The 53,227-nt window shown below is 63.5% G+C and carries 60 protein-coding genes and 1 pseudogene (1 of these 61 only partly in view); 33 read left to right on the forward strand and 28 right to left on the reverse strand.

What is annotated here, in order from left to right; translation table 11 throughout:
* On the reverse strand, positions 1-340 hold the 5' portion of the coding sequence (locus AC1RQ5_RS14860) for a peroxiredoxin (protein ID WP_493199957.1). It extends 212 nt beyond the left edge of the window; the window shows 340 of its 552 coding nt (coding positions 1-340); its start codon is at positions 338-340; its stop codon lies beyond the left edge, outside the window.
* 159 nt (positions 341-499) lie between these two features.
* Here AC1RQ5_RS14860 and AC1RQ5_RS14865 point away from each other — a divergent pair, with 159 nt between their 5' ends.
* On the forward strand, positions 500-1,399 hold the full coding sequence (locus AC1RQ5_RS14865) for a LysR substrate-binding domain-containing protein (protein WP_493199959.1): 900 nt from the start codon (positions 500-502) through the stop codon (positions 1,397-1,399).
* On the opposite strand, the gene AC1RQ5_RS14870 is transcribed toward AC1RQ5_RS14865, so the two are convergent.
* The 4 genes from AC1RQ5_RS14870 to AC1RQ5_RS14885 form a co-directional block, all read right to left on the reverse strand.
* Positions 1,400-1,891: a peptide deformylase gene (locus AC1RQ5_RS14870; RefSeq protein ID WP_493199960.1), complete on the reverse strand. Its 492-nt coding sequence runs from the start codon at positions 1,889-1,891 to the stop codon at positions 1,400-1,402.
* The gene (locus tag AC1RQ5_RS14875; RefSeq protein WP_493199962.1) at positions 1,888-2,433 is read right to left on the reverse strand and encodes a disulfide bond formation protein B; all 546 of its coding nucleotides are present in this window, start codon (positions 2,431-2,433) and stop codon (positions 1,888-1,890) included. The genes AC1RQ5_RS14870 and AC1RQ5_RS14875 overlap by 4 nt, the downstream gene beginning before the upstream one ends.
* 7 nt (positions 2,434-2,440) lie before the next feature.
* Positions 2,441-2,599: a DUF5993 family protein gene (locus AC1RQ5_RS14880; RefSeq protein WP_493199964.1), complete on the reverse strand. Its 159-nt coding sequence runs from the start codon at positions 2,597-2,599 to the stop codon at positions 2,441-2,443.
* A gap of 78 nt (positions 2,600-2,677) precedes the next feature.
* Positions 2,678-3,139: a MarR family winged helix-turn-helix transcriptional regulator gene (locus tag AC1RQ5_RS14885; RefSeq protein WP_493199966.1), complete on the reverse strand. Its 462-nt coding sequence runs from the start codon at positions 3,137-3,139 to the stop codon at positions 2,678-2,680.
* 170 nt (positions 3,140-3,309) lie between these two features.
* Here AC1RQ5_RS14885 and AC1RQ5_RS14890 point away from each other — a divergent pair, with 170 nt between their 5' ends.
* Both AC1RQ5_RS14890 and AC1RQ5_RS14895 read left to right on the forward strand, forming a co-directional pair.
* Positions 3,310-3,882: a DUF308 domain-containing protein gene (locus AC1RQ5_RS14890; protein ID WP_493199968.1), complete on the forward strand. Its 573-nt coding sequence runs from the start codon at positions 3,310-3,312 to the stop codon at positions 3,880-3,882.
* A gap of 128 nt (positions 3,883-4,010) precedes the next feature.
* Entirely contained in the window at positions 4,011-4,358 is a 348-nt protein-coding gene (locus AC1RQ5_RS14895) for an ArsC family reductase (RefSeq protein ID WP_493199970.1), read from the forward strand.
* Here the strand turns inward: AC1RQ5_RS14895 and AC1RQ5_RS14900 are convergent.
* On the reverse strand, positions 4,355-5,233 hold the full coding sequence (locus AC1RQ5_RS14900; RefSeq protein WP_493199972.1) for a helix-turn-helix domain-containing protein: 879 nt from the start codon (positions 5,231-5,233) through the stop codon (positions 4,355-4,357). The two genes, AC1RQ5_RS14895 and AC1RQ5_RS14900, sit on opposite strands and share 4 nt — an antisense overlap.
* Here AC1RQ5_RS14900 and AC1RQ5_RS14905 point away from each other — a divergent pair.
* Positions 5,232-6,530, forward strand: coding sequence for an aldo/keto reductase (locus AC1RQ5_RS14905; protein ID WP_493199974.1), 1,299 nt, complete (start codon positions 5,232-5,234; stop codon positions 6,528-6,530). The two genes, AC1RQ5_RS14900 and AC1RQ5_RS14905, sit on opposite strands and share 2 nt — an antisense overlap.
* An 18-nt stretch (positions 6,531-6,548) precedes the next feature.
* The gene (locus AC1RQ5_RS14910) at positions 6,549-7,250 is read left to right on the forward strand and encodes a formylglycine-generating enzyme family protein (protein WP_493199976.1); all 702 of its coding nucleotides are present in this window, start codon (positions 6,549-6,551) and stop codon (positions 7,248-7,250) included.
* A gap of 3 nt (positions 7,251-7,253) precedes the next feature.
* Here AC1RQ5_RS14910 and AC1RQ5_RS14915 read toward each other — a convergent pair whose 3' ends face one another.
* The gene (locus AC1RQ5_RS14915; protein ID WP_493199977.1) at positions 7,254-7,859 is read right to left on the reverse strand and encodes a PAS domain-containing protein; all 606 of its coding nucleotides are present in this window, start codon (positions 7,857-7,859) and stop codon (positions 7,254-7,256) included.
* A 425-nt stretch (positions 7,860-8,284) separates the two neighbouring features.
* Between AC1RQ5_RS14915 and AC1RQ5_RS14920 the strand changes: the two genes are divergently transcribed.
* The 7 genes from AC1RQ5_RS14920 (at position 8,285) to AC1RQ5_RS14950 (ending at position 15,072) form a co-directional block, all read left to right on the forward strand.
* Positions 8,285-9,040 (forward strand): ABC transporter ATP-binding protein, encoded by a 756-nt coding sequence (locus AC1RQ5_RS14920; protein WP_398480525.1) that lies wholly within the window; start codon positions 8,285-8,287, stop codon positions 9,038-9,040.
* Entirely contained in the window at positions 9,033-9,779 is a 747-nt protein-coding gene (locus AC1RQ5_RS14925) for an ABC transporter ATP-binding protein (RefSeq protein ID WP_398480523.1), read from the forward strand. Before AC1RQ5_RS14920 ends, AC1RQ5_RS14925 begins: the two co-directional genes overlap by 8 nt.
* Positions 9,780-9,847: 68 nt before the next feature.
* A complete protein-coding gene (locus AC1RQ5_RS14930; RefSeq protein WP_493199980.1) occupies positions 9,848-11,071 on the forward strand; it encodes an ABC transporter substrate-binding protein in 1,224 nt (407 codons plus the stop codon).
* 40 nt (positions 11,072-11,111) lie between these two features.
* Entirely contained in the window at positions 11,112-12,329 is a 1,218-nt protein-coding gene (locus AC1RQ5_RS14935; RefSeq protein WP_398480516.1) for an ABC transporter substrate-binding protein, read from the forward strand.
* Between the two features lie 127 nt (positions 12,330-12,456).
* Positions 12,457-13,332, forward strand: a complete 876-nt coding sequence (locus tag AC1RQ5_RS14940) for a branched-chain amino acid ABC transporter permease (protein WP_398480514.1) — start codon at positions 12,457-12,459, stop codon at positions 13,330-13,332.
* Between the two features lies 1 nt (position 13,333).
* Positions 13,334-14,356: a branched-chain amino acid ABC transporter permease gene (locus AC1RQ5_RS14945; protein ID WP_398480512.1), complete on the forward strand. Its 1,023-nt coding sequence runs from the start codon at positions 13,334-13,336 to the stop codon at positions 14,354-14,356.
* A 341-nt stretch (positions 14,357-14,697) separates the two neighbouring features.
* Positions 14,698-15,072, forward strand: coding sequence for a YbaN family protein (locus AC1RQ5_RS14950; protein WP_493199983.1), 375 nt, complete (start codon positions 14,698-14,700; stop codon positions 15,070-15,072).
* Here AC1RQ5_RS14950 and AC1RQ5_RS14955 read toward each other — a convergent pair whose 3' ends face one another.
* Positions 15,073-15,948 (reverse strand): LysR family transcriptional regulator, encoded by an 876-nt coding sequence (locus tag AC1RQ5_RS14955; RefSeq protein ID WP_398480508.1) that lies wholly within the window; start codon positions 15,946-15,948, stop codon positions 15,073-15,075.
* An 86-nt stretch (positions 15,949-16,034) separates the two neighbouring features.
* Between AC1RQ5_RS14955 and AC1RQ5_RS14960 the strand changes: the two genes are divergently transcribed.
* Positions 16,035-17,279, forward strand: a complete 1,245-nt coding sequence (locus AC1RQ5_RS14960; RefSeq protein WP_493199985.1) for a YbfB/YjiJ family MFS transporter — start codon at positions 16,035-16,037, stop codon at positions 17,277-17,279.
* A 45-nt stretch (positions 17,280-17,324) separates the two neighbouring features.
* Here the strand turns inward: AC1RQ5_RS14960 and AC1RQ5_RS14965 are convergent, their stop codons facing one another.
* Positions 17,325-18,092, reverse strand: coding sequence for a cation efflux transmembrane domain-containing protein (locus AC1RQ5_RS14965; protein WP_398480504.1), 768 nt, complete (start codon positions 18,090-18,092; stop codon positions 17,325-17,327).
* A gap of 62 nt (positions 18,093-18,154) precedes the next feature.
* Here AC1RQ5_RS14965 and AC1RQ5_RS14970 point away from each other — a divergent pair, with 62 nt between their 5' ends.
* Positions 18,155-18,547, forward strand: a complete 393-nt coding sequence (locus tag AC1RQ5_RS14970) for a MerR family transcriptional regulator (RefSeq protein WP_398480502.1) — start codon at positions 18,155-18,157, stop codon at positions 18,545-18,547.
* 6 nt (positions 18,548-18,553) lie between these two features.
* On the opposite strand, the gene AC1RQ5_RS14975 is transcribed toward AC1RQ5_RS14970, so the two are convergent.
* Entirely contained in the window at positions 18,554-18,850 is a 297-nt protein-coding gene (locus AC1RQ5_RS14975; protein WP_398480499.1) for a HigA family addiction module antitoxin, read from the reverse strand.
* 41 nt (positions 18,851-18,891) lie between these two features.
* On the reverse strand, positions 18,892-19,176 hold the full coding sequence (locus AC1RQ5_RS14980; RefSeq protein ID WP_493199987.1) for a type II toxin-antitoxin system RelE/ParE family toxin: 285 nt from the start codon (positions 19,174-19,176) through the stop codon (positions 18,892-18,894).
* Between the two features lie 200 nt (positions 19,177-19,376).
* On the opposite strand from AC1RQ5_RS14980, the gene AC1RQ5_RS14985 reads away from it, so the two are divergent.
* Both AC1RQ5_RS14985 and AC1RQ5_RS14990 read left to right on the forward strand, forming a co-directional pair.
* Entirely contained in the window at positions 19,377-20,021 is a 645-nt protein-coding gene (locus tag AC1RQ5_RS14985) for a DUF47 domain-containing protein (protein WP_398480495.1), read from the forward strand.
* Between the two features lie 11 nt (positions 20,022-20,032).
* Positions 20,033-21,049, forward strand: a complete 1,017-nt coding sequence (locus AC1RQ5_RS14990) for an inorganic phosphate transporter (RefSeq protein WP_398480493.1) — start codon at positions 20,033-20,035, stop codon at positions 21,047-21,049.
* A 124-nt stretch (positions 21,050-21,173) separates the two neighbouring features.
* On the opposite strand, the gene sugE is transcribed toward AC1RQ5_RS14990, so the two are convergent.
* Entirely contained in the window at positions 21,174-21,488 is a 315-nt protein-coding gene (sugE, locus tag AC1RQ5_RS14995) for a quaternary ammonium compound efflux SMR transporter SugE (RefSeq protein WP_398480491.1), read from the reverse strand.
* Positions 21,489-21,672: 184 nt separating this feature from the next.
* Here sugE and AC1RQ5_RS15000 point away from each other — a divergent pair, with 184 nt between their 5' ends.
* The gene (locus AC1RQ5_RS15000; RefSeq protein ID WP_493199990.1) at positions 21,673-23,292 is read left to right on the forward strand and encodes a peptide chain release factor 3; all 1,620 of its coding nucleotides are present in this window, start codon (positions 21,673-21,675) and stop codon (positions 23,290-23,292) included.
* A 109-nt stretch (positions 23,293-23,401) separates the two neighbouring features.
* Here AC1RQ5_RS15000 and AC1RQ5_RS15005 read toward each other — a convergent pair whose 3' ends face one another.
* On the reverse strand, positions 23,402-23,875 hold the full coding sequence (locus AC1RQ5_RS15005; RefSeq protein WP_493199991.1) for an SRPBCC family protein: 474 nt from the start codon (positions 23,873-23,875) through the stop codon (positions 23,402-23,404).
* Here AC1RQ5_RS15005 and AC1RQ5_RS15010 point away from each other — a divergent pair.
* On the forward strand, positions 23,819-24,460 hold the full coding sequence (locus AC1RQ5_RS15010) for a hypothetical protein (RefSeq protein ID WP_493199993.1): 642 nt from the start codon (positions 23,819-23,821) through the stop codon (positions 24,458-24,460). The two genes, AC1RQ5_RS15005 and AC1RQ5_RS15010, sit on opposite strands and share 57 nt — an antisense overlap.
* Before the next feature lie 244 nt (positions 24,461-24,704).
* Here AC1RQ5_RS15010 and AC1RQ5_RS15015 read toward each other — a convergent pair whose 3' ends face one another.
* On the reverse strand, positions 24,705-25,697 hold the full coding sequence (locus tag AC1RQ5_RS15015) for a Bug family tripartite tricarboxylate transporter substrate binding protein (RefSeq protein ID WP_493199995.1): 993 nt from the start codon (positions 25,695-25,697) through the stop codon (positions 24,705-24,707).
* A 129-nt stretch (positions 25,698-25,826) separates the two neighbouring features.
* Between AC1RQ5_RS15015 and AC1RQ5_RS15020 the strand changes: the two genes are divergently transcribed.
* From AC1RQ5_RS15020 to AC1RQ5_RS15055, 8 genes are all read left to right on the forward strand, one after another.
* Entirely contained in the window at positions 25,827-26,411 is a 585-nt protein-coding gene (locus AC1RQ5_RS15020; RefSeq protein ID WP_398480463.1) for an NnrU family protein, read from the forward strand.
* Positions 26,412-26,414: 3 nt separating this feature from the next.
* The gene (panB, locus tag AC1RQ5_RS15025) at positions 26,415-27,263 is read left to right on the forward strand and encodes a 3-methyl-2-oxobutanoate hydroxymethyltransferase (RefSeq protein WP_398480461.1); all 849 of its coding nucleotides are present in this window, start codon (positions 26,415-26,417) and stop codon (positions 27,261-27,263) included.
* 102 nt (positions 27,264-27,365) lie between these two features.
* Entirely contained in the window at positions 27,366-27,620 is a 255-nt protein-coding gene (locus AC1RQ5_RS15030; protein ID WP_493199997.1) for a hypothetical protein, read from the forward strand.
* A 167-nt stretch (positions 27,621-27,787) separates the two neighbouring features.
* Entirely contained in the window at positions 27,788-28,441 is a 654-nt protein-coding gene (locus AC1RQ5_RS15035; protein WP_493199999.1) for a tetratricopeptide repeat protein, read from the forward strand.
* 21 nt (positions 28,442-28,462) lie between these two features.
* Positions 28,463-29,017, forward strand: a complete 555-nt coding sequence (locus tag AC1RQ5_RS15040; RefSeq protein ID WP_493200000.1) for a hypothetical protein — start codon at positions 28,463-28,465, stop codon at positions 29,015-29,017.
* 56 nt (positions 29,018-29,073) lie between these two features.
* Positions 29,074-30,462, forward strand: coding sequence for a ribosome biogenesis GTPase Der (gene der / locus AC1RQ5_RS15045; RefSeq protein ID WP_493200002.1), 1,389 nt, complete (start codon positions 29,074-29,076; stop codon positions 30,460-30,462).
* A gap of 206 nt (positions 30,463-30,668) precedes the next feature.
* A complete protein-coding gene (locus tag AC1RQ5_RS15050) occupies positions 30,669-31,499 on the forward strand; it encodes an outer membrane protein (RefSeq protein ID WP_493200003.1) in 831 nt (276 codons plus the stop codon).
* 223 nt (positions 31,500-31,722) lie between these two features.
* The gene (locus AC1RQ5_RS15055; protein WP_493200005.1) at positions 31,723-32,124 is read left to right on the forward strand and encodes a hypothetical protein; all 402 of its coding nucleotides are present in this window, start codon (positions 31,723-31,725) and stop codon (positions 32,122-32,124) included.
* Positions 32,125-32,225: 101 nt separating this feature from the next.
* On the opposite strand, the gene AC1RQ5_RS15060 is transcribed toward AC1RQ5_RS15055, so the two are convergent.
* From AC1RQ5_RS15060 to AC1RQ5_RS15075, 4 genes are all read right to left on the reverse strand, one after another.
* Positions 32,226-33,329 (reverse strand): NHL repeat-containing protein, encoded by a 1,104-nt coding sequence (locus AC1RQ5_RS15060; RefSeq protein ID WP_398482833.1) that lies wholly within the window; start codon positions 33,327-33,329, stop codon positions 32,226-32,228.
* A 205-nt stretch (positions 33,330-33,534) separates the two neighbouring features.
* Entirely contained in the window at positions 33,535-34,278 is a 744-nt protein-coding gene (locus AC1RQ5_RS15065; RefSeq protein ID WP_493200006.1) for an SDR family NAD(P)-dependent oxidoreductase, read from the reverse strand.
* Positions 34,279-34,517: 239 nt separating this feature from the next.
* A complete protein-coding gene (gene purF / locus AC1RQ5_RS15070; protein WP_398482829.1) occupies positions 34,518-36,011 on the reverse strand; it encodes an amidophosphoribosyltransferase in 1,494 nt (497 codons plus the stop codon).
* Between the two features lie 77 nt (positions 36,012-36,088).
* A complete protein-coding gene (locus AC1RQ5_RS15075; RefSeq protein ID WP_398482826.1) occupies positions 36,089-36,718 on the reverse strand; it encodes a CvpA family protein in 630 nt (209 codons plus the stop codon).
* Positions 36,719-36,787: 69 nt separating this feature from the next.
* Between AC1RQ5_RS15075 and AC1RQ5_RS15080 the strand changes: the two genes are divergently transcribed.
* Positions 36,788-36,913 carry a hypothetical protein gene (locus AC1RQ5_RS15080; RefSeq protein ID WP_493200008.1) on the forward strand — a complete coding sequence of 42 codons (126 nt, stop codon included), beginning with the start codon at positions 36,788-36,790 and terminating at the stop codon, positions 36,911-36,913.
* Between the two features lie 29 nt (positions 36,914-36,942).
* On the opposite strand, the gene radA is transcribed toward AC1RQ5_RS15080, so the two are convergent.
* Together radA and AC1RQ5_RS15090 are read right to left on the reverse strand one after the other, a co-directional pair.
* Positions 36,943-38,397 (reverse strand): DNA repair protein RadA, encoded by a 1,455-nt coding sequence (gene radA, locus AC1RQ5_RS15085; protein WP_398482824.1) that lies wholly within the window; start codon positions 38,395-38,397, stop codon positions 36,943-36,945.
* 155 nt (positions 38,398-38,552) lie between these two features.
* Positions 38,553-39,083: an amino acid synthesis family protein gene (locus AC1RQ5_RS15090; RefSeq protein WP_493200009.1), complete on the reverse strand. Its 531-nt coding sequence runs from the start codon at positions 39,081-39,083 to the stop codon at positions 38,553-38,555.
* Between the two features lie 217 nt (positions 39,084-39,300).
* Here AC1RQ5_RS15090 and AC1RQ5_RS15095 point away from each other — a divergent pair.
* Positions 39,301-39,600, forward strand: a pseudogene (locus AC1RQ5_RS15095) (hypothetical protein); the annotation flags it as partial.
* Between the two features lie 272 nt (positions 39,601-39,872).
* On the opposite strand, the gene AC1RQ5_RS15100 reads toward AC1RQ5_RS15095, so the two are convergent.
* Positions 39,873-40,601: a sulfite exporter TauE/SafE family protein gene (locus tag AC1RQ5_RS15100; RefSeq protein ID WP_493200010.1), complete on the reverse strand. Its 729-nt coding sequence runs from the start codon at positions 40,599-40,601 to the stop codon at positions 39,873-39,875.
* A 131-nt stretch (positions 40,602-40,732) separates the two neighbouring features.
* Between AC1RQ5_RS15100 and AC1RQ5_RS15105 the strand changes: the two genes are divergently transcribed.
* Positions 40,733-42,301: a hypothetical protein gene (locus tag AC1RQ5_RS15105; RefSeq protein WP_493200011.1), complete on the forward strand. Its 1,569-nt coding sequence runs from the start codon at positions 40,733-40,735 to the stop codon at positions 42,299-42,301.
* 5 nt (positions 42,302-42,306) lie between these two features.
* Here AC1RQ5_RS15105 and alr read toward each other — a convergent pair whose 3' ends face one another.
* Both alr and AC1RQ5_RS15115 read right to left on the reverse strand, forming a co-directional pair.
* Positions 42,307-43,431, reverse strand: coding sequence for an alanine racemase (gene alr, locus AC1RQ5_RS15110; RefSeq protein ID WP_493200013.1), 1,125 nt, complete (start codon positions 43,429-43,431; stop codon positions 42,307-42,309).
* A 202-nt stretch (positions 43,432-43,633) separates the two neighbouring features.
* Complete coding sequence (locus AC1RQ5_RS15115) at positions 43,634-45,139, reverse strand: replicative DNA helicase (protein WP_398482814.1); 1,506 nt, start codon at positions 45,137-45,139, stop codon at positions 43,634-43,636.
* 368 nt (positions 45,140-45,507) lie between these two features.
* On the opposite strand from AC1RQ5_RS15115, the gene AC1RQ5_RS15120 reads away from it, so the two are divergent.
* The gene (locus AC1RQ5_RS15120; RefSeq protein WP_493200015.1) at positions 45,508-45,717 is read left to right on the forward strand and encodes a hypothetical protein; all 210 of its coding nucleotides are present in this window, start codon (positions 45,508-45,510) and stop codon (positions 45,715-45,717) included.
* A 3-nt stretch (positions 45,718-45,720) separates the two neighbouring features.
* Here AC1RQ5_RS15120 and AC1RQ5_RS15125 read toward each other — a convergent pair whose 3' ends face one another.
* Complete coding sequence (locus AC1RQ5_RS15125) at positions 45,721-46,971, reverse strand: cyclopropane fatty acid synthase (protein ID WP_493200017.1); 1,251 nt, start codon at positions 46,969-46,971, stop codon at positions 45,721-45,723.
* 292 nt (positions 46,972-47,263) lie between these two features.
* Here AC1RQ5_RS15125 and AC1RQ5_RS15130 point away from each other — a divergent pair, with 292 nt between their 5' ends.
* Positions 47,264-48,124: a hypothetical protein gene (locus tag AC1RQ5_RS15130; protein ID WP_493200018.1), complete on the forward strand. Its 861-nt coding sequence runs from the start codon at positions 47,264-47,266 to the stop codon at positions 48,122-48,124.
* Positions 48,125-48,303: 179 nt separating this feature from the next.
* Here AC1RQ5_RS15130 and rplI read toward each other — a convergent pair whose 3' ends face one another.
* The 4 genes from rplI to rpsF form a co-directional block, all read right to left on the reverse strand.
* Positions 48,304-48,888, reverse strand: coding sequence for a 50S ribosomal protein L9 (gene rplI, locus AC1RQ5_RS15135; protein ID WP_398482807.1), 585 nt, complete (start codon positions 48,886-48,888; stop codon positions 48,304-48,306).
* A 51-nt stretch (positions 48,889-48,939) separates the two neighbouring features.
* A complete protein-coding gene (locus tag AC1RQ5_RS15140; protein WP_493200019.1) occupies positions 48,940-49,893 on the reverse strand; it encodes a YybS family protein in 954 nt (317 codons plus the stop codon).
* Positions 49,894-50,095: 202 nt separating this feature from the next.
* Entirely contained in the window at positions 50,096-50,335 is a 240-nt protein-coding gene (gene rpsR, locus AC1RQ5_RS15145; RefSeq protein WP_011158623.1) for a 30S ribosomal protein S18, read from the reverse strand.
* Between the two features lie 5 nt (positions 50,336-50,340).
* Complete coding sequence (gene rpsF / locus AC1RQ5_RS15150; protein ID WP_398482803.1) at positions 50,341-50,796, reverse strand: 30S ribosomal protein S6; 456 nt, start codon at positions 50,794-50,796, stop codon at positions 50,341-50,343.
* A 371-nt stretch (positions 50,797-51,167) separates the two neighbouring features.
* Here rpsF and fabD point away from each other — a divergent pair, with 371 nt between their 5' ends.
* Together fabD and fabG are read left to right on the forward strand one after the other, a co-directional pair.
* Positions 51,168-52,121 (forward strand): ACP S-malonyltransferase, encoded by a 954-nt coding sequence (gene fabD / locus AC1RQ5_RS15155; RefSeq protein WP_493200022.1) that lies wholly within the window; start codon positions 51,168-51,170, stop codon positions 52,119-52,121.
* A gap of 195 nt (positions 52,122-52,316) precedes the next feature.
* Entirely contained in the window at positions 52,317-53,054 is a 738-nt protein-coding gene (gene fabG / locus AC1RQ5_RS15160; protein ID WP_493200024.1) for a 3-oxoacyl-[acyl-carrier-protein] reductase, read from the forward strand.
* Positions 53,055-53,227 lie beyond the last annotated feature (173 nt).

The raw sequence follows: 53,227 nt of genomic DNA on the forward strand, positions 1-53,227 counted from the left end.
CCAGCGAGCCGGTGGTGTCGGCAAACGACCAGATCGGCAGCTTGTTGAGATCCTTGTGGTCGCGGCGCCAGGCCAGCTTGACGAATTCGTTGTCGGTGGAGCCACCGAGCACCACGGCGTCGCGATCTTCGAAGTCCGAAGCGAGACGCGCGAATTCGGCGATTTCGGTCGGGCACACGAAGGTGAAATCCTTCGGATAGAAGAAGATGATCTTCCACTTGCCGGGGAAGCTCGCTTCCGTGATCGTCTCGAAAGCCGAGACGCCGGCTTCCTCGTGATTGTTGAAGCCGGGCTTCACGCCGGTGACGGAAAACGACGGAATGGTCTGGCCGATGATCATGGGGGCGATCTTTCACGTTAGAGGCGAGGCGATGAGCCGGTGCAACAATTGATGCGCCTTGCTCTGGGCCTGATTTCCATGGTTTAGGTGCAGTGCACCCAAACCGTCAAAACGATTAAACCGAAACTTGAATTCGGTTTTGTCGATAGGAATGCGACGTTGATCAACGTCAATTTGCGCCACCTGCATTATCTGGTCACGCTCACCGAAGCCGGCTCGTTTTCGGCTGCGGCCACTGCGGCGCATATTTCCCAATCGACACTGACCTCGGCGATCCAGGGCCTCGAGGAAGAGCTCGGCGGCCTCCTGATCGACCGCTCGCAGCGCCGCGTCACGCTGCTGCCATTCGGCGAGGCCGTGGTGGCGAAGGCGCGGCATATTCTCGATCAGATCCAGCAACTGCCGGGCCTCGCCGCCATCGATGGCGCGCCGCTGACGACAAAACTGCGCCTCGGCATGATTCCGTCGATCGCGCCCTTTGCTTTGCCAAAGCTGCTGCCGGCGTTGCGTGCACGCTATCCCGATCTCAGCCTGAAAGTGCGCGAAGGCCTGACGCAGGATCTGCTGCGCCTCATCGACAGCGGCGAACTCGACGCCGCCTTCATCGCCCATGTGCCGCCGGAAGATGATTACGCCCATGCCGTCGTGGCGCGCGATCCGTTTTCGCTCGCGGTGCCGGCACAGCATCGCCTTGCCAATGCCAGCGAGGCGAATGTCGGTGATCTCGGCGAGGAGACGCTGCTGCTGCTCGGGCAGGGCCATTGCCTGCGCGAGCACGTGCTCTCCGCGGTCGGCCGCGGCTTGCAGCCCGGTGCAGAAGACGTGCGCGCGCATTCGATCACGACGCTGGTGCAACTGGTCGAGAACGGCATGGGCGTCACGCTGCTGCCGGACATCGCCATCAAGGCCGGTGCGATCGCCGGCACCAGCCTGCAGCTGATCCCGTTCGATGGCCCGCGCGCGTCGCGCACATTGGTGCTGGCCTGGCGCCACCGCAGCGTCCGCGAGGCCGATTTCCGCGCGCTGTCGGCGCTGCTCGGCGAATTGTTCGAGGCCTGATCAGGCGCGCGAGATTTTCTCGAAGCGCTTGATGATCCGCTCGCGCTTCAGGCGCGACAGGCACTGGATCCAGAACAGGCCATTGAGCTGATCGATCTCGTGCTGATGACATACTGCACGCAATCCGTCGGCCTCTTCTTCATGCGCGGTGCCATCGAGATCGCGATAGCTGATCCGCACGCGCGCATGACGCTGGATATCGTCATTGACGCCCGGCATCGAGACGCTGCCTTCCTGATGCATGATCATCTCGGGCGCCGCCCAGATCATCTCCGGATTGACGTATGTCTTCGCACCATCACCGAGATCGAGCACCACCACGCGCAGCGCCACGCCGATATGCGGCGCGGTGATGCCGATCCCCGGCGCCGCATGCATGGTGTCGCGGAGATCGTCGGCAAGGACACGCAGCGCGTCGTCGAAGTCGGTGACATCAGCCGCGGGTAGTGCCAGACGCGGATCGGGATAGCGGATGATGGGGCGGATGGTCATTTCAGCAGTTCATACACGACCGGATCATCCGCACAGGCCTTGAAGCCGCATTCGAGCAGAGCGGAGGCAAAGTTGCCGGCCGTCAGGGCGATGATCAGCCCAACGGCGATGGTCGCGAGGATGCCCGCGGTTACCGGCGCCGCTGGCTGCCCGTCGAATTGGCGGTCGAACAGCAGCATGAGTGCGATCAGCGCGATCGCGGCGACAAAGGCGAGCAGCGCCAGCGTGTAAAAATGATAGCCGAACAGCGCGGTGCCATAGCCGGTGTCACCAGGCATGATGTGCAGCAGCACCTGTCGCGTCGACACCACAGCGCCAACGATGGCGGCCAGCAGCGACAGCGCATAGTGGCTCGGGCGGGGGCCGTAGCGGATGTTGAGGATCGGGCCGATGGCCAGCAGCGCGAACATGATCCGCTGCAGCAGGCACAGCGGGCAGGGCAGTTCACCGAGAACGAACTGCGCGCCGAAGGCGGTGGCGAGCACGGCCGCGAGCGCGTAGAGCGCGAGGACGTTCAGGGTGATGGCGCGAGCAGGTGTCATGAGCGCCTCAGAACGACAGCTTGAGCGCGTCGGTGGCGTGATGCACGAAGGTCGCGAGACAGGCGATCAGCACCACGGCGAACAGCGACAACGCAAGCCCACGCGGCCCGCGCCATGCGACCAGCATGGTGACGGTGATGGCGAGAAACAGGGCCGTGAATTCCATGACAGCATCCGCATTGTTCGTCGGAGCTAGATCAGATTCGACGAAGCCCGCCCAGCAATGGACGGCTGCAGGCTGTCTTCAGCCTTTCGCCGTCTCATCCGTGTTTGTGTAATTGGCCACCGCATCCCGAAAGGCATGCACCTCGCTATTGAGCGCGATCAGCCGTTCCGGCGTCATGCCGGCGGCGGCGAACAGCGTCTCGCCGAGGCAGCGCGCTTTCTCGCGCATGGCCGTGCCCTTCGGCGTCAGCGAGACCACGACCTGACGCTCATCGTCGGGATTGCGCTGACGCATCACCAGTTCGGCCTGTTCGAGCCGCTTTACCAATGGCGTCACCGTGCTGGATTCCAGCGCCAGCCGATCGGCGATCCCGCCGACGCTTTGCGGGCCGCCCTCCCACAATGTGCTCAGCACCAGATATTGCGGATAGGTGATCTCCAGCCGGTCCAGCAGCGGCTTGTAAGCGCGGCCGATCGCCATGCTGGCCGAATACAGCGCAAAGCAAAGCTGATGATCCAGCGGGATGTGGCGCGGCACCATAACGGGTCTCCTCAACTTAATATCACAATAATGTATATCGCGATAAATGACTGGACAAGGCCAGTCGCCTGCAGCGATAAAGATATCGCGATAATATTTATCGCGGTATTTAAAATGGCCGCGGCCGTCTGTCTTTGACGCCCCGTGCCCCAGCTTTCGCGGAGAAAGTCATGACAAACGCAGGAACGACAGGATTTCAGGCCGCCGGCACCGGCGACCTCGCGCGCTATTACCTGGTCCGCGGCATCGTCGCGGCCGGCTGGGTTGCCGCGGCGGTGGCTGTCGGCAGGTCGCATGCCGCCGTCGCTGCCGTGCTGCTGGTGGGTTATCCCGCCTGGGATGCGCTGGCGAACTGGTTCGATGCCAAGGGCAGCGGCGGGTTGCTGGCCAATCCCTCGCAGGCTTTGAATGTGCTGGTCAGCCTCGGCACGGCGGTGGCCGTGGCCGGTGCGCTGCAGTCCGGCATGAATGCTGTGCTCGCGGTCTTCGGCGTATGGGCCGTGCTTGCCGGCCTCGCGCAGCTCGTGACAGGTATCCGCCGCTGGCGCGTCGCCGGTGCGCAATGGGCGATGATCCTCAGCGGCGCGCAATCGGCGCTGGCCGGTGTGTTTTTCGTGGTTCAGTCCGGCGGCGCCAAAGTCCCGACCATTGTTGATGTCGCGCCCTATGCCGCATTCGGCGCGTTTTACTTTCTCGTCTCTGCTGTCTGGCTGATCGTTGCCAACCGTCGGCGCACCGCCTGAACCCGATCGGGACCAGCGGTGATGCACGCTTGCGTCACCGGCGCCCGCTGTGGATGACAGTGGAATTGCGCGCGGTCGCGATGTGCATCTGCTAGTCAGGTCCGCAGCAACCGATCGGCGGATATCTCATGACCACCACCATTTACGGCATCAAGAACTGCGACACGATGAAGAAGGCGCGCACCTGGCTCGACAGCCACGACATCGCTTACGCCTTCCACGACTACAAAGCGTCGGGCATCGACAAGGCGCATCTCGTGCGCTGGTCGAAGGCGGCGGGCTGGGAGCTGCTGCTCAATCGCGCCGGCACCACCTTCCGCAAGCTCGACGATGCGGCGAAGCAGGGGCTCACCGAGGCGAAGGCGATCGCGCTGATGCTGGAGCAGCCGTCGATGATCAAGCGACCGGTGCTCGAGGCGGGCAGCAAGATCCTGGTCGGCTTCAAGCCGGAGATCTATGCGAAGGAATTCGGCTAGAGCCGGAACGTCCGCCGATAATCCGACGGGCTGTGACCCGTCGCGGCGCGAAACACGCGCGCAAAATGCGTCGGGCTCTGGAAGCCGACATCGAGCGCGATCTGCGTGACCGAGGCCTGGCTTCGCACCAGCGCATGTTTGGCGACAGCCACGCGGCGCGCATTGATGAAGTCCAGCGGCGTCTGGCCGGTGGTCGCGCGAAACGCGCGATGGAAATGACCTTCGGACAGATCGGCCAGTTGCGCGAGGTCGGCAATGCGGATGGTGGCATCGAGATTGGCATCGATGAAATCGCTGATGCGGCGGAGCCGCGCGCCGGGCAGGCCGATGCGCTGCGGTGATACGGCCGCGCGGCCGTAGCGGCGGCCCAGATAAAGCAGCAGCGCGTGGCTCATGGTCTCGCAATAGGCCTCGTCCAGGCCGCCATCGAGCGCATCGAGCCGGTCGAATTCGGACAACAGAGTCCAGACGAAGCGATCTTCCTGGCCGGCAATCGGTGCCAGTCCGTCGATCGCATCGGGCGCGATGCGGGCGACGGCCTGCGGATCGAGCGCGATGGAGGCCCAGCGCCATTCCACATTGTGCAGACGGAGCCGGCGCTCGCACCCTGCCGGCAGGAACGAGATGGACGAGGGCAGGTCCGGGCCGTCATAGCGGTGGCCGCCATCGATGGCGAGCTGATGACGCTCTGCGCCGCCGCTCAGCGTGGTCATGATGAGATGATTGTCGGAGGCAACGCAACCTTCGACGATGGTGGTGAGTGGCCGGTGTGCCGTCTCGAACGAGCCGCCGGACCACTGCCGGCGCCGCCAGCCGTCGGGGCGCGAGCTCAATCGTCCGAAACTTGCACTGAAGCCCTCGATGCCGTGCCGCATGGCGTTCCTCGTAACCGGCGATGTGCCGCGCGAGACCAGCGGCAATCTAGCCAGTGCAGTGCACAAACTCAATGACACCACAGGATCCGACGCGCGGCGTCAGGATCGCGCGCGACGACATTTGCGGGATCACGTTCTCTGCATGGATGGCCCGCCGATCCCTGCGGGCGCGATCACGGAGCGATGGATCATGGACGAAACCCCTCACAAGACCACGATGATGACCGATCGGCGCGGCTTTCTCGGCGCGGCAACGGCGATCGGCGCGGTGGCTGCGGCATCGATGCAGGGCAGCGGCCTCGGCGTGACGTCGGCTGCGGCCCAGACGGCCGCGCCGACTTCGGCTGCCGGCCCCGTGCTGACCCGGACAATCGGTCGCACCGGCGAGACCGTCACCGCGCTCGGTCTCGGCACATTCCTTACCTTCGACATGCTGCCCGGCGGCAATCGCGAGCCGCTGCGCGCGGTCACCAAGACCTATCTCGATGCCGGCGTGCGCGTGGTCGATACGTCGCCGCTCTATGGCACCGGGGAGGTCAGCCTCGGCACGTTCATGAGCGGCATGGGCATGACCGACCAGGTCTTCATCAGCAACAAGATCTGGTCCACGGGCGATTACCTCGCCGATGAGAGCCACATGCTGCGCAGCCTGGAGCAGTCGCGGCTGCGACTGTGGCGCGACAAGATCGATCTGCTGTTCTGCCACAGCCTCGTCAATGTCGATGTGGTGATGCCGACATTGCGCGCCTGGAAGAAAGAGGGGCGGGTGCGTTATGTCGGCGCCTCCGTGCACGAGAACACGTATCACGACATTCTCGCCGGTCTGATCGAGCGTGACATGGTGGATGTCGTGCAGGTCAACTATTCGATTTTCAACCGCGGCGTTGAGGACCGCGTGTTGAAGGCTGCACAGGACAAGGGCGTCGGCGTCTTCATCAACATGCCGTTGGAAAAAGGGCGGCTGCACAAGATCACCGAAGGCCGGCCGCTGCCGGATTTCGCCCGCGAGATCGGCGCTGCCAACTGGTCGCAGTTCTTCCTCAAATGGGTGATCGGCAATCCTGTAGTGACCACCGCTTTGCCGGCGACGTCCAATCCCGGCCACGCCGCCGAGAATGTCGGCGCATTGCGCGGCCCGCTTCCGGATCAGGCGATGCGGCAGCGGATGGTGAAGCACATGGAGACCATTCCGGGTTTCACGACGCTGGCATCGATGGCATGGTATCCCGACAAGGGAACCATGTATCAGGGCGTGATCCGTCGGTCGCAGGCATCACTGCGGCAGCGGTTGAGCTGAGTGATGCGCGGAGTCGGGATGTCGGTGAGATCGATCTGCCTTTCATCGTTGCTGAGCGTGGCACTGGTGAGCGCTGCGTCTGCAGCGCCCGACTCCGCGCAAAACCTCGACGGCTTCGCCATCGATCGTAATGAAGTCACCATCGGCGAATTCCGCGGGTTCAGGGACTCGCGCAATCTCGTCACCGCGGCTGAGCGTGCCGGTGGTGGTTTTGAGTTCGGCAGCGGCTGGGAGCGTCGCAGCGGCTGGACATGGGCGTCGCCCTATGGCCAGCCGGGCAGGGACGATGAACCGGCCGTCCATGTCAGTTGGGGCGAGGCGCGTGATTTTTGCGTGGCGCGCGGCGGCCGCCTCCCGCGTTTGGAGGAGTGGCGCCGGGCCGCCTATACGGAGCTGCGTGCCGATCCGTCCGGCAGTTTTGATCGGGGGACGACCTATCCTTATCCCGTCGGCGACAAGCCTGACGGGATGAACACCTCCGGCAGCGATCCCTGGCCGCGACATGCCACGGTCGCGACGACGAAGCGCGGCGTCAACGGGCTGTACGACATGGGCGGGAATGTCTGGGAATGGCTCGCCGATCGTCAGGGCGATCAGGCGCTCACGGCCGGCGGCTCGTGGTGGTATGGCGCCGACAAGACGCAGGCGTCCGCCGTGCAATGGAAGCCCGCGGATTTCTACGCCGTCTATGTCGGCTTTCGCTGCGTCTATGATCGATGATGATCAGTCGATCTCGATCAGGTCGCCCGCCGTGCTGCGGCTCGGCATCCGATGCGCGAGGTTGCGGTCGAGCACGACGCTGAGCACCGGCTTCGGCACGCTGTGATGGCCGCGCATCAGGTTGCGGATCTCGAAGCCGCCGTCTTCGCTGATGGTCTTGAGCGATGCGATGATATGCGTGACGGCGCTGCCGCCGTCGCAGAACGGCAGCAGCAGTCGCTCATACGCCACCACATGGCCGTTGACGTCGTCGATCATCGAGATCGTATAGGTCGGCAATTGTCGTGCGATGCAGGCGTGATAGGCGGGCAGCACGACGGGGCCGAGGATCGGGCCGAGATAGTCGTCGAGATAGCGGCCGCGGCCGGTGGAGCCGTAAGCGCTCGCCATGCGCGTGCCGTTGCTGTCGATGATGAAACGCGCCGGCCCGCAGCTGTGATCGACAATGTAGTAGACGAGATCGGCGCGCTCCTCCTCGAGCCGCTCCGGTTGATAGGCAGCAACGCGCGGCAATGCCTGCGCAGGCGCGTAGAGGCGCAGCCAGCAGTTCAGCAAATCACGTTGCCGGATCGATTTCACAACGGATGCGTCTGAGCTTTCGAAACTCACGGCCATCGTCCCACATGTGCGAATGCGGCAAAGCATGAGCCAATCAGGCAAACAAAACATGAAGAGGAGTGGTTGCTTACTCATACAATTAAGAAGCGATTGCGATTTCGTTCCATGCGCTTTTCGCGATTGTGCGCGCTGAAAAGTTCTGTTTGCCGGAATGTCCCCGCATCCTTTTTGTGCAGTGCACGGCAAGCGCAACCCTCTAATACTAATGGCGAAGTTGGTGCGACAGGTGGTCCCCGGCAAAACGGCCGTACTGCACTTGCGTTAATTGATCGCTTGACGGCATAGTCCGTGCCGCGACATGGAGCAGGGCTGGGGCAACCCGATTTCATATCGTCCAAGTTCTAGTCGAAGACTGCTGCGCAAAAAATCGGCCAGCCGCGCGACACCGCGGCCAAGGTTGATTGGGGGAAATTTGCTTGACCGATGAGTTCATCCTCGAAACCCACGGACTGACCAAACAATTTGCGGGATTCTACGCCGTTCGCGACGTCAATCTCCAGGTCCGCAAGGGTACCATTCACGCGCTGATCGGCCCCAACGGTGCCGGCAAGACGACGTGCTTCAACCTGCTCACCAAGTTTCTGCAGCCCTCCGAGGGCCAGATCCTCTACAAGGGGCAGGACATCAGCGCGATGGCGCCGGCAGACGTCGCCCGTCTCGGCCTTGTGCGCTCGTTCCAGATTTCGGCGGTATTTCCGCATCTGACCGCATTGGAAAATGTCCGCGTCGCGCTGCAGCGTCAGCACGGTTCGTCCTTCGATTTCTGGCGCTCCAAGACGGTGCTCGACAAATACAATCAGCGCGCTGCCGAGCTGCTGGAAGATGTTGGCCTGTCCGAATTCGCCAACACCCCGGCAGTCGAAATGGCCTATGGCCGCAAGCGCGCGCTGGAGATCGCCACCACGCTGGCGCTCGATCCGGAAATGATGCTGCTCGATGAGCCGATGGCCGGCATGGGCCATGAGGACATCGACAAGATCGCCGCGCTGATCAAGCGCATCTCGGCGAAATACACCATCCTGATGGTCGAACATAATCTCAGCGTCGTCTCGACGCTGTCGGACAAGATCACCGTTCTGACGCGCGGCAAGATCCTGGCGGAAGGCAACTATGCCGACCTCACCAAGGACGAGCGCGTGAAGGAAGCTTATTTGGGAGCCGGACATGGCTGATACACTCACGGCCGCCCCGGCGTCTGCCTCTGCATCGACAAAGCCCGTTCTCGAAGTCCGCGACCTGCAGGCGTGGTACGGCGAGTCGCACATTCTCCACGGCATCAATTTCGATGTGCGTCCGGGGGAGGTGGTGACGCTGCTCGGCCGCAACGGCGCCGGCAAGACCACGACGCTGAAGTCCATCATGGGCATCATCGGCAAGCGCACCGGCTCGGTGAAGTTCGAAGGCAACGAGATCATCAAGACCGCCTCGGACAAGATCGCGAAGCAGGGCATCGCCTTCTGTCCGGAAGAGCGCGGCATCTTCTCCAGCCTCGACGTGCGCGAGAACCTGATGCTGCCGCCGACCATCCGTCCGGGTGGTCTCTCGGTCGAGCAGATCTTTGAACTGTTTCCGAATCTGAAGGAGCGCCTCAACAGCCAGGGCACCAAGCTCTCGGGCGGCGAGCAGCAGATGCTGGCCATCGGCCGCATCCTGCGCACCGGCGCGCGCTTCCTGATGCTCGACGAGCCAACCGAAGGTCTGGCCCCCGTCATCATCCAGCAGATCGGCCACACCATCGCGCGGCTGAAGTCGGAAGGTTTTACGATCCTGCTCGTCGAGCAGAATTTCCGTTTCGCCTCCACCGTCGCCGATCGTTTCTACATCGTCGATCACGGCAAGGTCGTGGACGGTTTTGCGAGTTCGGAACTGTCCGCCAACATGGACAAGCTGCACACCTATCTCGGCGTCTAATTCATAAAAGCTACGGAACGAACCAACGGTCCGAGTGAATTCATGAAGTTCTCAGGGAGAGAGACACAATGCTGAACAAGAAGGTTACGTCATCGCTACTTGTGATCGCGGCTATGTTGGCCGCGAACTCCGTAGCATCGGCGCAGGACAAGACGGCCAAGATCGGCGTGCTGAACGACCAGTCTGGCCTCTATGCCGACATCACCGGGCAGGGCTCGGTGCTGGCCGCGCAGATGGCGGTCGAGGATTCGGGACTGACGGCGAAAGGCTGGAAGATCGAAGTGCTGGTGGGCGATCATCAGAACAAGCCGGACGTGGGCGTGAACATCGCCCGCCAGTGGTATGATCGCGACAAGCTCGACGTCATCGTCGACGTGCCGACCTCGTCGGTGGGTCTCGCCATCGCCAATGTGGTCAAGGAAAAGAACGGCGTCTATCTGAACTCCGGTTCGGGCACGTCGGATCTCTCCAACGCGCAGTGCTCGCCCAACACCATCCACTGGGCTTACGACACCTATCAGCTCGCCAACGGCACCGGCACCGCGCTGACCAAGGCCGGTGGCGACACCTGGTTCTTCCTCACCGCGGACTACGCCTTCGGCACCGCGCTGGAGCGCGACACCACCGCGGCTGTTGCGGCCGTCGGCGGCAAGGTGGTCGGCAGCGTGCGCCCGCCGCTCAACACCCCGGACTTCTCGAGCTTCCTGCTGCAGGCGCAGACCTCGAAGGCCAAGGTCATCGGCCTCGCCAATGCCGGCGGCGACACCATCAACTCCATCAAGCAGGCGTCGGAATTCGGCATCGTCAAGGGCGGCCAGAAGCTCGCCGGCCTCTTGATGTTCATCACCGACATCCATTCGCTCGGTCTGCCCGTCGCCAATGGCCTGAACCTGACCGAGACCTTCTACTGGGATCTCAATGACGGCACGCGCGCCTTCTCCAAGCGCTTCCAGGACCGCGCGAAGAACAAGGCGATGCCGACCACCGTGCAGGCGGGCGTCTACTCGTCGCTGATCCATTACTTCAAGACGCTCGATGCATCCGGCGGCAATTCCCATGATGGCATCAAGGTTGTCGCCAAGATGAAGGAAACGCCGACCGACGATCCGCTGTTCGGGAAGGGAACGATCCAGCCCAACGGGCGCAAACTGCATCCCGCCTACCTGTTTGAGGTGAAGAAGCCCGAAGAATCCAAGGGGCCGTGGGATTACTACAAGCTGGTGGCGACGATCCCTGCGGATCAGGCGTTCACTCCGCTTGAGAAGAGCACCTGCCCACTGTTGAAGAAATAGTGCTCTCGGCGCGTGCCGGGAGCAGTCTGAAGAGGATTGAATGTCGAAAGTGATTACCAGACTTCTGCTCGGCACCGCCATTGCAGCTGCGACCGTCTCCACGGCCGCCGCACAGGACAAGAACGTCAAGATCGGTGTGCTCACCGATCTCTCCGGCATCTATGCCGATCTCGCCGGCCCGGGCTCGACCCTGGCCGCGCAGATGGCCGTTGAAGACTCCGGCCTCAAGGCCAAGGGATGGACCATCGACGTGATCTCCGGTGATCACCAGCACAAGCCGGACATTGGCGCCAATCTCGCGCGCCAGTGGTTCGACCGCGAAAAGATGGACATGATCACCGACGTCCCGAATTCGGGCGTGGCACTTGCGGTGAACAACGTCGTCAAGGAGAAGAACGGCGTCTACATCAATTCCGGCGGCGGCACCTCCGACCTCACCAATGCCCAGTGCACGCCGAACACGGTCCACTGGACCTATGACACCTACAACCTCGCTTACGGCACCGGCACCGCGCTGACCAAGGCGGGTGGCGACTCGTGGTTCTTCCTCACCGCCGACTACGCCTTCGGTGCAGCCCTCGAACGCGACACCACCAATGCGCTGAAGGCCGCGGGCGGCAAGGTCACGGGCTCCGTCAAGCATCCGCTGAACTCGTCGGACTTCTCGTCCTTCCTGCTGCAGGCGCAGTCGTCGGGTGCCAAGGTCATCGGCCTCGCCAATGCCGGCGGCGATACCTCGACCTCGATCAAGCAGGCCGCCGAATTCGGCATCAGCAAGGGCCAGAAACTGGCCGCGTTGCTGCTGTTCCTCACCGACGTGAAGTCGATCGGCCTCGATCTCGCCCAGGGTCTGTCCTTCACCGAGACCTTCTATTGGGACATGAATGACGGCACCCGCGAATTCTCGAAGCGCTTCTCGGCGCGTTCGAAGGGCGCGGCGCCGCCGACCATGGTGCAGGCCGGCGTCTATTCCGGCACGCTGCATTACCTGAAGTCGCTGGAAGCCATGGGCGGCAATCCGCATGACGGCGCCAAGGTCGTCGCCAAGATGAAGGAAATGCCGACCGACGATGCACTGTTCGGCAAGGGTTCGATCCAGCCGAACGGCCGCAAGATCCACCCGGCCTATCTGTTCGAGGTCAAGAAGCCCTCGGAATCGAAGACGCCGTGGGACTACTATAAGCTGGTCGCGACCATTCCTGCCGATCAGGCCTTTACGCCGCTCGACAAGAGCACCTGTCCGCTACTGAAGAAATAAACTGAGCTGTGGCCCGGAGACGTCAGTCACCGGGCCACGACTTCCACGAAAGCATGATCCCGAAAAGTGGGTTTCCGGTTGTCGGATCAGATCATGCTTCACTAACAACTCTAGAGTTGAAAGCACCATGTCGATCAATCTCCAGGCCTTGTCCGCACAATTGCTGGTCGGGCTCATCAACGGCTCTTTCTATGCCTTGCTGAGTCTCGGTCTCGCCGTGATTTTCGGCATGCTGAACATCATCAATTTCGCCCATGGCGCGCTCTATATGATGGGCGCCTTCGTGGCTTACTTCCTGCTCAACCTGGCAGGCATCGGCTACTGGCCGGCGCTGTTCCTGGCGCCGATCATCGTCGGCGTCTTCGGCATGATCCTGGAGCGGACCATGCTGCAATGGATCGCCAATCTCGACCATCTGTATGGCCTGCTGCTCACCTTCGGTCTGGCGCTGATCATCCAGGGCGTGTTCCAGAACTATTTCGGTTCGTCGGGCCTGCCTTACGCGATCCCGGATGCGCTGAAGGGGGGCGTCAATCTCGGCTTCATGTTCCTGCCGATCTATCGCGGCTGGGTCGTCATCTTCTCGCTGATCATCTGTATCGCAACCTGGTTCCTGATCGAGCGCACGCGCCTCGGCGCCTATCTTCGCGCAGCAACTGAGAACCCGACGCTGGTGCGCGCTTTCGGCATCAACGTGCCCTTGATGATCACGCTGACCTACGGTCTCGGCGTCGGCCTGGCCGCGCTCGCCGGCGTGCTCTCGGCGCCGATCAACCAGGTTCGCCCGCTGATGGGCGCGGACCTGATCATCGTCGTGTTCGCGGTCGTCGTCATCGGCGGCATGGGCTCGATCATGGGATCGATCATCACCGGCTTCACCCTCGGCATCATCGAGGGCCTGACCAAGTATTTCTACCCCGAGGCCTCCAACACCGTCGTCTTCGTGCTGATGGTGCTGGTGCTCCTCGTCAAACCATCGGGCCTGACGGGACGGACCAACTGATATGACCACGATCACCGAAAATTCGATCCCCACCGCGCAGACCCGTGGCACCAAGGACGAGATGGTCGCCTTCGTGATCATGACCGTCCTGCTGGTCGCCGTGCCGTTCTCGGGCCTGTATCCCTTCTTCGTCATGCAGGCGCTGTGCTTCGCGCTGTTCGCCTGCGCCTTCAACCTGCTGCTCGGCTATGTCGGCCTGCTGTCCTTCGGCCATGCGATGTTCATGGGCACCGCGGGCTATGTCACGGCGCATATGGCAAAGGTCGGCACCATCGGCTTCAAGGTCCCGTTGATCGGCGAGTTCATGATCAATATGGGCCCGCTGTCGCCGGAACTGTCCATCGTGTTCGGCCTTGTGGCGGCGCTCGTGCTCAGCGTTCTCACCGGTCTGGTCGCGATCCGTCGCCAGGGCATCTACTTCGCCATGATCACCCTGGCGCTGTCGCAGCTCATCTTCTTCCTCTATCTGCAGACGCCGTTCACCCATGGTGAAGACGGCATCCAGGGCATCCCGCAGGGCAGACTGTTCGGCCTGTTCGACCTGTCGAAGCCGACCACGCTGTATTACGTGATCCTGGTCGGCTTCCTGATCGGTTTCCTGATCGTCTTCCGCGCCATCAATTCGCCGTTCGGCGAGGTGCTGAAGGCGATCCGCGAGAACGAACCGCGCGCGATCTCGCTGGGCTACAAGGCCGACCAGTACAAGCTGCTGGCCTTCATCCTGTCTGGTACGCTGGCCGGCTTCGCCGGCGCGTTGAAAGTGTTCGTGGCGCAGAACGCCTCTCTCACCGACGTGCACTGGACCATGTCGGGCGAAGTCGTTCTGATCGTGCTCGTGGGCGGTCTCGGTACGCTCTATGGCCCGGTGGTCGGCGCCTTCGTCATCATCGCCATGCAGCAATATCTCGCGGGCTTCGGCCAGTGGGTGACGGTGATCCAGGGCGTGATCTTCGTGGTCTGCGTGCTGACCTTCCGCCGCGGCGTCATCGGCGAGATCGGCCACCTGTTCAAGCGCTCGCTGTAAGGGCAGGGCGTAATTGTAGGATGGGTAGAGCGAAGGCGCGTTTGCGCCGAAGCGAAACCCATCGGCGGACTTTGCCGCAACGACGGAATGATGGGTTTCGCTTCGCTCTACCCATCCTACGCGAACGCCGCCGTTAGGCGGCGTTTTGCATTCTCCGCCCTCATCCTGAGGAGCGCGCAAGGCGCGCGTCTCCCAGCGAATGGCAAGCCATTCGCAAGGGATTGCGGCATACTCGGAGCCAGGCCATCTCATGGTTCGAGACGGCGCTTCGCGCCTCCTCACCATGAGAGACTGAGTGTGCGCGTAGCGCGTAGGATAGTTTGGAACGAAAGACCGTCTGCATGAAGAGAGCCATCTTCGCCTGTCTCGGCGGCCTCATGCTGCTGCTCGGCATGATCGGCATCGTCACGCCGCTGCTGCCGACGGTGCCGTTCCTGATCCTTGCTGCATGGTGCTTCGGCAGATCCTCTCCGCGCCTTGAAGCCTGGATGCTCGATCATCCCCGCTTCGGTCCGAGCCTGCGGCGCTGGCGCGAACAGGGCGCCATCCCCCGCCGTGCGAAATGGATGGCGGTGACGGGGATGACGATCGGCTATGCGATCTTCTGGACGCAGGCCCGGCCGGGTTGGATGCTTGCGACAGCGGTGGCGGTCGTGATGCTCGGCTCCGCCGCTTATGTCGTGTCCCGGCCGGAGCCGGCGGTGACCGATCCGTGACTACGCGCTGTGATCGGTGGTGCATTCGACGAAGCATCGCAAAGCAGCCGTCACGAATGTATCCCGGCGCTGCACGAAAACCGTTTCCGCATATGCAATCTCGTCGGGCAGCTGATGCGCGCGGATGCGTCCGTCGCTGATGGCGCCGGCGATCACCGCGCGCGGCAGCAGCGCAAAGCCGACACCCGCAGTGACGCAGCCCACAATGCCGTCGAGCGTCCCCATCTCCATCCGCGGCACGCTGACCAGGCCCTCGCGCGCCAGGAATTCGTCCGTGCGTTGACGATAGGAGCAGCCCGCCCGAAACACGATGACCTTGCCGGCCGCCCGGTGGTCGCGACGCAACTCCGCCACGCCCGACACGCGCGGGGAAGTGGCCAGCACGAGTTCTTCGCGGGCGACCTTGAAGGACGCCAGTTCGGCATGCTGCGCAGGCCCGGCCACGAACGCGCCCTCCAGCTCGCGCTCAAGCACGCGCGCGACAAGCGCCTCGGTCGTTCCTGTCGCGATGGTCACCGATACATCGGGATAGCGGGCGGAATAGGTGGCGAGGATCGGCGGCAGGCGCAGGGCCGCCACGGTCTCCATGGCGCCGATCCGCAACGCGCCGCCTGGCACGACATCGTCGCATGCGACGAGGCGGGCCTCCTCGAGCAGTTCTGCCACCCGCCGTGCATAGGGCAGCAGACGCTCGCCGACCGTTGTCAGCGTGACGCCCTGCTTGGAGCGATGAAACAGCGTGACGCCGAGCTTGTCCTCGAGGGCGCGGACACGCTGGGTCACGTTGGATTGCACGGTATTCAGCTGTTGCGCCGCGCGCCCGATGGCGCCGGCCTCCGCGACGGCGGCGAAGACCCCGAGCTCGATGCTGTTCATGTCATCTCCATTTCAGATGGACGACATCGATTATAATCATTATTTTTGTTTGATCGAGAGGTTTAGAGCGGGTGTGGAGGTGTCACATGTCCACTCTGTCCGATCGCTCGTCCCACATGCATCCCAAGCCCGCTGCCGGATCCGACATGTGGCGATGGGCCTTTGCCGGCCTGGCCGCATCATTCGTGGGGATCGGCCTCGCGCGCTTCGCCTATACGCCGCTGGTGCCGGCGCTGATCGCCGCGAAATGGTTTGCGGCGTCCGACGTCATGTATTTCGGCGCCATCAATCTGGCCGCCTATTTCGTCGGGGCGGCGGTGGCGCGTCCGCTGGCGGTGCGGTTCGGCGCGGTTACGGTGCTGCGACTGTCCATGCTGTCGGTCGTGGTCGCCTGTTTCGCCTGTGCGGTGCCGCTGTCCTTCACCTGGTATCTGGTCTGGCGCATTCTGCCTGGGATTGCTGGTGGCCTCATCATGGTGCTCGCCGCATCGACAATTCTGCCGCATGTCGCTGCATCGCGCCGGGGCCTTGTCGGTGGCCTTGTGTTCGTCGGTGTCGGCCTCGGTGCCGCCGCCTCGGGAACGCTGGTGCCGCTGCTACTGCGCGAAGGCCTTGCCGCCTGCTGGATCGGCTTTGCAATGCTCTCGGCCCTGCTGACGGCCGCGAGCTGGCGCAGCTGGCCTGATGACGCAGGCGAGGGCGCGAACCCCACTCCCGTGCGGCAACGACTCGGCACCAAGGCGCGCCGGCTGAACCGATCGCTCATCGCGGAATACGGGTTGATCGCTTTCGCGATGGCGCCGCACACGGTCTTCCTCGTGGATTATGTGGCACGCGAACTCGGCCTTGGCATCGATGCCGGTGCGGGCTTCTGGGTGCTGTTCGGATGCGGCGCGGTCGCGGGTCCGCTGATCACCGGGCGCATCGCGGACCGGATCGGCTTCGGTCGCGCGCTGACGCTCAGTTATGGCTTGGTAGCGATCGCCGTCGTCGCGCTGCCGCTCGGCACGCATCTGACGGCGCTGCTGATCATATCGAGTGTTGTGATCGGCGGCTTCACGCCGGGCATCGTGCCGCTCGCGCTTAGCCGCGTGCATGAACTCGTGCCCGGCGATCCCGCTCTGCAGCGCGCCATCTGGGGCCGCGCGGTCACCTGTTTTGCCGGCGGGCAGGCCGTCGGCGCCTATGGCCTGTCGGCGCTGCTCGCCCATGGCGTCGTGAGCTACGCAACGCTGTTCATGCTGGCCGCTGCCGCCGCCGTGCTGGCGCTGGTGCTCAATCTGGCGACGGGCCTGACGGTGCGTGGAGTGCCCGAGAAGCGGCTCCCGTAGATGCGTTCAGGACATCGTCGGTCGCGTGTGTCGCTTCGGGAGCGATCACGCAGAGTCCTGCGAGTACAGCGGAGCGTCAGCTCGGCCAGCATCGTCTGCGTACTCACGCCACGCCTGCCGCAGAATCTGCACCGACGACGTCAGGAAAATCCCGGCCATCACGCCGGCGACGGCGAGGTCCGGCCATGCGCTGCTTGCTCCCCAGACGCCGAGCGCCGCGACCATCACGATGACATTGCCGATCGCATCATTGCGCGAGCACAGCCAGACCGAACGCACATTGGCGTCACCATCCTTGTAGCGCATCAGCAGCAGCACAGAAGCCAGGTTGGCGGCGAGCGCCATGACGCCGATCGTGCCCATGACTTCGGCATTGGGCAGGCCGAGGATCAGCGTGTGATAGACGGTGGAGCCGAACACCCACAGCGCCATCACGCTGAGCGACAGGCCCTTGAACAGGGCGGCCATCGACCGCGTGCGAATGCTGGCACCAATCACCGCAAGACTGAGCCCGTAGGTCACGGTATCGCCGAGGAAGTCGAGCGCGTCGGCCTTGAGCGCCTGCGATCCCGCGAGCTGTCCCGCGATCATCTCGACGACAAACATCAGCCCGTTGATCGCGATCACCGTCCATAGCACCCGCTTGTAGCGGGGATCGACTCCATCGAAGACCGGCACGCCGCCGGAGCAGCCACAGGCGGCGCCGGCGCAGGTATCCTGCGTTATGGGCGCGACGGACTTCGGCGCCAGTTTCGCAAAATCGATCGGCGGCGGCGCGCAGCAACTGTCGGTGGTGCAGGTCTTGTCGGTCATCGGTGTTTCCTTGCAGCTGGCGCAAGCGTACAACCTCTAGCGACTAGAGGTTCAAGGACAAAATGGATCACACCATCGGAGAGGCCTCGCGCCTGACCGGCATCAAGGTGCCGACCATCCGCTATTACGAGGGCATCGGCCTGCTGGCCGCACCGGCGCGGACCGAGGGCAAGCAGCGCCGCTATCGGGCGGAGGATATTGCGCGGCTGAACTTCATCCGTCACGCCCGCGATCTCGGCTTCGAGATCGCAGACATTTCCGAATTGCTGGCCCTGAGCGAGGGCCCGGATCAATCCTGCGCGCAGGTCGACGTGATCACCCGCCGTCATCTCGCCGACGTCGATCGCCGCATCGCCCAACTCACCGCGCTGCGCGGCGAGCTCATGCGCATGGTCGACGAATGCAGCCACGGTCGGGTCTGCGAGTGCCGGGTGATCGAGACACTGTCCGGGTGAGGGGACTCACGCCGCCGCGTAGGCTGTGATCTTCTTGATCTGCGGCGCGAGTTCGTCCTCGGCCGTTTCAAGGTCGTAGCGCGCCTGCATGTTCATCCAGAACGCAGCCCCAGTCTTGAAGAATTTTCCGAGCCGCAGCGCCGTGTCGGCAGTGACGGGCTTTTCTTCGCGCGCGATGCGTTCGATGCGCGTGCGCGGCACGTTCAGCGCCGCAGCGACAGCGTAAGGTGTCAACTTGAACGGGACGAGAAATTCTTCTCGCAGGATTTCGCCGGGATGCACCGGCGGAAGTTTCTTTGGCATGGGTGATGTCCTGACAGGTGGCTACAATCGGCCGGGTTCAGCTAGTGGTAGTCGATGATCTCCACGTCTTCGGGGCCAGCATCGGTCCAGCGGAACACGACCCGCCATTGGTCATTGATGCGGATCGAGTGTTTGCCCGCTCGGTCGCCCTTGAGAGCTTCAAGGCGGTTGCCGGGAGGCGCTTTCAGGGCCTCGAGAAATCCGGCGGAATCCACCATGATGAGCTTTCGACGCGCGACCTTGGCAAGATTGTCAGGAAACCCTTTGGGAATGCTGCGCCCCTGAAGGAGCGCCTCCGCGAACTTCCCTTTGAAGCTTCTGATCATTTTGCAATACGTATCCTAAGGAGATACGTATTTCAAGATTTTGGTATCTCCATGGGATACTAATGTGGTGGGTAAAAGTGGGTGGAGGAGAGGCCCACCGGCGATTGCTCCCAATGCCCGGACATGCTTTATGACAGTTCCGTGACAGGGGCCGCCGGGCGGTTCCAGTCACGTCGTTGTCCTGATTCCTGGGTGCCCCGATGCTGCGTCTGTTCCGATCCTTTCTGCCGCGGGAGGAGCGGTTCTTCGACCTCTTCGCCCAGCATTCGAAAGCCGTGAGCGAGGGCGCCAAGGCGCTGGCCGGCATGCTGGAAGGCGGCGAGGAGACGCCGGTCTATTGCCAGCGCGTCAACCAGTTCGAGAACGACGCCGACAACATCACCCGCGAGGTGCTGACCGCGGTGCGGCGCTCCTTCATCACCCCGTTCGACCGCATCGACATCAAGAACCTGATCGGCGCGATGGATGATTCCATCGACCAGATGCAGCAGACCGCAAAAGCCGTGATGCTGTTCGAGGTGCGCCAGTTCGAGCCGCCGATGCGCGAGATCGGCACGCTGCTGGTGCAATGCGCCGACCTGATCGGCAAGGCGGTGCCGCTGATGGACAAGATCGGCGACAATGTCGGCCTGCTCACCGCGATGACCGAGGAGGTCGGCAAGCTCGAGGGCCGCGTCGATGATCTCCATGACATCGGCTTGAAGGAGCTGTTCCTCAAGCACCGCAACGCCAACACCATGGACTTCGTGGTCGGCGCCGAGATCTACAAGCATCTCGAAAAGGTGGCGGATCGCTTCGACGATGTCGCCAACGAGATCAGCAGCATCGTCATCGAGCAAGTGTAAGGGCAGGGCCAGTGGACGCCTCCCTCGCTCTTCCCGTGCTGATCGGCCTGATCGCCGTCGCACTGCTGTTCGATTTCCTCAACGGCCTGCACGATGCCGCCAATTCCATCGCGACCATCGTCTCCACCCGTGTGCTGCGTCCGCAATACGCCGTGTTCTGGGCGGCGTTCTTCAACTTCATCGCCTTCACGGTGTTCGGCCTGCATGTGGCCAACACCATCGGCACCGGCATCATCGACCCCTCGATCATCGATCCCGCGGTGATCTTCGCCGCTTTGATGGGCGCCATCGTCTGGAACCTGATCACCTGGGCGCTTGGCATCCCGTCGTCCTCGTCGCACGCGCTGATCGGCGGCTTGCTGGGCGCGGGCCTCGCCAAAGCAGGGCTCTCCGCTGCCGTGTGGGGCGGCCTGCTGAAGGCGTTGCTGGCCATCGTGCTGTCGCCGCTGGTGGGGTTCCTGCTGGCGCTGGTGCTGGTGGCCATCGTGTCGTGGGCCTCGGTGCGCTCGACGCCGTTTGCCGTGGACCGCGCCTTCCGCATCCTGCAATTTGTCTCGGCCTCGCTGTATTCGCTCGGCCATGGCGGCAATGACGCCCAGAAGACCATGGGCATCATCGCGGTGCTGCTGTATTCGCAGGGCTATCTCGGCAGCGAGTTTTCGGTCCCGTTCTGGGTGGTGCTGTCGTGCCAGGCGGCGATGGCGCTGGGCACGCTGATGGGTGGCTGGCGCATCGTCCGCACCATGGGCCTGCGCATCACCAAGCTGACCCCGATGCAGGGTTTTTGCGCCGAAACCGGCGGTGCCGCGACATTGTTCGCGGCGACCTTCATGGGCGTGCCCGTCTCCACCACCCACACCATCACCGGCGCCATCGTCGGCGTCGGCGCAGCCCGCCGTGTGTCGGCGGTGCGCTGGAACGTGGCGAGCTCGATCGTCTATGCCTGGGTGATCACGATCCCCGCGGCAGCGATCGTGGCGGCGGCGACGTGGTGGATCGTGAAGCTTCTGCATTTGAGCTTCATCTGAACTCCGCCCCTCATCCTGAGGAGCGGCCGCTTGGCCGCGTCTCGAAGGATGGCAGCGAACTCAGAGCCCGGCCAGCTCATGGTTCGAGCCGGCGCTTCGCGCCTCCTCACCATGAGAGGCGGAGCTAGCTCACCAGCTTGAGCCCGGCGATCCCCGCCACGATCAGCCCGATACACGCGATCCGCGCCACCGTGGCGGGATCACCGAACAGGTAGATGCCCAGCGCCGCCGTGCCGACCGCGCCGATGCCGGTCCAGACCGCATAGGCGGTTCCCATCGGCAGGTCCTTCAGCGCCAGCGCCAGCATGCCCACCGAGGCCGCCATGCTGGTCAGCGTCAGCACCGACGGCACGAGCCTGGTGAAACCCTCGGTATATTTGAGCCCGACAGCCCAGCCGATTTCGAGCAAACCGGCAACGAACAGAATGAACCAGGCCATGACACGGCCTCCTGCAAAAAGGCAGGGCCGTCCCTGCGGATGAATGAAAATTTGGAGGTCGTCCTCGCCCGCTTTATATGGGGATCAGGCGTGCCCGCCGCAACGCGGCGCAAGGTCGCCATCCAGGTCGGCCGACCCGTCAAAAACCCTTGAAATCGCTCTCTTTCCCTGCCACAGCCCGCATATGTCCGACATCGCCGCCGTCACCACCGAATCCGCCGCGTCCCCGCTTGCCGCGGAAGTCGCCCGCCGCCGCACCTTCGCGATCATCTCGCATCCTGACGCCGGCAAGACCACGCTGACGGAAAAGCTGCTGCTGTTCGGCGGCGCCATCAATCTGGCCGGCCAGGTCAAGGCCAAGGGCGAGCGCCGCAACACGCGCTCCGACTGGATGAAGATCGAGCGCGACCGCGGCATCTCCGTCGTCACCTCGGTGATGACCTTCGAATTCCAGGGCCATGTCTTCAACCTGCTGGACACGCCCGGCCACGAAGACTTCTCGGAGGACACCTATCGCACGCTCACCGCGGTGGACTCCGCCATCATGGTGATCGACGCCGCCAAGGGCATCGAGGCGCGCACGCTCAAGCTGATCGAGGTCTGCCGCCTGCGCGACATTCCGATCATCACCTTCGTCAACAAGATGGACCGCGAGAGCCGCGACGTGTTCGATCTCCTCGACGAGATCGAGAAGACGCTGGCGCTGGACACCGTGCCGATCAACTGGCCGGTCGGCCGCGGCCGCGATTTCATGGGCACCTATGACATCGAGACCGGCGGCATCCGCCTGCTCGAAGGCGGCGGCGCCAAGACCGGTGCGGCCGAGAAGATCGCCATCGCCGATCTCGCCGGCCGCAATCAGAATCTCGATGCCGATGAGATCGCCGGCGAACTCGAACTGGTGAAGGAAGCCGGCAAGCCGTTCGACCTGCAGGCCTTTCGCGAGGGCCATATGACCCCGGTCTATTTCGGCTCGGCGCTGCGCAACTTCGGCGTCGGCGACCTGCTGGAAGGCCTCGGCCGCTACGCGCCGCCGCCGCGCGCGCAGGAAAGCAATGCCCGCAAGGTTGAAGCCGACGAGCCGCGCATGTCGGCCTTCGTGTTCAAGATCCAGGCGAACATGGATCCCAACCACCGCGACCGCATCGCCTTTGCGCGCCTGTGCTCGGGCAAGCTGACCCGCGGCATGAAGGCGAAGCTCGTGCGCACCGGCAAGAACATGTCGCTGTCGAGCCCACAGTTCTTCTTCGCCCAGGACCGCGCGATTGCGGACGAGGCCTTTGCCGGCGACGTGGTCGGCATCCCCAATCACGGCACGCTGCGCATCGGCGACACGCTCACCGATGGCGAGGACATCACCTTCATCGGCGTGCCGTCCTTTGCGCCGGAAATTGTGCGGCGCGTGCGCCTCGGCGATGCCATGAAGGCCAAGAAGCTGAAGGAAGCCCTGCAGCAGATGTCGGAAGAGGGCGTCGTGCAGGTGTTCCGCCCCCGCGATGGCGCTCCGGCGCTGGTCGGCGTGGTCGGCCCGCTGCAGCTCGACGTGCTGAAGGCGCGGTTGGATGCCGAGTATCAGCTGCCGGTGAGTTTCGAGATCTCGGAATTCTCGCTGGCGCGCTGGATCTCGTCCGACGATGCGAAGAAGCTCGACACTTTCATGAACGCCAACAATTCCGGCGTCGCCGACGACGTCGACAACGATCCGGTGTTCCTGGCGAAGAACGACTTCTATCTGAACTACACCAAGGAACGCGCCGAAGGCATCGTGTTCTCGAGCGTGAAGGATGTGAAGAAGAAGGGGTAGCTCGCAGCCGTAGGATGGGTAGAGCGCAGCGAAACCCATCGGCGGAGCCAGTCACATCGACGGAACGATGGGTTTCGCTCCAGCGTGTCGCGCCTTCGCTCTACCCATCCTACGAACAACGCTCCTCCACCATCCTCTTGATATTCCCCAGCCCCAATTCCGCTTCCGCATCGATCCGCGCCACGATCTCCGGCGTCGCTTCCTTCGGCCGTGCCGGGTTACGGACCGTGCGCGTAAACCGCGTCCCGCCATCCACCTCCGTGCAGACATACTGCACCACGATCGGCCCGACGACGCTGAGATGCGTCAGGCCGATCCACAGCCGCGGCCGCTCACAGGCGATCACCAGCCAGTCGAGGCCGACCGGGCCTGCGCGCGTGGACCAGCGTTCGTGAAAGGTGTCGCCAAAACCCATAGGACGGTCGGCGCAATCGATCTCGTGCGACGACGGCAGCCATTCCGGCCATGACTTGGGATTGGTCACATAGTCGAATACGGCCTCGGCCGGTGCGGCGATCACGATGGAATGGCTGCGCTCGAACGGATGCGTGTGGCCTTGCGGCTTGAGATCGATGGTGGACATGCCGGCATTTCCTCATTCGCGGTTTTGAACCGTCTTTCTGCTCGTTGCGACGAAATGAAACCACAGCAGACTCCGCTGCGGAATGCCATCACTCATGCCAAGGGACTGGAGACAGGGATGTTGAAACTGCTGGGCTGTACCGCCGTCGCCGCGTTGTTCGCGATTGTCCAGATTGATGCGAGCCTCGCCCAGAGCGCGCCGGCCGAGAAGGCCGAGCCCGCCGCTGCAGCGGAGAAAGCGGCGGACAAGCCCACCGAAAAACCAGCGGAAAAGCCCGTGGCCGAGAAGCCGGCGGCTTCTACCCCAGCAGCCGAACGCTCAACCAGCGACAAAGCCGCGACAGACAAGCCCGACGAGAAGCAAGCTATCCGCTCGCCGATCAAGCGGGAGGCGGACAAGCCCGCTGCGGACAAGCCGGCTGCCGACAAAGCCGCGGCGGCCGATGACGAGAAGCCGAAGAAGAAAAAGAAGATGACGCGCCAGCAGGAGCTGGATCACTCCATCGACACCGGCACTGTGCCTGCGCGCTATCGCAGCCAGGTGCCGAAGGAATATCACCAGTTCATTCCGTTTGCGAAGCAGTGAGTCATCAACCTCTTCCTGCATTGTCCGGCAGGGCTATGGCTGCTTGAGGGATGAGGAGATGGCTTGGCCTGCATGGTTCGAGACGCCCGCTTCGCGGGCTCCTCACCATGAGGGTCTGCTACACAGCCATACTCAGCCCTCATCCTGAGGAGCGGCCCCTTCGGCCGCGTCTCGAAGGATGGCAGCAAGCGGCTTCCGAAAGGGCGGATGACGGCTTCGCCTGATCCGCCCTACGGGCGCGCGCTTACTCGATCCTGATCTTCGCCGCCTTGATCACATCGGCCCACAGCGCCTTCTCGTCATTCATGCGCTTCTTCAATTCCTCCGGCGTGGTCGGCGACGGCGTGATCAGTTGCGCCTTCAGCTTCTCGATCACCGCGGGCTCGGTCAGCGTCTTGCGCACTTCCGCATTGATCGCGGCCACCACATCCTTCGGCAGACCGCCCGGACCCACCAGCGCATTCCACGCATCCGATTGCACGTCGATGCCGCTTTCCTTCAGCGTCGGCACATCGGGCAGGAACGGCGAGCGTTGCGCCGTCGTCACCGCGAGAATCTTCACCGCGCCCGTCGAGAGCTGCGGGGTCACGCCGATCGCTGGCAGGCACGCCACCTGGACATCGCTGCGGATCAGCGCGGTGGTTGCAGCCGGCGACGAGGGATACGGGATGTGCACCATGCTGACTCCGGCCTTCTGCGCGATCGCCTCCATGCAGATCTGCGACAGCGTGCCGATGCCGATCGAGCCGTAAGCGAGCCCCTTGCTGTCGGTCTTCGCCTTGGCCAGCAGCTCCGCCACCGAATTGACGCCCAGACTTGTGGGCACCGCGAGCGCGCTCGGCAGCTGCGTCAACAGCGTGATCGGCGCGATGTCGGTGTCGGGATTGTAGGGCAGCTTCGCGAATAGCAGCGTGTTGATAGCCAGCGGGCCGCCGAGTGAGATGCCGATCGTTGAGCCATCCGGCACAGCCTTGGCGATGGCGTCGGTGCCGATATTGCCGGACGCGCCGGGCTTATTCTCCACCACGAAATTGGTGCCGGGATGCCGCGCGGCGAGACTGTCGGCTAGCACGCGGCCGACGATATCCGGGCTCGCGCCGGGGCCGAACGGCACGATGATGCGCACGAATTTCGGCGGCCACACCGATTGTGCCGAAGCGGCATGGGGCACGGCAAAAAGCAGTGCGGCTGCGAGCGCCATGCGGGCGAGGTGAGTGGTGGTGGCGTTTCGCAGCATTGCGCGTTTCCCCAGAAAAGTGATACCGGACGTCGTCCTGCCCGGCCATGAAGCGAGCGGGACCATAATTGGAATTTCGGGGCGAGCAACCCATCCGGCACGCAACCGCCCTGCGGGAGGACGACGATCATGGGCCTGAGCGTGATGATCCTTGGCCTCGTGCTGTTTCTCGGCATCCATCTCTTCATCACCAAACGCAATGCTCGTGCCGACCTGATCGCGCGGATCGGCGAGGGCGGTTACAAGATCGCGTTTTCGCTGGTGTCCGTGGTTGGTCTGGCGCTGATCGTCTGGGGCTATGCGCAATACCGCGCCACCGGCTGGATCAATGTCTGGTATCCGCCGACAGCGATGAAGCACATCACCATTCTGCTGATGCTGCCCGCCGTCATCATGGTCGCCGCCTCCTATATTCGCGGCCGCATCTACACCACGCTGAAACATCCGATGCTCGCCGGCATCAAGCTGTGGGCGCTGTCGCATCTGCTCGCCAATGGCGATCTCGGCTCGATCATCCTGTTCGGCTCGTTTCTCGCCTGGGCGGTGATCGATCGCATCTCGCTGAAGCGCCGCCCCGACAGCGGCGCGCCGCCGATCCCCGTCGGCGGTGTGGCCAACGATGCGATTGCCGTCGGTGTCGGTGTCGTCGCTTATCTCGCTTTGGCGTTTGCCTTCCACCCCGTGGTGATCGGCGTGCCCGTGTTTGGAGCTTAATCCATGTCGATTCAAACCGCCGTCAAACGCAAGACTGCACCCGATATTCTGGCGCGCAAGAATGGCGAGCCGATCGTGATGCTCACCTCGTATCACGCGCATACGGCCTCATTGGTCGATCGCTATTGCGATGTCATTCTCGTCGGTGACAGCCTCGGCAACGTCATGCACGGGTTCGAGACCACGGTGCCGGTGACGCTGGAGATGATGATCCTGCAGGGGCACGCTGTCATGCGCGGCTCGAAGCAATCGCTTGTCGTCGTCGATATGCCGTTCGGCTCGTATGAAGCCTCGAAGGAGCAGGCCTTCCATTCCGCCGCGCGCATCATGAAGGAGACGCATTGCGGCGCCGTGAAACTCGAAGGCGGTGCGCGCATGGCCGAGACGATTGCGTTTCTCGCCGAACGCGGCATTCCCGTGATGGCGCATATCGGCCTCACGCCGCAGTCCATCAATGCGCTGGGCTCGTTCCGCTCGCAGGGGAAAGAGGAAGCCGACGCGCTTGCGCGCGGCGAGAATGTGAGCGGCCCGATTCAGAACGATGCGATCGCTGTCGCCCAAGCCGGTGCGTTCTCCGTCGTCATCGAAGCCGTGGCCGAACCGGTCGCGCGGAAAATCACGCAGACGATCGCGATCCCCACCATCGGCATCGGCGCGAGTTCGGCCTGCGATGGTCAGGTGCTGGTGCTGGAAGACATGCTCGGCCTCAATGCGCGGGTGCCGAAGTTCGTCAAGAAGTACGGCAATCTCGGTTCCATGATCGAGGCGGCCATCGAGGGCTACGCCACCGAGGTGCGCTCGCGCGCGTTTCCGGGGCCGGAGCATGTCTATGGTGGCAAGCCGAAGGCGTGAGGCCGCGGCCACAATGTGGCCGCAAGAAATGCGCGCGCGAATGGGAATTCGGCGCATATTCCGGTGTTGAATCGGCAGGGCAGCGTGCGAAGGACGATTCCCATGAAGACCTTGAAACTGCTCGGCTTTGCCGCCGTTCTGGCCCTGCTGCCGCAAGCCGGCCACTGTGAGGACGCAAGGCGGCCGCAACAGCCACGGCCGCGCGCCGAGCAGCCGCGCCAAGTCGTTGATCCCGCTGCACTTGTTCGCGGTAACGCAGCACTCGGCGGTAACAATGCCAACTCCGCCTTCGGCGATAACGGCGCCGATTCCAATGCCAATGGCCGCACCAGCGGCGGCGCCGGGGGCATGAACTGACACGCGCAAATCGGTTTATGTATTAAGCTTTTCAGGATAACGCCTTGATCGCGTTGGCTTTGCCTTGCCAACGCCATAACGCTAGGGTATCGCCGCCGCAACGCGCGGGCGATGGCCTCTGCGCTGCTCGGGGTGAGCGCGGCCGATCCGTCACAGGAAATCTTGAAGTGTCTGAATTATTTAATGAAGTCGACGAGGACCTGCGTCGCGAGCAGCTCAAGAGGATCTGGGAAAAGTATTCCCTGCTGATCATCCTGGTCGCGATCCTGATCGTCGGCGGCGTCGGCGGCTGGCGCGCTTATTCCTATTTCGAGGCCAAGAAGGCCGCCGCGGCCGGCGAAGCCTTTGACAAGGCTTCGGAATTGTCCGAGCAGAACAAGCCCGCGGAAGCCGAGGCCGCGTTCCTCAAGCTCGCGGCCGAAGCGCCCTCGGGCTACCGCACCATGGCGCGCCTGCGCGCCGCCGGTGAGGCGTCGAAGCGCGATGTGGCCGCAGCCGTAAAGCTTTATGACGAAGTGATCGCCGACACCACGGTCGGTGCCCCCGAAAAGGATCTCGCCCGCGTCCGCGCCGGCGCTTTGCTTGTGGAATCAGCAGCTTATGATGCGCTACAGGCGAAGCTCGAGCCCGCCACGGCCGCCACCAGCACCTATCGCCACTCGGCCCGTGAACTGCTCGCACTGGCCGCCTGGAAGGCGGGCAATGCCCCTGAGACCCGCAAATGGGTCGAGGCGATTTCCAACGACAGCGAAACGCCATCCAGCATCCGCACCCGCGCCGAGTCGCTGCAAGCTTTGCTGCCGCCCGCGGCCAAGAGCTGATTGAGTTTGAGTGAGAAGCCCATGCGTTCGTCGATGCAACGTCTTGTTTCCGCTGCTGTTCTCGTCACGCTCGCCAGCGTGCTGACGGGCTGCGGCGGCGCGTCCAGCTGGGATCCCTCGGATCTGCTCGACTTCATGGACACCAAGAAAAAGCTCCCCGGCGACCGCCGTCCGGTCTTCCCCGAAGGCGTTCCCGGTCTCGAACAGGGCGTGCCGCGCGATCTCTACAAGGAAAGCCAGCAGCGCCAGCAGGCCGAACAGGCCGCTGCTGCCGCCGCCGCGGCCCAGCCGCCGCAACCCGCGCCCGGTGCGCCGAGCGGCCGCAAGGCGTCTAAGTCCAAGAGCCGCGGTGATGTCGAGGTCGGCACCGTGCGCCAGGACGGCTCGCCCGCTGCTGCGGAAGAGGGCAGTGCCGCCGGCGTCGCCCAGCCGCCGGCTGGTCGCAAGATCACCCGCCGCCGCACCACCGCGCCGCCGCCGGAAGAGCCGGCTGCAGCTCCGGCCGCGCCTGCACAGCAGTCGCAGCCATCGGGCGGCTTCCCGGCACCGATGCCCTCGGGCAGTTTTTCACGCTAACCTCGCGCGTAAGCGCGCATTGACAGAACGTCCATAACGGGCGCACGGATCGCCCCATGTCTTCTTACACGATTGCCATTATCGGCCGACCCAATGTCGGCAAGTCCACGCTGTTCAACCGTCTGGTCGGACAGAAGCTGGCGCTTGTCGATGACACCCCCGGCGTCACCCGCGATCGCCGCGAGGGGGCTGCGCGCCTTGGCGATCTCGAATTCACCATCATCGATACTGCCGGCCTCGACGAAGGTGCCAAGGGCTCGCTCACCGCACGCATGCAGGAGCAGACCGAGACGGCGATCGCGCTCGCCGACGCGCTGTTCTTCGTGATCGATGCGCGCATGGGTCTCACGCCAAACGACCGCGCGTTCGCGGATTTCGCACGCCGCGCCAACAAGCCGGTGCTGCTGCTCGCCAACAAGAGCGAAGGCAAGCATGGCGAAGTCGGCGCGATGGAGTCCTACGCGCTCGGCCTTGGTGATCCCATCCAGGTTTCCGCCGAGCATGGCGAAGGCATGGGCGAGCTCTATGACGAACTCGCCAAGCTGATGCCGGTGCCGGTCGAGGATGAGGACGAAGAAGAGCCGATCGCGGAAGAGTGGACCGACGAGGAAATCGCCACGCGTCCGATCCGCGTCGCCATTGTCGGCCGCCCCAATGCCGGCAAGTCGACGACCATCAATTATCTGCTCGGCGAGGAGCGTCTGCTGACCTCGCCTGAAGCCGGCACCACGCGCGACTCGATTTCCGTGGAGCTGGACTACAAGGGCCGCAACTTCCGCCTGTTCGATACCGCCGGCCTGCGTCGCCGCTCGCGGATCGAGGAGAAGCTGGAGAAGCTCTCGGTCGCCGATGCGTTGCGCGCGATCCGCTTTGCCGAAGTCGTCGTGATGATGATGGACTCGCAGAACAAGTTTGAAGAGCAGGATCTGCGCATCACCGATCTGGTCGAGCGTGAAGGCCGCGCGCTGGTGCTCGCGGTCAACAAGTGGGACCTTGTCGAAAAACGGGGCGGCATGATCGGCCAGCTGCGCACCGAGGCCGATCACTGGCTACCGCAGATCAAGGGCGTGCCGATCGTTGCGATCTCCGGCCTGATGGGCGAGGGCATCGATCGCCTGATGGGAGCGATCCAGGAATCCTACAAGATCTGGAACCGGCGTATCGCGACCGCTGCGCTGAACCGCTGGTTCGAAGACGCCATCGGCAACAATCCGCCACCGGCTGTGTCGGGACGGCGACTCAAGCTGAACTACATCACGCAGACCAAGGCGCGTCCGCCGAGTTTCGTCGTGTTCTGCTCGCGTGCCGATGCGGTGCCGACCAGCTATCTGCGCTATCTCACCAACAGCATGCGCGAAGCGTTCGAATTGCCGGGCACGCCGATCCGCATCACCCTGCGAGAAAAGGCGAATCCGTTCGCGCATAAGCGCAAGCGGCCGAATTAAGCTCCACATCGTCCGCCTGTGCGTTCGTGACGCACGCCACCCGCTTACCAATCTCGGACGATTACGTTCCTTGAGTACCTTTTAAAGCTTGGCGTCGGGTGATCCCGGTCCAGTGCGCTAAATCCGTAACAGTTCGCCATCGCAACGCCACCTATCGTCTCCGCAGCCGCCGTTGAATCGACGCGGCACTGTAAAGGGGACTGACGATGAAGAAGATGTTGCTCGGAACGGTCGCGCTGGTCGCGCTCGCCGGACCGGCTTTCGCAGCCGATATGGCGCCGCGGATGTACACCAAGGCCGCGCCAGTGGTTGCGCCGATCTATAACTGGTCGGGCTTCTATGCCGGTATCCATGCCGGCTACACGTTCGGCGATCGCACCAATGTCGAGACCTCGGGCATTCTGCCCATCAACGTCCTCAATGTCGGCGCCGGCGCACGTGCGGCATCGGTCGGCCTCGATCGCGATGGATTTATCGGCGGCGGTCAGATCGGCTGGAACTGGCAGTCGAACTCGCCATGGGTCTGGGGTCTGGAAGCAGACATCTCCTATACGGATGTGAACACGACCGCGAACTTCGTGACCATCCTGCCTCCCGGCGCTCCGTTCAACGGCGCTGCACCCGGTGGTTCGCCGCTGAACAACACGCTGTCCTCGAAGATGGACTACTTCGGCACGGTGCGTGGTCGTCTCGGTTATGCCTGGGATCGCACGCTGATCTTCGCGACCGGTGGTCTCGCCTACGGCCAGATCGAGAATTCTGCTGTCTTCAACAACGCTGCGAATGTGCCGCAGTTCGCTGGCAGCACGCGCAACACCAAGACCGGCTACAGCGTCGGCGGCGGCATCGAACACGCATGGACCGGCAACTGGACCGTCAAGGCCGAGTATCTCTATTACGATCTCGGCACCAATGACGTCACAGTTCCGATCCTGCCGGGCGTGGCCGGCGCTGGCGGCTATATCTCCAGCTTCAAGAACGACGGTCACATCGTTCGCGCCGGCCTGAACTACAAGTTCGGCGGCATGGGCTGGTAAGCTCGGAAACGTTGAGAATTGAAGCCCGGCTGAAAGGCCGGGCTTTTTCGTTTCCGGCACGCACGTAATGAGATTGCGTGCGGCTCGGAGCGATCCGTAAAGTTTTAACCGAAATGATCGACTGTCATTCCTGATTTGCAGCCATTGCCAGAACAAGGAATTTCATATGATCGGTCGATATCCGCTCTCTCAAACACGATGCCTTTTGCTTGGGGTGATCGCCGTGATGGGCGCTTCGCTCACCGGCGTGCAAGCGGCGCCGCTGATGCCTGCCAAGGACAATGCCGCGGAAACGCATGTGCTGCAGGTGCGTGACGGCTGCGGCCGTGGCATGCGCTTCAGCGAACGCCGTGGCGGCTGCGTCGAGGATTTCGACGGTGGCCCGCGCGGTTACTATGAGGATCGTGGCCCGCCGCCACCGCCGCCGATGTATGACCGCCGCCCACCGCCGCCGGAATATGATCGCCGTCCGCCTCCGCCACCGGAATATAGCCGCCGCCCCGATCGTGGTGACAGTGATGTCGCGGCCGGCGCGATCATTGGTGGCGCCGTCGGCGCACTGATCGGCTCATCCATCCGCAATGATGGGGATCAGCAGGTCAAGGTTGTCCGGCCGGTGAGGTAGTAGATCGTAGGGCGGACGAGCCGTAGGCGTCATCCGCCGGCAGAGTTTCAACCATGAACCCGGCCGGCGGATGACGCTGCGCTCATCCGCCCTACGACTGATTATTTCAATGCATCCGAGACCAGTTTGAATTTCTGGATGCGTTTTCCGGTATCGACTTCGGCCGTATAGACATTGCCCTTCACGTCCACCGCCATGGCGTGAATCCAGTGGAATTGGCCGGCATTGCGGCCGCTTCGTCCCAGCGTGCCGACCACCTTGCCGTCGTCGCGATTGATGACGCGGATCTCGTTATTCTCGCCATCCGCCGTCAGCAGCCAGGTCTGTTTCGGATCGGGCCATACCGCGAGATCCCACACCGCGCCATTGCCGAGCGTGGCCTTCTCGTAGAACCACTCCTTCACGAAGGAGCCGTCCTTCTTGAACACCTGCACGCGGTTGTTGATGCGGTCGCAGACATAGACGAGCCCGTCGCTGGCGATCTTCACGCAATGAACGGGATTGGCGAATTGCTGCGACACCGGCGCGTTGGGGTCATAGGGCGCCTGCTTGTCGTCATTCGGCTTGTTGCCATAGGCGCCCCAGTGCCGCTTGTAGGCACCCGTATTGGTATCGAACACGATGACGCGGCGATTGCCGTAGCCGTCGGCGACATAGATTTCGTTGGCATCCTTGTCGATGGCGGTCTCGGCGGGCTTGCCGAGTTGCGTGGTGTCGTTGCTGCCCTTGCTCGGCGCGATCTTGCCGATCTGCATCACGAACTTGCCGTCGAGGGTGAATTTCAGGATCGCGTTGTCATTGGCCTCGTTGCCGCCGACCCAGACGAAACCGTCGTCGCTGACCTCGATGCCATGCTCGCGGCCGACCCATTCATAGCCTTCGCCGGGGCCGCCCCATGAGCGTAGCAGATTGCCCTCAGAATCGAACTCGAGCACGGGCGGCGCGGAGATGCAGCACTTCGAACGCGGCGGATTGAGCGAAGCGCCTTTCTCGTCATCGGTCAGCGACTTCGGACGATGGATCACCCAGACATGGCCGTTCTTGTCGGTGGTGATGCCGCCGACCTGACCAAGGATCCAGTTGTTGGGGAGCGGCTTCGGCCACGAGGCTTCGACCTCGAAGCGCGGGATATCGGCGGCGCGGGCGGAGAAAGCGGTGAGGGTGAATGTTGCAGCAAGTGCGAACGCGCGCAGGCGTGATGCCATGACGACCTCCCTATGTGATGCGGGTTTGTCCCGCTTGAAGGGAAGTTTAGCGCGGATGGTGCGGAGTGCAATCGGCGATGCGCAAGTAGCGCAGCGCGCTTACTTGTCGTCACCCGGCTTGACCGGGTGATCCAGTATCCACCGCTCAAACTGAGTCTACTGGATCGCCCGGTCAAGCCGGGCGACGACAGAGAGAGTGAGTGACCTACGACGGCGGATGAAAACCCATCACCTTGCCGGTCTTGTAGTCCACGAACTTCCCCGTCTCCGTCCATGACGGCAGGCAGAGCGGCAGGATCGCCTCGGCGGCCTGCGCCGGCGTGTCGAGCGTTTCCGGATCTTCGCCGGGCATGACGATGGCGCGCATATGGGTGCGGATCGGGCCGGGATTGAACAGGTTGACGCGCAACGGTGTCGTGGCGGTCTCGTTGGCCCAGACGCGCACCAGCGCTTCCAGCGCGGCCTTCGAGGCCGCATAGGGGCCGCGATAGGCCGAGGCCTTGTTGGCGGTGCCTGACGTGATGAACACGGCGCGGCCGGCATCGGATTGCTGCAGCAGCGGCTCCATGCAGCGGATCAACTGGAAGTTCGCATTGACGTTGACGTCCATGGTCTCGTTCCAGGATTTTGGCTCCACATGGCCGAGCGGCGAGGATGCCCCGGCAAGGCCGGCATTGCCGATCAGGATGTCGATCTTGCCGTGGCGCTCACGCAGTGCGGCACCGAGGCGCGCGACGCCGTCCCAGTCGGTGACGCTGAGCGGCACCAGTGTGGCGGTGCCACCTTCTGCCGTGATCGCGTCGTCGAGTTCTTCGAGCCCGCCCTGTGTGCGCGCTACCGCGATGATGTGTGCACCGGCCTTAGCGAGCGCGATGGCGGTGGCATAGCCGATGCCGCGCGAGGCGCCGGTGACGAGGGCGATACGGGAGGCGAGGGGTTTTGTCGTCATGATGCAGCTTCACTCCGTCGTGCCCGGGCTGGTCCCAGGCATCCACGTCTTTGCCGCTGTTTTATAGACGTTGATGGCCGGGACAAGCCCGGCCATGACGGTGATTGATTGAGCGCAAATCGTAGGATGGGTTGAGCGAAGCGATACCCATCACAACGGGCGCCGGCGTATGTGGTGATGGGTATCGCTCCGGCGCTATGCGCCTTCGCTCAACCCATCCTACGCCGTAGCGTTGGTGTCTAGCTCGCTTCCGCCAGCAGCGACAGCTGCCGCGGATCGTCGATCTCGCTCATATCGGTGAGCGGGGTCGGGTAATCGCCTGTAAAACAATGATCGGCGAATTTCGGCTGGGCCGGGTTGCGGCCGGGCTCGCCCATGGCGCGGTAGATGCCGTCCACCGAGACGAAAGCCAGCGAGTCCGCACCGATCAGTTCGCGCATCTGCTCCAGCGAATGCGTGGCGGCCAAAAGGCCGGCGCGATCGGGGGTGTCGATGCCGTAGTAATCGGGATGGGTGATCGGCGGCGAAGCGATACGGAAGTGGACTTCCGTGGCGCCCGCATCGCGCATCATCTTCACGATCTTCTTCGACGTGGTGCCGCGCACCAGGCTGTCGTCGATCAGGATGATGCGCTTGCCGGCGATGGCGGCACGATTGGCCGAGTGCTTCATCCGCACGCCGAGTTCGCGCACGCTCTGGGTCGGCTGGATGAAGGTGCGGCCGACATAGTGATTGCGGATGATGCCAAGTTCGAACGGAATGCCGGACTGGCGCGAATAACCGATCGCGGCGGGGACGCCGGAATCCGGCACCGGCACGACGACATCGGCTTCCACATGGGTCTCGCGGGCGAGCTCTTCGCCCATGCGCTTGCGGGTGTCGTAGACCGAGCGACCGTCATTGATCGAATCCGGACGCGCGAAATAGATATATTCGAAGATGCAGGGGCGCGGCGGCTGCGGCGCGAACGGCTTGTGGCTCTGTGCGCCCTTGTCGTCGAACACGATCACTTCGCCGGGCTCGATGTCGCGGATGTATTTGGCGCCGATGATGTCGAGGGCGCAGGTTTCCGAGGCGAGGATCGGACAGCCGTCGAGTTCGCCGAGCACCAGCGGGCGGATGCCGAGCGGGTCGCGGGCGCCGACCAGTTTCTTGTTGGTCAGCGAGACGAGGGCATAGGCGCCTTCGATGGCGCGCAGCGCTTCGATGTAACGGTCGATGAAACGGTTGCGCTTGGAATGGGCGACGAGATGCAGGATCACCTCGGTATCGGTGGTGGACTGCATCATCGCGCCGTTCTTCACGAGCTCGCGTCGGACAGTCAGGCCGTTGGTGAGGTTGCCGTTATGGGCGACGGCGAAGCCACCGGCATTCAGTTCGGCGAACAGCGGCTGCACATTGCGCAGGATGGTTTCGCCGGTGGTGGAATAGCGGGTGTGGCCGATGGCGGCATTGCCGGGGAGGCGTTCGATCACCTCGCGGCGGGAGAAGGTGTCGCCGACGAGACCGAGGCGGCGTTCGGAGTGGAAGCGCTTGCCGTCGAAGGCGACGATGCCGGCAGCTTCCTGGCCGCGATGCTGAAGCGCATGCAAGCCGAGCGCGGTGATGGCGGCGGCTTCCGGGTGTCCGTAGATGCCGAACACGCCGCATTTTTCGCGCAGCATGTCGCCGGAAAGGTCGTCGTCCACGTCGAAGCTGTTATGGGCCGCGCCGTCGTCGAAAGAATTCTGCATCGGATGTACCGCGCCTCTGTTGTCGCGAGCCGTGCAACGCACGAGCATTCGCGCAGTCAGTTCAAGCTCGGGACGGATCAGCGTCCCGCGGGTTTGTCGATCAGCTTCTTCAAGCTGTCGCGTGCCGGCTTCGAATAGCCATCATTTCCCCCCGGAGCGTCCGGCGCCGCTTCCGTCGACTCGTCTTCAGGCTTGTTCTTCTTGAACTTCTTCAAAATGGTGTTTTCAGGGTCATCCGGCAAGAGCGACATCAGCCAGTTCCCGGTGGATTCGAGCACCACGCGCGATTTTGCGCCGGTGACCCAGTCCGGACGCTGCTTGTCCGGAACCAGCCAGGTGAAGAACAGGAAGGCGACCACCACGATCAGCATGCCGCGGGCGAGGCCGAACAGGAAGCCGAGGGTCCGATCCAGCGCGCCGATGCGCGAATCCAGGATCATGTCCGAGATGCGCACGGTGATGATGGAGACGACGATCAGTGTCAGCACGAACAGGCCGCCGATGGTGGCAGCGGTCGCGATGGTGTCGTTGGCGATATAGGATTTGGCGGAAGGAAGTACCTTCGGGAACGCATAGAGCGTGACGAGGGCGGCGGCGCCCCAGGCCGCGATCGAGAGGATCTCGCGCATGAAGCCGCGCACCATTGCGAGCAGGCCGGAGATCAGCATGACGCCGAGCAGGACAAGGTCGAGAATGGTAATCGGCATCGTCGGGTCTGGTCCGCTTGGTCAGAAACGCGAATCGGCAGAAAGGCTGCCAGTTCAGGTGACGGTGATATGGCACGTCTCACAGATGCGGAAAACCGCCTGCAGGCCGCACCTCACACCATTGTTCCGCTTCGGAAGAAGAACCTGAACGAAGCGTTGCGCGATGGTCACGTTTTTAGCGCAGGTTTTCTATAGCGGGCCACGCGGACGAGGTCACGCAACCGTCACCCGTTCTCACGCCGGAAACGGGCAGGCGGGGCGTTTTTGTCCGACTGTGTGGTATTGCCGCCATCGCGCGCCGGCTTGACGCCGCGAGCGGCGATTTCTGCGACGAGAGTTGTGAGATTGCCGATGCTGTTGAGCGTGAGGCCTGCATCGCCGCCGGGATCGCCGCGCGCGGCCTCCGGCAGCACGGCGCGGCCGAAGCCGAGTTTTGCCGCTTCTTTCAGCCGTGCAGACGTTTGGGCGACGGGGCGCACCGCACCGGACAGTGAGATTTCACCGAAATAGACGGCATCGGTGGGCAATGGCGCATTGCAGAGCGAGGAGACGAGGGCGGCGGCCGCCGCCATGTCGGCGGCGGGTTCGTTGATGCGCAAGCCACCGGCGACATTGAAATAGACGTCGTAGCCCGACAGTTTCACGCCGCAATGGGCTTCCAGCACCGCGAGCACCATCGACAGGCGCGACGAGTCCCAGCCGACCACGGCACGTCGTGGTGTGCCGAGCGTGGTTGGAGCAACCAGAGCCTGCAATTCGACGAGTACGGGACGGGTGCCCTCCATGCCGCCGAACACGGCGGTGCCGGGCGAGCCGAGATCGCGATCGGACAGAAACAGTTCGGACGGGTTGGACACCTCGCGCAGGCCGAGGCCGGTCATCTCGAATACGCCGATCTCGTCGGTGGGGCCGAAGCGGTTCTTCACCGCGCGCAGGATGCGGAACTGCTGCGACCCTTCGCCCTCGAAGGACATCACGGCATCGACCATGTGCTCGACCACGCGGGGGCCGGCGATCTGGCCGTCCTTGGTGACGTGGCCGACCAGGATGATGGTGGCGCCGGTCTTCTTGGCAAAGCGAATGAGCGCCTGCGCGGAGGCGCGAACCTGGGTGACGGTGCCCGGTGCTGATTCCACCGTGTCGGTCCACATGGTCTGGATCGAGTCGATGACGATCAGCCGCGGCACGGTGCCTTCGGACAGCGTGGCGACGATGTCTTCCACCGAGGTTTCGGACGCCAGTTGCACCGGCGCATCGGCAAGGCCAAGGCGGGCGGCGCGCAACCGCACCTGGGCCACGGCTTCTTCGCCGGAGATATAGACGACGCGGTGGCCGGCGCGGGCCATCATGGAGGTCGCCTGGGTCAGCAGGGTCGATTTGCCGATGCCGGGATCGCCGCCGATCAGGATGATGGAGCCGCGCACAAAACCGCCGCCGGTGACGCGGTCGAGTTCGCCCATGCCGGACGGAATGCGCGGCGCATCCTGGCTGGTGCCGGTCAGGCTTTCGAGATTGAAGGTGCGTCCCTTGCGCTTGGACCGCGCGGAGACCGGAATGGCAGTGGCGCTGTCCTCGGCGGCCAGCGTGTTCCACTCGCCACACGCCTCGCACTTGCCCTGCCATTTGTTATAGGCGGCGCCGCAATTCTGGCAGACGAAGGAGGGGGCGGATTTGGCCATGAGGTGGAATCGCTCGTGGTGGGACTGTTGCTGACGCCCATTGTAGGCGAGGCTCGCCCCTGCGTCGATCCCGTTTTGTTCTTTTGGTGGCGCAGGCGGTCACCTCGGTGTGGCCGAAGCGCTGCACAGATCAGATGGTCAGCGACACGCTATGCTTATTTGCCAAGACGCGGACGTGGTCTCGGTCCATCGGCCAGTGCCACGATCACCAGGATTTCGTCCGGCCGCGGCGCATGACCGACGGTGACGTCGATGGTGTCGATGAAATCCAGCGCCCATGGGTCGTCCTTGTGGCCGATCGGCACATTGAGGGTGGCGCCAACCGCGCCGATGATGACGTTGGAAGGAATAAGCGCAGCGCCGCCTCCGATGGCATCGCGCATGGGTCTGCCCATGCGCGGATGGAGCACCGCTGCGCCATGCTCGATGTCTCCGGCCGTGCCGACGATCGCAGCCTTGCCGTAGCAGATCGCCGGGCGGGGTAGCAGGGCGAGCGCTTCCTTGACCAACAATGCTCCGAGTTCGGAGCCGAAGGGAAAGAGTTTGCTGACATCGTCGTGCGCGCTGCCCACCAGCGGATTGGCGACGACCGCACAGGCCGCCACGCGCGTTGTGTGCGCTGTTGCATCGTGCCCGCCTTCAATCAGAACGCAGTCCTTGATGGTCGTGAGACGATGAATCTTCATAAAAACTCCGTGGACCATGAGCCGAGTGGTTGATGATTGATTGTCACGTCCTCTTAACGACGTTCGTCAAGGTAAATAACAACTCCGCGTTGACCCGCGGTGTGGGTCATTTAAATCTCGTGTCCGAAAGCGATCCGAACTCGTTTGCAATACGGCCTTCGCACAGGACACGATCATGAAAAAATCAATTATTGCCGCAATCGTTGCTGTCGCCGGCATGGCGATTCCCAGCATGGCTCAGGCCGGCTGCACCACCTGCTATCAGACGCAGGTGATCCCGCCGCAGTATCGCACGGTCGAGCGCACCGTGATGGTGTCGCCCGGTCACACCGTGCGTCGTCACCGTCCGGCCCAGTATCGCACAGTGATGGTGCCGAAGACCGTGATGGTCGCGCCGGCGCGCACCGAATATCGCCGCATCCCCGCGCAGTACGCCACCCAGCAGCGCACCGTGCAGGTCGCGCCGGCTCAGGTTTACTACGCACCGGTTCAGGTGCAGACGGGTTGCTCGACCTGCAATAGCGGTTTCAGCTTCGGCGCCAGCTCTGGCGGCTACGGTTACGGCGCAAGCTATGGCGGCGGCTACAGCTATGGTGGCGGTTACGGACGCTACGGCTACTGAGCCAACCACAAAGTTTGAACGATCAATCGGCCGCCGCAAGGCGGCCGATTTGTTTTTGGGGCTGTAGGATGGGTTGAGCGCGAAGCGCGATAACCCATCGGCAGAGCCCGCAGCATCGTTCGGCCGATGGGTTTTCGCTGCGCTTAACCCATCCTACGGCTACGCGTTTAAACCAGGCGCAGGCCCGACAGCACCATGCTGATGCCTGCTACGATCATGATGCCGTCCATGATGCGCCGGAATGTCTCCACGCTGAGCTTTAATACATAGCGCTTGGCGATGAAGGCGCCGAACATCAGCGAGGCGCCGGCGATCAGGCCTTTCACCAGCACATCGAGATCGAGGGCACCGAAGCGCTGGAAGGTGATGGATTTGCTGAGATAGAGGCCGAGCGAACTGGCCGCTTCGGTGGCGAGGAAAGCGCCCTTGGCAAGGCCGTAGAACAGAAACAGCGGCACGCTCAATGGACCGCTGGAGACGACGATGCCGGTGATGTAGCCGATGATGGCGCCGCCGAGTGCGAGCTGCCAAAGAGCTATGGTGAAGGAGCGCCGCGCCAGCCAGTGTCGCAGCGGCACCATGGCGATGAAGAACACTCCGATGGTGAGATCGACGGCCTGCGACGGCAGCACCAGCAGCGTGCGCGCGCCAAGCGCTGCGGCCGGAATGCCGGTGATCGAATAGGCGAAGGTCGCGCGCCAGTCGATCTCGCGCCACCACGCCATGATGCGCGAGAGATTGGCCATCACGGCGGCGACAGCCATGATCGGCACGGCTTCCCTGGGGCCGAATTCATAGATCAGCACCGGCATCAGCATGATCGACGAGCCGGTGCCGACGATGCCGGAAATGGTGCCGGCGAGCAGGCCGACGGCGCAGACAAAAATGAACGACAATGAAGGCCCCGGCGCCCGGCATAAATGGTGATCGGACATCGACCTCACCACGATTCTCCGGGATCGGTCACCTGTTGACGGGATCTCAATCCGCCTCCGCCATCCTGGGCCGAAACAAGGCGACATTACTCATGAACGCATCCGGCGCGCTTTCCGATCACGCGGCCATCAGCGGCCGGTGGCCGGACCGCCTGTGGCTGCTCGCGGCGCTGGCGCTGACCATCGCACTGGCATTGCCATTGTTCTTGGTCGATGTGCCACCGGTGCTCGATTATCCCAATCATCTGGCGCGCATTTTCGTGCTGGCGCATCCCGACGATCCCGCGCTCTCGCGCATCTACGTTCCGCACTGGCGCATCGTGCCCAATCTCGGCATGGATGTGCTGGGCACGGCGCTGCTGAAAGTCCTTCCCGTTCATGTCAGCGGACGGCTACTGCTGGCGCTCAGCCTGTTTGCACCGGTGATTGGCGTCGTTGCGTATCACCGCGTCGCCTTTGGCCGTTTCGCCTTATGGCCGCTGGCGTCGGGCATGATCGCGACCAGCGGAATCTTTTATTTCGGCTTCATGAATTTCCTGCTCTCGCTCGGGCTCGCACTGGGCTTTGCTGCGATCTGGCTCACGCTGCGACGGCGCAACGTCTGGTCCGCGACGGTGGTCGGCGCACTGCTCGTGGCGGTGATCTTTTTCACGCATCTGTTCGGTGTGATCCTGTTCGCGCTCCTGATCGGTTCCGACGAGGCGGCGCGCCTGTGGACCCGAAGGGGGGGCGGGCGGCCTTTCATGCGGGCGATGTTTGCAGCTGGCTTGCGTCTTGCGCTCACCTTGATCCCTGCGGTGCTGCTATTCGTGCTGTGCCCGCTGGCAGACGGGCGGATGACGATCGGCGAGTGGGGTGGCATCCACAAACTATGGGCGCTGTTTGCTCCGGTGATGACGACGAATATCGGCCTGACCCTGGTGAGCGGGCTCACAGTGTTCGCCGTGTTCGTCCTGTTGCGGGACGGGGCGGGGTGGGCGCCGGGAGCAGGGCTTGCGCTCGGTGTGCTCGGCCTGATTTTCGTGATCGCGCCGTCGACCATCAAGGACGGCACCTTTGTCGATATGCGGCTGGCGCTGATGATCGCCCTGGTCGCCTTCGCGACGATGGATCCGCGACCGGGCAGGCGCGGCGCGATCGTCGTCGGCACATTGTTCGCCGTCTTGATCGGCGTGAGAAGCGGCTACATCGCATCGACATGGATCGCGCATCGCGGCGATCTGGCGGATGTGCGTGCGGCCATCAGCGCTGTCGAGCCCGGCGCAAAGGTGCTGGTGGCGCGCGGGCAGACCGGCAAGGTCATGGAAACACCGAAGCCAGCCCGCGTATTGCCACGCGCCTATCGGCTCGATGGACAACTCGGCGCCTTGCTGGCGATCGAACGCAAGGCGTTCTGGCCGCTGATGTTCGCCGATCCCACGCAGCAGCCGATCGACATCCTGCCACCGTACAAAGCGATATCGAACCCGCTCGATGAGCCGATCGATCTGCCGTATCTGCAGGGCGATGATGGTCTGGCGGCGGGCTACATCAAGAACTGGCGCAGGAATTTCGACTATCTCTTGCTGATCGATGCGCCGACGCCGCTTCCTGACATCGCGGGGCTGGCCGCGGTGACGACGACGCCGTATGCGGTTCTCTATCGCGTGCAGCCGCGCTGATTGGCTCAGCCGCCTGTGTAGACCCGCTGATAGCGGCGACCCAGACTGGTCAGCACTTCGTAGGCGATGGTGCCGAAGTGATGCGCGAGGTCATTTACGGTGAGGCCTTCGCCGATCAGCGTCGCCATGTGGCCGCGGCGGGCGGCGTTTTGCGGCAGGTCGGTGATATCGGCGGCGATCAGGTCCATCGAGATGCGGCCGGCGATCGGGCAGCGCTGGCCGGCGATCACCACTTCGGCGCCGCGCGTGCCATCATTGCTCCCCGCCGCGCGAAAATAGCCGTCGGCATAGCCGGTTGCGATGATGGCGAGGCGAGTCGGGCGACGCGCGGTCCAGGTGGCGCCATAGCCGACCGTGTCGCCGCGCGGGACATCGCGGGTCTGGATGATGCGCGCCTTGAGATCAATCACCGGCAGCATCGGATTGGCGGCTTCCGGTGTCGGATTGACACCGTAGATCGCAGCCCCCGGCCGCACCATGTCGAACAAATAGCTCGGGCCGAGATAGATGCCGGAGGAATTCGCCAGCGACGAGGTGATGCCGGAGAACAGATGCGAGACTTCGCGGAAAGCGCCAACCTGTTTCGGATTCATCGGGTTCTGCAGCTGCTCGGCGCAAGCGAGGTGGCTGATGGCCAGCGTCAAACCGTGATTGCCGGAGGCGATACGTGGGGCAAGGCTCTGGGCCTCGTCGAGCGACAGACCGAGCCGGCTCATGCCGGTGTCCACATGAATGCCGGCGCCGCCGGTCCAGCCGGTGCGGCGGCAGAACATGTCCCATTCGGCGAGTTCGTTGAGATCGCCGATGACGGGCTGTGCCTTGACGGCGGCAAGCGCATCACCGGCATTCGGCGACAGGCCGTTGAGCACATAGATGGCGGCGTCCGGCGCGCCCGCACGCGCGGCGCGGGCTTCATCGATGGTGGCGACGAAGAAGGTCTTGCAGCCGGCCTTGGCAAGGGCAGGGACGACACGGTCGATCCCGCAGCCATAGGCATCGGCCTTGACGGCTGCGCCGCATTCGGCCGGGACGCTGGCTTTCTCCAGCTTGCGCCAGTTGGCGGCGATGGCGTCGAGGTCGATGGTGAGCACGCCGATGGCTGTGGGGGCGAGGGTGGTGTCTTCGGTCATCTGCGAGTCCCAGGCGATAGATCCGCCCGCGCGTGGCGGGATCGCTATCGGTTGTCATCGCCCGACCTGATCGGGCGATCCAGTAAACACCGGCCAATGTGAGGATCACCAGTGCCGGTGTCTACTGGATTACCCGCTTTCGCGGGTAATGACAGCGGGGTAGGCAATGACCTTTCACGGGCGTTATGTCGCCGCGACCAAATCACTCGTGAGACACCGCCGGCATGTAACGGTCGCCTTCGGCGAGGTCGCTGAAACGCGTGAACTGGCCTTCGAACTGCAGGGGGACAGCGCCCGTGGGGCCGTGTCGCTGCTTGGCGACGATCACTTCGGCCTTGCCGTGCACCATCGACATGTCGAGTTGCCACTTTTCGTGCTCCGGCGTGCCTGCCTTGGGTTCTTTGGCCTGCAGGTAGTATTCCTCGCGATAGACGAACATCACCACGTCGGCGTCCTGCTCGATCGATCCGGATTCACGCAAGTCGGCGAGCTGCGGGCGCTTGTCTTCGCGGTTTTCCACCTGACGCGACAGCTGTGACAGCGCGATGATCGGGACGTTGAGCTCCTTCGCCAGCGCCTTCAGGTTGGTCGTGATTTCGGTGACTTCCTGCACGCGGTTGTCCGAGCGCTTGCCCGAGCCCTGCAGCAGCTGGATGTAGTCCACCATGATGACGTCGAGGCCCTTTTGCCGCTTCAGGCGGCGGGCGCGGGCGGTGAGCTGCGAGATGGAGAGGCCGCCGGTTTCGTCCACATAAAGCGGCAGGTTCTGCAGCTTGATGGTGTAGTCGCGGACCTTGTCGAACTGGTCCTGGGTGATGCCGCCGCGGCGGATCAGGCTCGACGAAATCTCGGTCTGCTCGGCCAGAATACGCGTGGCGAGCTGTTCGGCCGACATTTCGCACGAGAAGAAGCCGACGACGCCGCCATTGACGGTTTTGCTGGTACCGTCCGGCTGCAGTTCGGCCTGATAGGCGGCGGCGATATTGTAGGCGATATTGGTGGCGAGCGAGGTCTTGCCCATGGCAGGACGGCCGGCGAGCACGATCAAGTCGGAGCGCTGCAGCCCGCCCATGCGGGCGTCGAGATCGCGCAGGCCGGTGGAGACGCCGGAGAGCTTTCCATCACGCTGATAGGCATTGGCCGCCATTTCGAGCGCGGTGGTCATGGCCTGCGAGAAGCGCTGGAAGCCGCCGTCATAGCGACCGGCTTCGGCGAGTTCGTAGAGGCGGCGCTCGGCATCCTCGATCTGGGCGCGCGGGGCAAAGTCCACCGGCGCGTCATAGGCGACATTCACCATGTCCTCGCCGACGCCGATCAGCTGGCGGCGGATCGCGAGGTCATAAATGCTGCGGCCATAGTCCTGCGCATTGATGATCGTCGTCGCCTCGGCCGCGAGGCGGGCGATGTATTGGGCGACGGTCATGCCGCCGAGATCGGTGTCGGCGGGCAGGAAGGTCTTCAGCGTCACCGGGGTGGCGATCTTGCCGGCGCGGATGATGCTCGCGGCCGTATCGAAAATCGTCTGGTGCAGCGGCTCGTAGAAATGCTCGGCCTTCAGGAAGTCCGAGACACGATAGAAGGCGTCATTGTTCACCAGCATGGCGCCGAGAACGCCCTGTTCGGCCTCGATATTATGCGGCGCGCTGCGATAGGCAGGCGAATTCACGTCGGGAGCGAGCTTGAGGACGTTGGAATCGGATGCGGCCATGATGCTCGATTTTTTTGTTCAAATGGGGCGGATGCGCGGCCCCGGACATAAGCGCAATGGCGCGGGCAGGGGGAAGCATGCTGTGCCCTTATGCACGATTCACACTGCGGGTTGGGGGAAATCACAGGCTTCGGTCAATCGGCGCTTGACGCGTTCCCGGCGCCGCCGGTGCCCGGTTCCTCAACGGTCCCTTAAAGGAACCCGGAAAATCGCTGGATGGAACTGAACCGGATGGCGAGATGTCTCACTTATAACAAGAACAGGGATTGCAATGCTGCAACACCCGGAACCGGTTGCCGGATCGGGCGTTGAGACTGCAACGAAGCCACGTGCACAAGTGCGGGCGACAGAGGCGTAAGGACAGATCGATGGGTCAGGGCCAGCCGTTGACGGCAGCCGATGATACGATGTGGTTGTCCGAGCTGGTAGGCACGTTCGAGCGTGCCGAGCAGCTTCACGACGAGCCATGCGACAAGGCGTTGTTGTCCGCCGCCATGGCGCGCCTGCAGCGGCCGGCCGCGACAGTGGCGCGCCTCGGGGGCACCCGGCGAGCCGAACTTCTTGAACTGTCGTTCTGAGCGTTAATCCCCTGCCATCTGGAGCTTGGGCGAAATGGCCCGCTCCACCGCCACAAGGCGCGCCTCCTCTCGGCCGATATAATCCCGCGTCAACGGCACCACGTCCTGCCGGCGTGTGAGCTGGATCTGGAAATTCATCGTGTTCTGCTTGCGGAACGACATTTCCGAGGACGCCAGATAGAATTCCCACATCAGCGCAAAGCGCTCGTCATAGAGCTGCACCGCTTCGTCTCGCCGCGCCATAAAACGTTCGCGCCAGGCTTTGAGCGTCTCGGCATAATGCAGGCGCAGGATTTCGATGTCCGAGACCAGCAGGCCTGCCCGCTCGATTGCCGGCAGTACTTCGGAAAGGGCAGGAATGTAGCCACCTGGAAAGATGTATTTCGTAATCCACGGATTGGTGATGCCGGGACCTTCTGGCCGCCCGATGGAATGCAGCACCATCACGCCGTCCGGGCTCAGCAGCTCGGCGCAACGTTTGAAGAAGGTGTCGTAGTGATCGATGCCGACATGTTCGAACATCCCCACCGAGACGATGCGGTCGAACGGGCCGGGAATATCGCGATAGTCCTGCAGCAGGAATTTGGCGCAACCCGCGAGTTGCTTCTCGGCGGCCCGGGCATTGGCGACCTCGAGCTGCTCGGTGGAGAGCGTCACGCCGGTGACGCGGGCGCCGGTCATCTCGGCCAGATACAGGCCGAGCCCGCCCCAGCCACTGCCGATATCGAGCACGCGCTGGCCCTTCTCGATCAGCAGTTTTGCGGCGAGGTGGCGCTTCTTGGCGAGCTGGGCCTCGTCCAGCGACGTGCTGGGGCCGTCGAAATAGGCGCAACTATATTGTCGGTCGGGATCGAGGAAGAGCGAATACAGCCGGGCATCGAGATCGTAGTGATGGGCGACGTTGTTGCGTGACCGCTTGCGCGGATTGAACTGCTTGGCGGGGCGGAGCAGATAACGTAGCCAATATTGCAACTTGGCCCAGCGTGGCGACAGATCTGGCTGGGAGAGGGCGATGGCGAGGAGGTCGGCAATCGTGCCGCGCTCCATCACGAGTTCGCCTTCCATATAAAGTTCGCCGAGCGCGAGCTCGGGGTCGAACAGCAGCCGGCGCTGGGCTGCTTTTGTCTTGAAGCGGACGGTGACCGGGTCGCCGGTGCCGTCGCCACATGTAAAAGACTTGCCGGCCGCGGTGATGAAAGTCAGCGCCCCGCGGCGGATGTAACGGTCCAGGAAGAAACGCAGCAGACGGTCCATCGAAATCATCTCCAATGATCCGATCGCGTGCCCGGCGCATCAGCGTCGTTAAACGCCCCGCACGAGATCAACTGTCTCCCTAGAAATGGCATGATAGGTAGGCGGCGCCGGCTCTGCCAATGCGTCCGTCGCATTGCCGCCATACAATTTGCCGCGATCACAGTTTCGCGCACAGGCTTGAATCGCCCGACCGCTTCCATTCGCGGCGCATTCGGCTACAAGAGATTCAGGTTAGACAAATTGTATTTCGGAGACTGAAATGTTGGGCCGAGCGCTCAGTTTAGCGACGGCGATGCTTTTGATTGGCTTCGCGGCACCTTCCTCCCTCATCGCGCCCGCCTTCGCCCAGAACCTTGAGGCCGGCAAATCGCCGGCGCAGCTGTTCAACGGCAATTGCGGCGTCTGTCACAAGAGCGCCCGTGGCCTCCTCAAGAGCGTGGCGCCAGGGCAGCTGCCGGGCTTCCTGCGCCAGCACTACACAACCAGCAGCGACATGGCGAAGGTCATGAGTGCCTATGTCATCGCCAATGGCGCGGGCGGTGGTGCTGCCGTCGGTCGCCGGGGCAATGACGACAACCTGACCCGCCAGGGCCGCGAATTGTCGCGTGAGCAAGCACCGGCGCCGTCCGATGCGGCTCCCGTGGGTCGCCAGCGTCCGGCTGCGGCTGAGCGTCCGCAGGCCCAGCCCGGTGCAGATGCAACAGCGCCCGCAGAACAGGCACCACGTCGCGGCCGCACCAAGCGCCAGCCGCCCGCCGAGGCCGCTCCGGCTGGGGAAGCACAGGCACCTGCCGCGGCCGAGACTGAGCGTCCGGCCGGGCAGAAGCAGAAGGCCGGCAAGAAGAACCGCCGGCAGCAGGAAGAGCCGAAGGCCGACACCGTCAAGGACGAGCCGAAGCACGACGGAAAGCCCGAGACCGACAAGCCCGAGCCGGCCAAATCCGAGCCGAAGGAAGCTGCTCCTCCAAAGCCGGTCGAACAGCCCAAGCCTGCAGAAGCGGCCAAGCCGGAGCCAAAGGCAGAGACGCCGCCGGCGACCCGCTCCGATCCGGTGCCAGCCGTGACGCCGGCTCCGAAGGAGCCCGAACCGAGCGCGCCGGCTTCGCCGCCGCCCGCAGCGGCGCCGTCAGAGCCCGCGAAGCCCGCAGAGTAGTGAGCGACAAACAAAAAAGCCCGGCCGTGAGGCCGGGCTTTTTCGTTGTTGCGAGGGTCGTAGGATGGGTTGAGCGGAGCGAAAACCCATCATTCTGTCAGCGCCGCAAGCTCGGCTGATGGGTTGTCGCTCCCGCGCTGTCGCGCCTGCGCTCAACCCATCCTACAAGCGCGTCGGGCTTAGCCGTTGTCTTCGTCGTCGCCGCCCTGGGCTTCCGGATCGAAGAACTCACCGGCAGCGGCGAGGGCTTCGGCGGCAGCGTCCTGGTCATCCTTGCGGGACGAGATGTCTTCGCCACGGTTGATGCGCTCGGCTTCAGCTTCCGAACGGGCCACGGTGACGCTGACGCTGACTTCGACTTCCGGATGCACGGCGATCGAGATCTTGTGCTGGCCGATGGTCTTGATCGGGGCGTCGAGCAGCACCTGGCTGCGGGCGAAGGTGATGCCATCGGCTTCGAACGAAGCGATGATGTCACGGACCGAGACCGAGCCGAACAGCTGGCCGGTTTCCGATGCCTGGCGGATCACGACGACGTTGCGGCCGTCGATCTGCTCGGCAACCTTGGTGGCTTCGCCCTTGGCCTTGATGTTGTTGGCCTCGAGGTCGGCCTTCATGCCATCATACTTGGCACGGTTGTCGGCGGTGGCGCGCAGCGCCTTGCCGCGCTTGAGCAGGAAGTTACGGGCGTAACCGTCCTTGACGCGGACGACTTCGCCCATCTGGCCCAGCTTGGCGACGCGTTCCAGCAGAATGACTTCCATTTTAGATCTCCTTCGTTTGTCTGTTCAATGTGAGTTGAGGTGAAGTTGTTGTCAGGCCGCCGTCTCTGGCGGTCGACGTTCGCCGAGGCGTTGGCGAAATCCGAAAAAGGCATCGGCGAGGCCGAGACAGGCCAGCACCAGCATGGGCCAGCCGAGCACCAGAACCATCGCATAGATCATGCTGAGTACGAGTGTGCGGCTGCGCATGCCAATCGTGAGCGCATGAAGCGTTGCAAAGCCGGTGAGGGCATAGGCCATCAGCAGCGTCGCCGAGACGATCTGCGCAAACAGGCCGACAATGCCGCCAAGGAAGGTCAGCGCAATCGCAATGCACAGTGCCACCAGCGTCATCGGGGGCAACGCAAGGGTGCGCAGATCCGGCCACGGCCGCTTCAGGCGCCCCGAGGTCGCGGTGATGCGGCCGGCGAGCCAGAGATTCAGCGTTAGCGTGATGATCGCGACCACCGATGCGGCCGACGGCGCGATCATCGCAATCGCATTGGCGATGTTGTCGGTGTCGCCTTCGGTGCGCCCGGACATGATGCGCGCGAATGAGCGCTTCAGGGCGCCCAAAATTGTCTCGCTATCGGTGCCGAGGGTGAGCAGCGCGGCCATCGTGGTGATGGAGGCGAAGACAGCGATCCACAGCAGGATGCGGCCGATCGGATACCACTCGGTCCGCGGTTCGGCATTGCCCATCACCGATGCCGGCGCCTCGACCGTGCGGCCGAGCAGTGCGAGATGGCCAAGCCACCAGGCGGGAAGCGCGATCGTGATGGCGAAGATGGCGAGATAGCCCATGCCGAAGATGAGGCCGAGCGAGGTTGCGGCGGCAATGCCGCCGATCGTGGCCGTCATCGGTCCCCAGCCGAGGCATGCGACCATCAGCGGGAGCGGAGCGAGATAGAACAGGAAAATGGAGACCAGCGCGCCCGAGACGATCGAGGCGAACATCACGGCGGAGGCAGCGCCCGCGGCAAGCGCGATGAGGAGACTGGAGATCATCAGCTGTCCCGCCCCCTTTGAGCGGTTAGGAGCATTTCGCCCCAACCATCGGCAACCGGACGACCCGGAAGCCTTATGAGAAAATATGAAACTGTCATTCCGGGGCGCGCCACTTGGCGCGAACCCGGAATCTCGCAGTGTTTTAGCTATTTCGAGGTTCCGGGTTCGCGCGAAGGCGCGCTCCGGAACGACGAGGGTGTCCTTAGCGGATCACGTAGGGCAGCAGGCCGAGGAAGCGGGCGCGCTTGATTGCGCGGGCCAGCTCGCGCTGCTTCTTGGCGGACACGGCCGTGATGCGGCTCGGCACGATCTTGCCGCGCTCGGACACGTAACGCATCAGCAGCTTGCTATCCTTGTAGTCGATCTTCGGCGCATTGGCTCCCGTGAACGGGCAGGTCTTGCGGCGACGGAAGAACGGGCGACGTGCACCAGCTTCAGCCATGTTTCTTACTCCTCAACCGATGCTTCGTTGTCGTCACGCGGGCGGCGCGGGCCGCGGTCCGGACGATCGCCACGGAAACCGCCTTCACGGTCGCCACGGAAACCACCACCCGGACGATCATCGCGTTCACGATCGCGATCGGCCTTGCGCATCATCGCCGACGGACCTTCCTCGTGCTCTTCGACACGGGTGGTCAGGTAACGGATGACGTCTTCATTGATGCGCTCCTGGCGCTCGATCTCAACGATCGCGGCCGACGGTGCATCGATGTTCAGCAGAACGAAGTGAGCCTTGCGGTTCTTGTTCATGCGGTAGGTGAGGGAGCGCACGCCCCAATTCTCGGTCTTGGTGATCTTGCCGCCAGCGCCTTCGACGATGGTGGTGATCTGCGCGGTGAAATCTTCCACCTGCTGCGCACTCGCGTCCTGACGCGCGAGGAATACATGCTCGTAGAGAGCCATGGGAGTCCTTTCCAGTGTTAGCGCATCACCCGGCGGCAAGCCCTTCGAACCCTTCGGAAAGGACTCGACTGCTCAGAAGGCGGAAGCACGGGACGACGGGCCGACTGGCCCTATCTCAACAGAATCTGTGAATGGATTGTGCTGTGACCGTCCGTTCAGCTCCCGGCCGGGATCTGCGGATCGGCGCCTTATACGGATTTTTGCCGGAATGGCAAGGGAAAGGGACGTCATTGCGCACGCCGGACGGGTGGTCCGGGAATCCCGCCGGGAACCCGGTTTTGGCGCTGCAACTTGACATCGCCGGTCATGCCAGTGTCTTACGGCGCACGTTTTCAGCAGTTTAACCGACAAAGCGAGACCGGGGCGAGCCGATGACCGCAGCATTTACATTTCCCGGACAAGGTTCCCAGGCCGTCGGCATGGGCAAGGCCCTGGCGGATGCGTTTCCCGTCGCCAAAGCCGTATTCGACGAGGTCGATTCGGCGCTCGGCGAAAAGCTGACCGCGATCATCTGGGACGGTCCGGCCGAAACCCTGCAACTGACCCAGAATGCCCAGCCGGCGCTGATGGCCGTCTCGCTCGCCACCATGCGCGTGCTGGAGGCCGAGGCCGGTATTTCACTGGCCAGGGACGCGGCTTTCGTGGCCGGCCATTCGCTCGGTGAATATTCGGCGCTGGCCGCGGCTGGCAGCCTCTCCATCAGCGATGCCGCCCGCCTGCTGCGGACCCGCGGCCAGGCGATGCAGAAGGCCGTGCCGGTCGGCGTCGGTGCCATGGCGGCCTTGCTCGGCCTCGATTACGAGACCGCCGTCGCGGTTGCCGCCGAGGCGGCGCAAGGGCAGGTCTGCCAGGCGGCCAATGACAATGGCGGTGGCCAGGTCGTGGTGTCCGGCGACAAGGCTGCGGTGGACCGCGCCGTCGAGATCGCCAAGGCCAAGGGCGCCAAGCGCGCGATGCTGCTGCCGGTGTCGGCGCCGTTTCATTGCAGCCTGATGCAGCCCGCCGCTGACGTGATGGCGGAAGCACTCGCCAAGGTCACGATCAACAAGCCCGCAGCACCGCTGGTGTCGAATGTGCTGGCTTCGGCCATCACCGATCCCGACGAGATCCGCCGCCGCCTGATCGAGCAGGTCACCGGCACCGTGCGCTGGCGCGAATCCGTGGCCTATATGGCCGGGCAGGGCGTCACGCGATTCTTGGAGATCGGCGCCGGCAAGGTGCTGAGCGGTCTCGTCAAGCGTATCGCAGAAGGCGCGGTCGGCACGCCTGTGGGTGGGCCGAACGATATTGCTGCTGCCAAGGACGCGCTGACCGCAGCGAAGTGACGTGTCTTCACCTCTCCCCACCGGGGAGAGGTCGACCGGCGAAGCCGGGCGGGTGAGGGGCTTCCGCAAGCGCCGTCACCTGTGGTGCCCCCTCACCCGCGCGCCAGGGCGCGCGACCTCTCCCCGGAGGGGAGAGGTGAAAGGAGTGCCCCTGAGAGTTTGAGTTTTATTGGCCCAGGGCCAAAGGAGAAACGAATGTTCGATCTGACAGGCAAGACCGCGCTGGTGACCGGCGCTACCGGTGGCATTGGCGGCGCGATCGCGGCCGCTTTGCATGCGCAGGGCGCGACCGTGGCGCTGTCCGGCACCCGCCGCGAGGTGCTGGAAGCGCTGGCCGCCAAGCTCGGTGACCGCACTTATGTGTTGCCGTGTAATCTGTCCGATGCAGCCGAAGTCGAGGAACTGGTGCCCTCCGCCGAGAAGGCCATGGGCCAGCTCGACATCCTGGTCGCCAATGCCGGCATCACCCGCGACAACCTGTTCGTGCAGCTCAAGGACGAGGACTGGGACAACGTCATCAACGTCAACCTGACCTCGACCTTCCGCCTTGCGCGTGCGGCCACCAAGCTGATGATGCGCAAGCGCTTCGGCCGCATCATCGCCATCACCTCGGTGGTCGGCGTCACCGGAAATCCCGGCCAGGGGAATTACACGGCTGCCAAGGCCGGCCTGATTGGCATGATCAAGACGCTGGGCGCCGAATATGCCAAGCGCAACGTCACCGCCAACTGCATCGCGCCGGGCTTCATCGCCACGCCGATGACCGATGTGCTGAACGACAAGCAGCGCGAAACGATTCTGACCAAGGTGCCGGCAGGCCGTCTCGGCTCGCCCGAAGACATCGCGGCTGCGGCGGTTTATCTCGCCTCCAACGAAGCCGCTTATGTCACGGGACAGACCATTCACGTGAATGGCGGAATGGCCATGATCTAGCCGTGCGGGTTCCCGCAACGCTGTGATTCAATTGGGCTTTGGACGACTGCGGCAGTGTGTGGCAAAGCCATATGATGTGTGCTAATCGGTCGTCCAACGGTGGGGCAAAGAAGGCCATTGCAGGATGTAGAAACCCTGTATATTGGCGGGGCGAGCCTGCCGTTTTTCGCGAG

This window comes from Tardiphaga sp. GW821-FHT12E02, assembly GCF_058807155.1.

Excerpts from the sequence above, each read along its gene's own strand:
- AC1RQ5_RS14870 (WP_493199960.1), bottom strand. The coding sequence starts at position 1,891 with ATGACCATCCGCCCCATCATCCGCTATCCCGATCCGCGTCTGGCACTA.
- AC1RQ5_RS14875 (WP_493199962.1), bottom strand. The coding sequence starts at position 2,433 with ATGACACCTGCTCGCGCCATCACCCTGAACGTCCTCGCGCTCTACGCG.
- AC1RQ5_RS14880 (WP_493199964.1), bottom strand. The coding sequence starts at position 2,599 with ATGGAATTCACGGCCCTGTTTCTCGCCATCACCGTCACCATGCTGGTC.
- AC1RQ5_RS14885 (WP_493199966.1), bottom strand. The coding sequence starts at position 3,139 with ATGGTGCCGCGCCACATCCCGCTGGATCATCAGCTTTGCTTTGCGCTG.
- AC1RQ5_RS14890 (WP_493199968.1), top strand. The coding sequence starts at position 3,310 with ATGACAAACGCAGGAACGACAGGATTTCAGGCCGCCGGCACCGGCGAC.
- AC1RQ5_RS14895 (WP_493199970.1), top strand. The coding sequence starts at position 4,011 with ATGACCACCACCATTTACGGCATCAAGAACTGCGACACGATGAAGAAG.
- AC1RQ5_RS14905 (WP_493199974.1), top strand. The coding sequence starts at position 5,232 with ATGGCGTTCCTCGTAACCGGCGATGTGCCGCGCGAGACCAGCGGCAAT.
- AC1RQ5_RS14900 (WP_493199972.1), bottom strand. The coding sequence starts at position 5,233 with ATGCGGCACGGCATCGAGGGCTTCAGTGCAAGTTTCGGACGATTGAGC.
- AC1RQ5_RS14910 (WP_493199976.1), top strand. The coding sequence starts at position 6,549 with ATGTCGGTGAGATCGATCTGCCTTTCATCGTTGCTGAGCGTGGCACTG.
- AC1RQ5_RS14925 (WP_398480523.1), top strand. The coding sequence starts at position 9,033 with ATGGCTGATACACTCACGGCCGCCCCGGCGTCTGCCTCTGCATCGACA.
- AC1RQ5_RS14930 (WP_493199980.1), top strand. The coding sequence starts at position 9,848 with ATGCTGAACAAGAAGGTTACGTCATCGCTACTTGTGATCGCGGCTATG.
- AC1RQ5_RS14935 (WP_398480516.1), top strand. The coding sequence starts at position 11,112 with ATGTCGAAAGTGATTACCAGACTTCTGCTCGGCACCGCCATTGCAGCT.
- AC1RQ5_RS14940 (WP_398480514.1), top strand. The coding sequence starts at position 12,457 with ATGTCGATCAATCTCCAGGCCTTGTCCGCACAATTGCTGGTCGGGCTC.
- AC1RQ5_RS14945 (WP_398480512.1), top strand. The coding sequence starts at position 13,334 with ATGACCACGATCACCGAAAATTCGATCCCCACCGCGCAGACCCGTGGC.
- AC1RQ5_RS14950 (WP_493199983.1), top strand. The coding sequence starts at position 14,698 with ATGAAGAGAGCCATCTTCGCCTGTCTCGGCGGCCTCATGCTGCTGCTC.
- AC1RQ5_RS14955 (WP_398480508.1), bottom strand. The coding sequence starts at position 15,948 with ATGAACAGCATCGAGCTCGGGGTCTTCGCCGCCGTCGCGGAGGCCGGC.
- AC1RQ5_RS14960 (WP_493199985.1), top strand. The coding sequence starts at position 16,035 with ATGTCCACTCTGTCCGATCGCTCGTCCCACATGCATCCCAAGCCCGCT.
- AC1RQ5_RS14965 (WP_398480504.1), bottom strand. The coding sequence starts at position 18,092 with ATGACCGACAAGACCTGCACCACCGACAGTTGCTGCGCGCCGCCGCCG.
- AC1RQ5_RS14970 (WP_398480502.1), top strand. The coding sequence starts at position 18,155 with ATGGATCACACCATCGGAGAGGCCTCGCGCCTGACCGGCATCAAGGTG.
- AC1RQ5_RS14975 (WP_398480499.1), bottom strand. The coding sequence starts at position 18,850 with ATGCCAAAGAAACTTCCGCCGGTGCATCCCGGCGAAATCCTGCGAGAA.
- AC1RQ5_RS14980 (WP_493199987.1), bottom strand. The coding sequence starts at position 19,176 with ATGATCAGAAGCTTCAAAGGGAAGTTCGCGGAGGCGCTCCTTCAGGGG.
- AC1RQ5_RS14985 (WP_398480495.1), top strand. The coding sequence starts at position 19,377 with ATGCTGCGTCTGTTCCGATCCTTTCTGCCGCGGGAGGAGCGGTTCTTC.
- sugE (WP_398480491.1), bottom strand. The coding sequence starts at position 21,488 with ATGGCCTGGTTCATTCTGTTCGTTGCCGGTTTGCTCGAAATCGGCTGG.
- AC1RQ5_RS15000 (WP_493199990.1), top strand. The coding sequence starts at position 21,673 with ATGTCCGACATCGCCGCCGTCACCACCGAATCCGCCGCGTCCCCGCTT.
- AC1RQ5_RS15010 (WP_493199993.1), top strand. The coding sequence starts at position 23,819 with ATGGCTGCGCTCGAACGGATGCGTGTGGCCTTGCGGCTTGAGATCGAT.
- AC1RQ5_RS15005 (WP_493199991.1), bottom strand. The coding sequence starts at position 23,875 with ATGTCCACCATCGATCTCAAGCCGCAAGGCCACACGCATCCGTTCGAG.
- AC1RQ5_RS15015 (WP_493199995.1), bottom strand. The coding sequence starts at position 25,697 with ATGCTGCGAAACGCCACCACCACTCACCTCGCCCGCATGGCGCTCGCA.
- AC1RQ5_RS15020 (WP_398480463.1), top strand. The coding sequence starts at position 25,827 with ATGGGCCTGAGCGTGATGATCCTTGGCCTCGTGCTGTTTCTCGGCATC.
- panB (WP_398480461.1), top strand. The coding sequence starts at position 26,415 with ATGTCGATTCAAACCGCCGTCAAACGCAAGACTGCACCCGATATTCTG.
- AC1RQ5_RS15030 (WP_493199997.1), top strand. The coding sequence starts at position 27,366 with ATGAAGACCTTGAAACTGCTCGGCTTTGCCGCCGTTCTGGCCCTGCTG.
- AC1RQ5_RS15040 (WP_493200000.1), top strand. The coding sequence starts at position 28,463 with ATGCGTTCGTCGATGCAACGTCTTGTTTCCGCTGCTGTTCTCGTCACG.
- der (WP_493200002.1), top strand. The coding sequence starts at position 29,074 with ATGTCTTCTTACACGATTGCCATTATCGGCCGACCCAATGTCGGCAAG.
- AC1RQ5_RS15050 (WP_493200003.1), top strand. The coding sequence starts at position 30,669 with ATGAAGAAGATGTTGCTCGGAACGGTCGCGCTGGTCGCGCTCGCCGGA.
- AC1RQ5_RS15060 (WP_398482833.1), bottom strand. The coding sequence starts at position 33,329 with ATGGCATCACGCCTGCGCGCGTTCGCACTTGCTGCAACATTCACCCTC.
- AC1RQ5_RS15065 (WP_493200006.1), bottom strand. The coding sequence starts at position 34,278 with ATGACGACAAAACCCCTCGCCTCCCGTATCGCCCTCGTCACCGGCGCC.
- purF (WP_398482829.1), bottom strand. The coding sequence starts at position 36,011 with ATGCAGAATTCTTTCGACGACGGCGCGGCCCATAACAGCTTCGACGTG.
- AC1RQ5_RS15075 (WP_398482826.1), bottom strand. The coding sequence starts at position 36,718 with ATGCCGATTACCATTCTCGACCTTGTCCTGCTCGGCGTCATGCTGATC.
- AC1RQ5_RS15080 (WP_493200008.1), top strand. The coding sequence starts at position 36,788 with ATGGCACGTCTCACAGATGCGGAAAACCGCCTGCAGGCCGCACCTCAC.
- radA (WP_398482824.1), bottom strand. The coding sequence starts at position 38,397 with ATGGCCAAATCCGCCCCCTCCTTCGTCTGCCAGAATTGCGGCGCCGCC.
- AC1RQ5_RS15090 (WP_493200009.1), bottom strand. The coding sequence starts at position 39,083 with ATGAAGATTCATCGTCTCACGACCATCAAGGACTGCGTTCTGATTGAA.
- AC1RQ5_RS15105 (WP_493200011.1), top strand. The coding sequence starts at position 40,733 with ATGAACGCATCCGGCGCGCTTTCCGATCACGCGGCCATCAGCGGCCGG.
- alr (WP_493200013.1), bottom strand. The coding sequence starts at position 43,431 with ATGACCGAAGACACCACCCTCGCCCCCACAGCCATCGGCGTGCTCACC.
- AC1RQ5_RS15115 (WP_398482814.1), bottom strand. The coding sequence starts at position 45,139 with ATGGCCGCATCCGATTCCAACGTCCTCAAGCTCGCTCCCGACGTGAAT.
- AC1RQ5_RS15120 (WP_493200015.1), top strand. The coding sequence starts at position 45,508 with ATGGGTCAGGGCCAGCCGTTGACGGCAGCCGATGATACGATGTGGTTG.
- AC1RQ5_RS15125 (WP_493200017.1), bottom strand. The coding sequence starts at position 46,971 with ATGGACCGTCTGCTGCGTTTCTTCCTGGACCGTTACATCCGCCGCGGG.
- AC1RQ5_RS15130 (WP_493200018.1), top strand. The coding sequence starts at position 47,264 with ATGCTTTTGATTGGCTTCGCGGCACCTTCCTCCCTCATCGCGCCCGCC.
- rplI (WP_398482807.1), bottom strand. The coding sequence starts at position 48,888 with ATGGAAGTCATTCTGCTGGAACGCGTCGCCAAGCTGGGCCAGATGGGC.
- AC1RQ5_RS15140 (WP_493200019.1), bottom strand. The coding sequence starts at position 49,893 with ATGATCTCCAGTCTCCTCATCGCGCTTGCCGCGGGCGCTGCCTCCGCC.
- rpsR (WP_011158623.1), bottom strand. The coding sequence starts at position 50,335 with ATGGCTGAAGCTGGTGCACGTCGCCCGTTCTTCCGTCGCCGCAAGACC.
- rpsF (WP_398482803.1), bottom strand. The coding sequence starts at position 50,796 with ATGGCTCTCTACGAGCATGTATTCCTCGCGCGTCAGGACGCGAGTGCG.
- fabD (WP_493200022.1), top strand. The coding sequence starts at position 51,168 with ATGACCGCAGCATTTACATTTCCCGGACAAGGTTCCCAGGCCGTCGGC.
- fabG (WP_493200024.1), top strand. The coding sequence starts at position 52,317 with ATGTTCGATCTGACAGGCAAGACCGCGCTGGTGACCGGCGCTACCGGT.